The organism is Streptomyces sp. NPDC107538, from assembly GCF_055657445.1.
Genome location: NZ_JBVKAY010000017.1, coordinates 113,721 through 169,754 on the forward strand (window position 1 = coordinate 113,721; position 56,034 = coordinate 169,754).

Annotated in this window: 51 protein-coding genes and 5 tRNA genes (2 of these 56 running past the window's edge); 20 read left to right on the top strand and 36 right to left on the bottom strand. The window is 71.1% G+C overall.

Features of this window, described 5'->3' with window-relative positions:
* A protein-coding gene (recG, locus tag ACZ7MG_RS37855; RefSeq protein WP_471388520.1) for an ATP-dependent DNA helicase RecG crosses the window boundary here: on the bottom strand, positions 1-185 show its 5' end (the start). It extends 2,023 nt beyond the left edge of the window; only the first 185 of its 2,208 coding nucleotides appear in the window; it begins with the start codon at positions 183-185; its stop codon lies beyond the left edge, outside the window.
* A gap of 196 nt (positions 186-381) precedes the next feature.
* On the opposite strand from recG, the gene ACZ7MG_RS37860 reads away from it, so the two are divergent.
* Together ACZ7MG_RS37860 and ACZ7MG_RS37865 are read left to right on the top strand one after the other, a co-directional pair.
* Positions 382-2,235 carry an HSP90 family protein gene (locus tag ACZ7MG_RS37860; protein ID WP_471388517.1) on the top strand — a complete coding sequence of 618 codons (1,854 nt, stop codon included), beginning with the start codon at positions 382-384 and terminating at the stop codon, positions 2,233-2,235.
* 26 nt (positions 2,236-2,261) lie between these two features.
* Positions 2,262-5,216: a tetratricopeptide repeat protein gene (locus ACZ7MG_RS37865; protein WP_471389127.1), complete on the top strand. Its 2,955-nt coding sequence runs from the start codon at positions 2,262-2,264 to the stop codon at positions 5,214-5,216.
* Between the two features lie 183 nt (positions 5,217-5,399).
* Here the strand turns inward: ACZ7MG_RS37865 and ACZ7MG_RS37870 are convergent, their stop codons facing one another.
* Positions 5,400-7,106, bottom strand: a complete 1,707-nt coding sequence (locus ACZ7MG_RS37870; protein ID WP_471388514.1) for a DAK2 domain-containing protein — start codon at positions 7,104-7,106, stop codon at positions 5,400-5,402.
* Positions 7,107-7,430: 324 nt separating this feature from the next.
* Between ACZ7MG_RS37870 and rpmB the strand changes: the two genes are divergently transcribed.
* A complete protein-coding gene (rpmB, locus tag ACZ7MG_RS37875) occupies positions 7,431-7,616 on the top strand; it encodes a 50S ribosomal protein L28 (RefSeq protein WP_003993230.1) in 186 nt (61 codons plus the stop codon).
* A 290-nt stretch (positions 7,617-7,906) separates the two neighbouring features.
* Here rpmB and thiD read toward each other — a convergent pair whose 3' ends face one another.
* Positions 7,907-8,716, bottom strand: coding sequence for a bifunctional hydroxymethylpyrimidine kinase/phosphomethylpyrimidine kinase (thiD, locus tag ACZ7MG_RS37880; protein ID WP_471388511.1), 810 nt, complete (start codon positions 8,714-8,716; stop codon positions 7,907-7,909).
* Entirely contained in the window at positions 8,713-9,678 is a 966-nt protein-coding gene (locus ACZ7MG_RS37885) for a thiamine-phosphate kinase (RefSeq protein ID WP_471388508.1), read from the bottom strand. Before ACZ7MG_RS37885 ends, thiD begins: the two co-directional genes overlap by 4 nt.
* Before the next feature lie 227 nt (positions 9,679-9,905).
* On the opposite strand from ACZ7MG_RS37885, the gene ACZ7MG_RS37890 reads away from it, so the two are divergent.
* Together ACZ7MG_RS37890 and ACZ7MG_RS37895 are read left to right on the top strand one after the other, a co-directional pair.
* Positions 9,906-10,139, top strand: coding sequence for an Lrp/AsnC family transcriptional regulator (locus ACZ7MG_RS37890; protein WP_086761925.1), 234 nt, complete (start codon positions 9,906-9,908; stop codon positions 10,137-10,139).
* Positions 10,140-10,159: 20 nt separating this feature from the next.
* Positions 10,160-10,681 (top strand): DUF3515 family protein, encoded by a 522-nt coding sequence (locus tag ACZ7MG_RS37895; RefSeq protein WP_471388503.1) that lies wholly within the window; start codon positions 10,160-10,162, stop codon positions 10,679-10,681.
* A gap of 91 nt (positions 10,682-10,772) precedes the next feature.
* Here ACZ7MG_RS37895 and ACZ7MG_RS37900 read toward each other — a convergent pair whose 3' ends face one another.
* From ACZ7MG_RS37900 to ACZ7MG_RS37910, 3 genes are read right to left on the bottom strand one after another with little or no spacing between them, the layout of a single operon-like run.
* Positions 10,773-11,930 (bottom strand): D-alanine--D-alanine ligase family protein, encoded by a 1,158-nt coding sequence (locus ACZ7MG_RS37900; protein ID WP_471388500.1) that lies wholly within the window; start codon positions 11,928-11,930, stop codon positions 10,773-10,775.
* A 59-nt stretch (positions 11,931-11,989) separates the two neighbouring features.
* Entirely contained in the window at positions 11,990-13,000 is a 1,011-nt protein-coding gene (locus ACZ7MG_RS37905; protein WP_471388497.1) for an NAD(P)H-dependent glycerol-3-phosphate dehydrogenase, read from the bottom strand.
* The gene (locus ACZ7MG_RS37910) at positions 12,997-13,818 is read right to left on the bottom strand and encodes a lysophospholipid acyltransferase family protein (protein ID WP_471388495.1); all 822 of its coding nucleotides are present in this window, start codon (positions 13,816-13,818) and stop codon (positions 12,997-12,999) included. Before ACZ7MG_RS37910 ends, ACZ7MG_RS37905 begins: the two co-directional genes overlap by 4 nt.
* A gap of 164 nt (positions 13,819-13,982) precedes the next feature.
* Between ACZ7MG_RS37910 and cofC the strand changes: the two genes are divergently transcribed.
* Both cofC and ACZ7MG_RS37920 read left to right on the top strand, forming a co-directional pair.
* Positions 13,983-14,633: a 2-phospho-L-lactate guanylyltransferase gene (gene cofC / locus ACZ7MG_RS37915; protein ID WP_471388492.1), complete on the top strand. Its 651-nt coding sequence runs from the start codon at positions 13,983-13,985 to the stop codon at positions 14,631-14,633.
* Positions 14,634-14,642: 9 nt separating this feature from the next.
* Positions 14,643-14,846: a hypothetical protein gene (locus ACZ7MG_RS37920; protein WP_471388490.1), complete on the top strand. Its 204-nt coding sequence runs from the start codon at positions 14,643-14,645 to the stop codon at positions 14,844-14,846.
* Positions 14,847-15,047: 201 nt separating this feature from the next.
* Here ACZ7MG_RS37920 and ACZ7MG_RS37925 read toward each other — a convergent pair whose 3' ends face one another.
* The 4 genes from ACZ7MG_RS37925 to leuC all read right to left on the bottom strand — a co-directional run bounded on the left by ACZ7MG_RS37925 (position 15,048) and on the right by leuC (position 18,388).
* Positions 15,048-15,701, bottom strand: coding sequence for an HU family DNA-binding protein (locus ACZ7MG_RS37925; RefSeq protein ID WP_471388488.1), 654 nt, complete (start codon positions 15,699-15,701; stop codon positions 15,048-15,050).
* Between the two features lie 138 nt (positions 15,702-15,839).
* On the bottom strand, positions 15,840-16,070 hold the full coding sequence (locus ACZ7MG_RS37930) for an SCO5555 family protein (protein WP_471388486.1): 231 nt from the start codon (positions 16,068-16,070) through the stop codon (positions 15,840-15,842).
* Between the two features lie 287 nt (positions 16,071-16,357).
* The gene (gene leuD / locus ACZ7MG_RS37935) at positions 16,358-16,951 is read right to left on the bottom strand and encodes a 3-isopropylmalate dehydratase small subunit (RefSeq protein WP_471388483.1); all 594 of its coding nucleotides are present in this window, start codon (positions 16,949-16,951) and stop codon (positions 16,358-16,360) included.
* Between the two features lie 6 nt (positions 16,952-16,957).
* A complete protein-coding gene (leuC, locus tag ACZ7MG_RS37940) occupies positions 16,958-18,388 on the bottom strand; it encodes a 3-isopropylmalate dehydratase large subunit (protein ID WP_471388480.1) in 1,431 nt (476 codons plus the stop codon).
* Between the two features lie 213 nt (positions 18,389-18,601).
* On the opposite strand from leuC, the gene ndgR reads away from it, so the two are divergent.
* Positions 18,602-19,318: an IclR family transcriptional regulator NdgR gene (gene ndgR / locus ACZ7MG_RS37945; protein WP_003993203.1), complete on the top strand. Its 717-nt coding sequence runs from the start codon at positions 18,602-18,604 to the stop codon at positions 19,316-19,318.
* Positions 19,319-19,497: 179 nt separating this feature from the next.
* Here ndgR and ACZ7MG_RS37950 read toward each other — a convergent pair whose 3' ends face one another.
* A complete protein-coding gene (locus ACZ7MG_RS37950) occupies positions 19,498-20,007 on the bottom strand; it encodes a DUF4188 domain-containing protein (RefSeq protein WP_471388477.1) in 510 nt (169 codons plus the stop codon).
* 81 nt (positions 20,008-20,088) lie between these two features.
* Between ACZ7MG_RS37950 and ACZ7MG_RS37955 the strand changes: the two genes are divergently transcribed.
* Entirely contained in the window at positions 20,089-20,733 is a 645-nt protein-coding gene (locus ACZ7MG_RS37955) for a MerR family transcriptional regulator (RefSeq protein ID WP_471388474.1), read from the top strand.
* 67 nt (positions 20,734-20,800) lie between these two features.
* Here the strand turns inward: ACZ7MG_RS37955 and ACZ7MG_RS37960 are convergent.
* From ACZ7MG_RS37960 to ACZ7MG_RS38005, 10 genes are all read right to left on the bottom strand, one after another.
* A tRNA-Glu gene (locus tag ACZ7MG_RS37960) sits at positions 20,801-20,873 on the bottom strand.
* Positions 20,874-20,917: 44 nt separating this feature from the next.
* Positions 20,918-20,989, bottom strand: a tRNA-Gln gene (locus tag ACZ7MG_RS37965).
* 21 nt (positions 20,990-21,010) lie between these two features.
* Positions 21,011-21,083, bottom strand: a tRNA-Glu gene (locus ACZ7MG_RS37970).
* A gap of 62 nt (positions 21,084-21,145) precedes the next feature.
* Positions 21,146-21,218 (bottom strand) — tRNA-Glu (locus tag ACZ7MG_RS37975).
* A 40-nt stretch (positions 21,219-21,258) separates the two neighbouring features.
* Positions 21,259-21,330: transfer RNA gene (locus tag ACZ7MG_RS37980), tRNA-Gln, on the bottom strand.
* A 90-nt stretch (positions 21,331-21,420) separates the two neighbouring features.
* The gene (locus ACZ7MG_RS37985; protein ID WP_471388471.1) at positions 21,421-22,152 is read right to left on the bottom strand and encodes an HAD family hydrolase; all 732 of its coding nucleotides are present in this window, start codon (positions 22,150-22,152) and stop codon (positions 21,421-21,423) included.
* A gap of 132 nt (positions 22,153-22,284) precedes the next feature.
* Entirely contained in the window at positions 22,285-23,760 is a 1,476-nt protein-coding gene (gene gltX / locus ACZ7MG_RS37990; RefSeq protein ID WP_471388468.1) for a glutamate--tRNA ligase, read from the bottom strand.
* A complete protein-coding gene (locus tag ACZ7MG_RS37995) occupies positions 23,753-24,529 on the bottom strand; it encodes a fumarylacetoacetate hydrolase family protein (protein WP_471388465.1) in 777 nt (258 codons plus the stop codon). The genes gltX and ACZ7MG_RS37995 overlap by 8 nt, the downstream gene beginning before the upstream one ends.
* A 202-nt stretch (positions 24,530-24,731) precedes the next feature.
* A complete protein-coding gene (locus ACZ7MG_RS38000; protein WP_471388462.1) occupies positions 24,732-25,187 on the bottom strand; it encodes a hypothetical protein in 456 nt (151 codons plus the stop codon).
* A 222-nt stretch (positions 25,188-25,409) separates the two neighbouring features.
* Positions 25,410-25,589 (bottom strand): hypothetical protein, encoded by a 180-nt coding sequence (locus ACZ7MG_RS38005; RefSeq protein WP_152171886.1) that lies wholly within the window; start codon positions 25,587-25,589, stop codon positions 25,410-25,412.
* Positions 25,590-26,192: 603 nt separating this feature from the next.
* On the opposite strand from ACZ7MG_RS38005, the gene ACZ7MG_RS38010 reads away from it, so the two are divergent.
* From ACZ7MG_RS38010 to ACZ7MG_RS38045, 8 genes are all read left to right on the top strand, one after another.
* Positions 26,193-30,125 (top strand): nitrate- and nitrite sensing domain-containing protein, encoded by a 3,933-nt coding sequence (locus ACZ7MG_RS38010; protein ID WP_471388459.1) that lies wholly within the window; start codon positions 26,193-26,195, stop codon positions 30,123-30,125.
* 9 nt (positions 30,126-30,134) lie between these two features.
* Positions 30,135-30,548: a roadblock/LC7 domain-containing protein gene (locus ACZ7MG_RS38015; RefSeq protein WP_005479910.1), complete on the top strand. Its 414-nt coding sequence runs from the start codon at positions 30,135-30,137 to the stop codon at positions 30,546-30,548.
* Positions 30,549-30,659: 111 nt separating this feature from the next.
* Entirely contained in the window at positions 30,660-31,058 is a 399-nt protein-coding gene (locus ACZ7MG_RS38020; protein WP_086754757.1) for a DUF742 domain-containing protein, read from the top strand.
* On the top strand, positions 31,039-31,614 hold the full coding sequence (locus tag ACZ7MG_RS38025) for a GTP-binding protein (protein WP_469077547.1): 576 nt from the start codon (positions 31,039-31,041) through the stop codon (positions 31,612-31,614). Before ACZ7MG_RS38020 ends, ACZ7MG_RS38025 begins: the two co-directional genes overlap by 20 nt.
* 399 nt (positions 31,615-32,013) lie before the next feature.
* Positions 32,014-35,253: a sensor histidine kinase gene (locus tag ACZ7MG_RS38030; RefSeq protein ID WP_471388454.1), complete on the top strand. Its 3,240-nt coding sequence runs from the start codon at positions 32,014-32,016 to the stop codon at positions 35,251-35,253.
* A gap of 10 nt (positions 35,254-35,263) precedes the next feature.
* A complete protein-coding gene (locus tag ACZ7MG_RS38035; protein WP_037781109.1) occupies positions 35,264-35,677 on the top strand; it encodes a roadblock/LC7 domain-containing protein in 414 nt (137 codons plus the stop codon).
* 98 nt (positions 35,678-35,775) lie between these two features.
* Positions 35,776-36,345: a DUF742 domain-containing protein gene (locus ACZ7MG_RS38040; RefSeq protein WP_045561500.1), complete on the top strand. Its 570-nt coding sequence runs from the start codon at positions 35,776-35,778 to the stop codon at positions 36,343-36,345.
* Complete coding sequence (locus ACZ7MG_RS38045) at positions 36,326-36,907, top strand: GTP-binding protein (RefSeq protein WP_013000463.1); 582 nt, start codon at positions 36,326-36,328, stop codon at positions 36,905-36,907. The genes ACZ7MG_RS38040 and ACZ7MG_RS38045 overlap by 20 nt, the downstream gene beginning before the upstream one ends.
* Before the next feature lie 299 nt (positions 36,908-37,206).
* Here ACZ7MG_RS38045 and ACZ7MG_RS38050 read toward each other — a convergent pair whose 3' ends face one another.
* From ACZ7MG_RS38050 to ACZ7MG_RS38060, 3 genes are all read right to left on the bottom strand, one after another.
* A complete protein-coding gene (locus ACZ7MG_RS38050) occupies positions 37,207-37,398 on the bottom strand; it encodes an acyl-CoA carboxylase epsilon subunit (protein WP_471388449.1) in 192 nt (63 codons plus the stop codon).
* Between the two features lie 57 nt (positions 37,399-37,455).
* Entirely contained in the window at positions 37,456-39,039 is a 1,584-nt protein-coding gene (locus ACZ7MG_RS38055) for an acyl-CoA carboxylase subunit beta (protein WP_471388446.1), read from the bottom strand.
* Between the two features lie 165 nt (positions 39,040-39,204).
* Positions 39,205-41,544 (bottom strand): polysaccharide lyase 8 family protein, encoded by a 2,340-nt coding sequence (locus ACZ7MG_RS38060; protein ID WP_471388443.1) that lies wholly within the window; start codon positions 41,542-41,544, stop codon positions 39,205-39,207.
* Positions 41,545-41,691: 147 nt separating this feature from the next.
* Here ACZ7MG_RS38060 and ACZ7MG_RS38065 point away from each other — a divergent pair, with 147 nt between their 5' ends.
* A complete protein-coding gene (locus tag ACZ7MG_RS38065; RefSeq protein WP_471388440.1) occupies positions 41,692-42,303 on the top strand; it encodes a YceI family protein in 612 nt (203 codons plus the stop codon).
* A gap of 70 nt (positions 42,304-42,373) precedes the next feature.
* Here ACZ7MG_RS38065 and ACZ7MG_RS38070 read toward each other — a convergent pair whose 3' ends face one another.
* Positions 42,374-42,970: a YdeI/OmpD-associated family protein gene (locus tag ACZ7MG_RS38070; protein WP_471388437.1), complete on the bottom strand. Its 597-nt coding sequence runs from the start codon at positions 42,968-42,970 to the stop codon at positions 42,374-42,376.
* A 237-nt stretch (positions 42,971-43,207) separates the two neighbouring features.
* Between ACZ7MG_RS38070 and ACZ7MG_RS38075 the strand changes: the two genes are divergently transcribed.
* Positions 43,208-43,990, top strand: a complete 783-nt coding sequence (locus tag ACZ7MG_RS38075) for a serine protease (RefSeq protein WP_471388434.1) — start codon at positions 43,208-43,210, stop codon at positions 43,988-43,990.
* Positions 43,991-44,089: 99 nt separating this feature from the next.
* Here ACZ7MG_RS38075 and ACZ7MG_RS38080 read toward each other — a convergent pair whose 3' ends face one another.
* A complete protein-coding gene (locus ACZ7MG_RS38080) occupies positions 44,090-45,472 on the bottom strand; it encodes a hypothetical protein (protein WP_471388431.1) in 1,383 nt (460 codons plus the stop codon).
* A gap of 214 nt (positions 45,473-45,686) precedes the next feature.
* Here ACZ7MG_RS38080 and ACZ7MG_RS38085 point away from each other — a divergent pair, with 214 nt between their 5' ends.
* Entirely contained in the window at positions 45,687-46,175 is a 489-nt protein-coding gene (locus ACZ7MG_RS38085; protein WP_471388428.1) for a hypothetical protein, read from the top strand.
* 211 nt (positions 46,176-46,386) lie between these two features.
* Here ACZ7MG_RS38085 and cimA read toward each other — a convergent pair whose 3' ends face one another.
* From cimA to ACZ7MG_RS38130, 9 genes are all read right to left on the bottom strand, one after another.
* On the bottom strand, positions 46,387-47,991 hold the full coding sequence (gene cimA, locus ACZ7MG_RS38090; protein WP_471388425.1) for a citramalate synthase: 1,605 nt from the start codon (positions 47,989-47,991) through the stop codon (positions 46,387-46,389).
* Between the two features lie 358 nt (positions 47,992-48,349).
* Entirely contained in the window at positions 48,350-49,582 is a 1,233-nt protein-coding gene (locus tag ACZ7MG_RS38095) for a hypothetical protein (RefSeq protein WP_471388422.1), read from the bottom strand.
* Positions 49,583-49,632: 50 nt separating this feature from the next.
* Positions 49,633-49,770 (bottom strand): hypothetical protein, encoded by a 138-nt coding sequence (locus tag ACZ7MG_RS38100; protein WP_471388420.1) that lies wholly within the window; start codon positions 49,768-49,770, stop codon positions 49,633-49,635.
* Between the two features lie 141 nt (positions 49,771-49,911).
* Positions 49,912-50,550 carry a TetR/AcrR family transcriptional regulator gene (locus tag ACZ7MG_RS38105; RefSeq protein ID WP_471388417.1) on the bottom strand — a complete coding sequence of 213 codons (639 nt, stop codon included), beginning with the start codon at positions 50,548-50,550 and terminating at the stop codon, positions 49,912-49,914.
* A complete protein-coding gene (locus ACZ7MG_RS38110; protein WP_471388414.1) occupies positions 50,547-51,611 on the bottom strand; it encodes an agmatine deiminase family protein in 1,065 nt (354 codons plus the stop codon). Before ACZ7MG_RS38110 ends, ACZ7MG_RS38105 begins: the two co-directional genes overlap by 4 nt.
* A 9-nt stretch (positions 51,612-51,620) precedes the next feature.
* Positions 51,621-53,294 carry an urease subunit alpha gene (locus ACZ7MG_RS38115; RefSeq protein WP_471388411.1) on the bottom strand — a complete coding sequence of 558 codons (1,674 nt, stop codon included), beginning with the start codon at positions 53,292-53,294 and terminating at the stop codon, positions 51,621-51,623.
* Positions 53,291-54,025, bottom strand: coding sequence for an urease subunit gamma (ureA, locus tag ACZ7MG_RS38120; protein ID WP_471388408.1), 735 nt, complete (start codon positions 54,023-54,025; stop codon positions 53,291-53,293). Before ureA ends, ACZ7MG_RS38115 begins: the two co-directional genes overlap by 4 nt.
* A gap of 189 nt (positions 54,026-54,214) precedes the next feature.
* Entirely contained in the window at positions 54,215-55,300 is a 1,086-nt protein-coding gene (locus tag ACZ7MG_RS38125) for a branched-chain amino acid aminotransferase (protein WP_471388405.1), read from the bottom strand.
* 272 nt (positions 55,301-55,572) lie between these two features.
* Positions 55,573-56,034: the end of a 3-isopropylmalate dehydrogenase gene (locus ACZ7MG_RS38130; protein WP_471388402.1), read on the bottom strand. It continues 582 nt past the right edge of the window; 462 of the gene's 1,044 nt are visible here — the last part of the coding sequence; its start codon lies beyond the right edge, outside the window — the gene reads right to left on this strand; the stop codon is at positions 55,573-55,575.

Here is a 56,034-nt window from a genome sequence, read left to right on the forward strand (position 1 = left end):
GTGACGTGCTCGTCCATCGGCAGGTCGGCGAGGTGGGTGAGCTGGCCGCGCTCCTCGTATCTGCGGGGGTAGTGGTGCAGCAGGTCCCCGACGGTGTGCAGGCCGAGGTGCTCGGCCATCACCTTCGCGGTGGCGGCGCCGAGCGTGTTCTTGAGCGGTTCTTCGAGCGCGGGCACGAGATCCATTGCACACCACGGCACTGACATTGCCGTATACATACTCGAAATCCGCTGGTCAGGCGGGTCGTTCGCGCCTAGGATGACGCACTCCCGGGCCCGGCCACGTCAGGGCCCGTACCGCCTCCGTCCGCGGTCACCGTCCTGCGGGACCGCCCGACCCCGCCGCCGTCGCCAGAATCCCCTTCCCCCCGGCGCTGCGACGATGGATTCAATGACCTCACAGTCATCCCAGGCACCCCAGACTCCTCAGGCACCTCAGTCGCCTCACACCTTCCAGGTCGATCTGCGTGGCCTGGTGGATCTTCTCTCGCACCATCTCTATTCCAGTCCGAAGGTCTATCTGCGCGAGCTGCTGCAGAACGCCGTGGACGCGATCACCGCGCGCAGAGCCGAGCAGCCGGACGCGCCCGCGCGGGTGCGGCTGTTCGCCGAGGGCGGTGCGCTGCGGGTGGAGGACTCGGGCATCGGGCTCACCGAGGCCGATGTGCACAACCTGCTCGCCACGATCGGCCGCAGTTCCAAGCGGGACGACGGCTCCCTCCAGGAGGTCCGGTCGGACTTCCTCGGGCAGTTCGGCATCGGGCTGCTGGCGTGCTTCGTGGTCGCCGAGCGCATCCGGGTGGTCAGCCGCAGCGCTCGTACGCCGCACGCGCCGCCCGTGGAGTGGACGGCCACCGACGACGGCTCGTACACCGTGCGGACGCTGCCCGACGCGGCGCGTCCAGAGCCGGGCACGACCGTGCACCTGGTGGCGCGGCCCGGGGCGGCCGAATGGCTCTCCCCCGCGCGCGTGCTGACGCTGGCGCGGGACTTCGGGTCGCTGCTGCCGTACGACGTCCGGGTGGGCGACGAGCGGATCACCGATCTCCCGGCGCCCTGGGACCGGGCGTACCCCTCCCCCACCGGCCGGCGGGTGGCGCTGGCCCGGCACTGTCACGACCTGTTCGGGTTCACCCCGCTGGACTCCATAGAGCTGGACGTGCCGCTGGCCGGGATCCGGGGTGTGGCGTACGTCCTGCCGGCCGCCGCCAGCCCGGCCCAGCGGGCGAGTCACCGGGTGCATCTGAAGGGCATGCTGCTCACCGAGCGGGCCGAACAGCTGCTGCCGGACTGGGCGTTCTTCGTGCGCTGCGTCCTCGACACGGACAGTCTGCGGCCCACGGCGTCCCGGGAGTCGCTGTACGAGGACGAGACCCTGGCGGCCGTACGGGAGGCGCTGGGCGAGCGGATCCGGGGCTGGCTCACCGGGCTCGCCGCCGGTGATCCGGAGCGGCTGGCGGCCTTCCTGTCGGTGCACTACCTGGGGGTGAAGTCCCTGGCGCGGCACGACCGGGAGATGCTGCGCACGATGCTGCCGTGGCTGCCCTTCGAGACGACCGACGGGCGGCTGTCCCTGGAGGAGTTCGCGCAGCGGCACCCGGTGGTGCACTTCACGCGCACGGTGGAGGAGTACCGGCAGGTCGCCCCGATCGCGTCCGCGCAGGGCGTCGGGGTGGTCAACGGCGGCTACACGTACGACAGCGAGCTGGTCGAGGCGCTGCCGTCGGTCCGCCCGGGGACGGTGGTCGCCGAGCTGGACGCGGACACGGTGACCGCGCATCTGGACGTGCTGGACCCGGACGAGGAGCTGGCGCTCGCGGGCTTCCTGTCGGCCGCGCGCGCCAAGCTCGACCCGCTGGGCTGCGACGTGGTGCTGCGGGCCTTCCATCCGCTGTCGGTGCCCGCGCTGCACCTGGACGACCGGTCCTCGCGGCACGAGCAGGCCCGCGCGGAGGCCGAGGAGCAGGCCGACGACCTGTGGGCGGGCATCCTGGGCTCGCTGCGGGGCAGCGCCCCGCGCGCGCGGCTGGTGCTCAACCATCTCAACCCCCTGATCCGGCGGATCAGTTCCCTGTCCGACCGCGAACTGATCGGCACGGCCACGGAGTCGCTGTACGGGCAGGCCCTGCTGATGGCCCAACGGCCGCTCAGGCCCGCGGACTCGGCGCTGCTGAACCGCGCCTTCATCGGCCTGCTGGAGTGGGCCACGCACACCGAGGGGAACGGCCGCACGTGACGGACGCCATGGGTGCCATGGACGCCATGGACTTCGACGAGCTGCGCCGGGCCATGGCGGAGAACTACGAGCAGCCGGAGGGCCCCGCGCGCAACGCGTGCGCGGAGCGGCTGCTCGTGGAGGCCGAGAAGCTGAACGTGCCGCTCGCTGTGATCGAGGCGCTCGGGCACCAGCTGAAGGTCTACAACTACAGCTCCGAGAAGGACAAGATGTTCGTCCCCTTCGCGCGGCTGCTGCGCATGTGGGACGAACGCCCGGAGGACTTCGACGAGTACGAGGTCCACTCCCTGCACTGGGTGTTCAAGTGGATGTCGGCCGGCATGCTCAACCAGCCGCACGTCCCGCTCGCCTCCATCGAGAAGTGGCTCGGCGAGATGGAGCGCCGTTACCGGCTCGCCGGGCACTCGGAACGGGCCGTGCGGAGCGCCGAGTTGAGCGTGGCCGCGCACATCGGCGACCTGGCGAGGGCCGAGCGGGCGTACGGGGCGTGGCTGGCCGCCGACCGGGACACGATGGCCGACTGTCACGCGTGCGAGCTGCACGGGCAGGGCTGGTGGCGGGCCCGGCGGCGTGAGGACGAGGCGGCGCTGGAGCTGTGGGCGCCGGTCCTGGAGGGCGAGTACGCGTGCGCCCACGAGCCGCACACCGTCCTGGCGTCCTCCTTGGTGCCGCTGCTGCGTCTGGGGCGCGAGGACGAGGCGCGGGCCCACCATCTGCGGGGTTTCCGGCTGGTGCGGTCCATGGAGAGCATGCGGGGCGCGTACGCGGACCATGTGGAGTTCTGTGCCCTGACCGGCAACGAGGGGCGCGGCCTGGAGCTGCTGGCCGAGCGTCCGGCGTACTTCACGGCCTCCGGGGACCCGCGCAGCAAGCTGGACTTCCTGAGTGTGGTGGCCCTGCTCATGGACCGCCTCACGGCACGCGGGTTCGGCGGTCAGACGGTCCCCGGTCCGCCCGACCGCACCTGGACCGCCCGCGAACTGGCCTCCCACGCGCGCGAGGAGGCCCTGTCCCTGGCCGCGCTCTTCGACGAGCGCAACGGCACGGCGTACGTCGGCACGCAGGTCCGGGAGCGGATGGACCGGGCGCCGCTGCTGGAGCGGCTGCCGCTGGGGGTGCGCTCGACGGGGGCGGTCGCTCCGGTGCCGGCGCCCCGCCGGCCCGCCGCCGTCGAGCGCGTGGCGGCCTCGGAAGGCCCGTCCCCGGACGGCCTGCCCGGTCTCCTCGCCGAGGCGCGGCGGCTGTCCGAGTCGCTGCATCCGGGGTCCGTCGAGGCCTGGGCCGCGGTGGCGCGGGCCGCCGAGGCCGAAGGCGCGGAGCTGGACGCCCGGGACCGCGCGGAGATCGTCGACCATGAGGCGATCGCCCTCGGGCCCGAGGGCCACGCCCTCTTCGCCCGCGCGGCCGAGCTGTACGAGGAGGCCGGCGACCCCGGCGAGGCGCTGGCGGCACGCGCGCGCGGGGCGAACGTCCACGCCCTGGCGGGCCACCCGGACGCCGCCCTGGAGCTGGTCTCCGAGCCCTACGAGCGGGTCCTCGCCCTCTGGGCGGACGGCGGGACGGGGGTGCGGCAGACGGCGTCCGTGCTGGTGGGACGGGCCCGGATACTCGTGCAGCGGATGCACGAGGCGGAGGCCGGGGACGGCGACGAGGCCGCCGACGCGGTGGCGCCCGCCGAGGCCGCCGTGCGGGAACTGGCGGAGTTCGTGGAGCCGCGTCGCGCGGAGGACGTCCGGCTGGCCTCGCGGGCCGCGGAGGCGCGGGCGATGTTCGGGGAGCTGGCCGCGCGCGGCGGGGACGCGGAGGCCGCCGCCGAGCTGTTCGCGGAGGCCGCGGAACGCTATGTGGCGGCCGGGCTGCCGTGGTTCGCGGTGCAGTACGAGGCCCGGCTCGCCGGGGTCGCGCAGCACCTGGGGGACCTGGAGACCGCCGAGCGGGCGGCCCTGGCGGCGCTGGAGCACGGCGGGGCGGAGCTGGAGCCGGTGGGTCAGGCTCAGCTGCGTCTCCAGCTGGCCGAACTGCTCGGTGCCGGGGATCGGGTGGCGGAGGCGGCCGGACACGCCCTGGAGGCGGCGCACTGGGCCGACGAGGCGGGTGAGGGGCCGACGCTGGGCGCCTGGGCCCGGCATCTGCTCGGCGGGTTCCTGCTGCGGCTGGGGCGGTGGGCGGAGGCGGCCGAGGTACTGGAGTCGGCGCTTCCGGATCTGACCGCCGAGACGCACGGGGACGGGGCCGTCGCCCAGACCCTGTGGTGGCTCGGCGACTGCCACACCGAGCTGGGTGAGCACCGGGAGGCCGCGGAACGGTGGCTGCGGGCCGCCGACATCGCCCGGCACTGGCCCGAGCAGCAGGATCACGCGATGCTCGCGCATCTCGCCGCTGAGGCGCTCGCGCGCGCGGGGCTGCCGTCCGAGGCGGACCGCGCGTACGCGCGCGCCGTCGACCTCTGGGGTGAGCTGGGGAACGTCCACGGGTATGTGCGGGCGCTGCGGGCGCGGGCCTGGTACGCGGCGCGGGAGGGTGCCGGGTCGGCGTCCCTGGACGACGCCCGGGAGCTGATGGGTGACGCGGTGGTGGGCTGCGAGGCGGCGCTGTCCGACGTGACGGGTGAGGAGAACCGGCGGCGGATCCTCGCGGAACTCGCCGAGACCTGCCGGCAGTTCGGCGACCTGCTCGCCCGCTCCGTCGCCGAGGACGCGGAACTCGTCTCCTTCGCGCCGGTCTTCGAGGAGGCACTCGGGTTCGTCGAGCGGGCGGTGTCGGTGTACGCGTCCCTCGGGGCGGACTTCCTGGACGCGCGCACCGCCGCCGAGCTGGCCGCGGGGTGGCTGGAGCTCGACCTCCGCCGGCCGGCTGCCGCCGGGGCGCGGGCCCGGGGTGTCCTCGCCGCGTCCACCGCCCTCGACGACGAGACGGCGGTGGCCCGGCGTGCGGAGGCGGAGCGGTTGTCGGAGGCGGCGGGGGTACGGGGAGAGGGCTGAGCGGGGGTTCGTCCGAGGGGGGTGCGTGGTCGGGTGCGGGTCCGGTGGGGCTTCTCGCGCAGTTCCCCGCGCCCCTGAAAAGCAGGGGCTGCGCCCCGTGCTTTTTCGGCCCGAAAGGGCCGTAGGTCCTTAAGGGGCGCGGGGAACTGCGCGACCAGCCCCCACCGGACCCGCACCCGACACCTACTCCACGCCGATCAGCAGCAACGCCCCCTGCCGACCGCCCCGGTACACCACCGTGTCCACCGCCAAGTGCCCTTCACGCACCCGAGTCTCCACGTGATCCACGACATCGACGGGGGCCTCGTCGCCCAGGACGAGGGTGACCATCTCGCCACCCGCGGCGAGCATGCGGTCGACCACCGCCGCCGCGGTCACCGTGACGTCGGAGCCGATGACGGCGACGTCGCCGTCGATGAGGCCGAGGACGTCACCGGCCTGGCAGATCCCGGCCATCGTCCAGGACTGCCGCTCGGCGACGACGACCTCGGCGTACCGCGTGGCACCGGCGGCGGAGGTCATCGAGACGACGTCCTCGTCGAAGCGCCGGTCGGGCTCGTGGACGGCGAGCGCGGCGATGCCCTGGACGGCCGAGCGGGTGGGGATGAGGGCGACCCGGACGCCCTCGGCCCGGGCCTGCTCCGCCGCGGCGGCAGCCGTATGGCGGAGATCCGCGTCGTTGGGCAACAGCACCACCTCGCGCGCGTGCGCCCGCCGTACGGCCTCCACCAGCTCCCCGCTGGCGGGCGGCTCCCCGGGCCGGGCCAGGACCGTGGTCGCACCGGCCTCGGCGTACAGCCCGGCCAGCCCTTCCCCCGGGACGACGGCCACGACGGCCCGCTGGGCGCGCTCGCGCGGCTGCCGCCCGGCCTCACCGGTCATATGGGCGTCCTCGGCCCCGAAGTGCGTGATCCGGATCCGGTACGGCCGCCCGGCCTCGACGCCCGCCTCCACGGCGGCCCCGGCGTCGTCGACGTGCACATGGACGTTCCACAGCCCGTCCCCGCCGACCACCACGAGCGAGTCGCCCAGCTCGTCCAGCCGTCGCCGCAGACGGGCCACGGCCGCGTCCGACGCCTCCAGGAGGTAGATCACCTCGAAGGCGGGTCCGCCCGTCTCGGGCCGGTCGTCGCCGTCGCACACCTCCGCCACGGTCCCGTCCACCACCGTCCCGGCCGCGTCCACGCGCGCGGGGACGACCGGAACGGCCAGCGCCCTCGGCGCCTCCCCGGTGAACGTCTCCACCAGCGCCGCCAGCACCGCCACCAGCCCCCGTCCACCCGCGTCCACGACGCCGGCGCGGGCCAGGGCGGCCAGTTGGGCGGGGGTCGCCGCGAGGGCCGTGCCGGCGCCCTCGTAGGCCGCGCGGGCGACCGTCCCGCAGTCACCCTCGGCGCCGGTGGCCGCGTCGGCCGCCGCCGAGGCGACCGTGAGGACGGTGCCCTCGACGGGGTGGGCGACGGCGTCCCGCGCGGAGTCGGCGGCGTGCCGCAGGGCGTGCCGCAGGCCGCGGCCGTCGGTGTGGATCGCGTCACCGTCGTCGGCGAGGACCTGGGCCATGCCCCTCAGGAGCTGGGCGAGGATCGTCCCGGAGTTCCCCCGGGCGCCGATCAGCGCGCCGTGCGCCATGGCCCGCGCGGCCTCGGCGAGCGTGGGCCGGCCCGCACCCGCCGGCGGTCCTCCGGCCTCGTGGCCCGCGAACACCGCCTCGACGGCCGCCGCGGCCGACTCCATCGTCAGGTACAGGTTGGTGCCGGTGTCGCCGTCGGCCACCGGGTACACGTTGATGGCGTCGATCTCCTCGCGCGCGCGGCCCAGCGATGCCAGCGCGAGGCCGCACCAGGTGCGCACCGCGAGAGCGTCGAAGACTGTCTGCGGCACCTGCGGCACCTGCGCCTCCTTGAACTGCTGCCTGCTTCCCTGCCTGGCTGCGGGACGTGGGGCCAGGGGACGCCGCACGTCGCACGCAGCGTAGACCCGTGGTGGTGACCGCCGGTAAGAGGGCCGGGTCGGGGCCCGGACCAGCCATGGTAGTTTCGTTGTACGGACGCAGTCGTTGTATGCTGCTCCGGTTGTCCGATCCAGACCGACGATTCTCGACGATCCAGATCGGACTCTCCCCCTGGCAACGCCACTCAGACCCCAGTCACTGGGGTCGTGATCCCGGCATGCCGGGATCAACCGTAAGTGCATCTGAAGTCTTTGGAGTGACCCGTGGCTGCCAACTGCGACGTCTGCGGCAAGGGGCCGGGCTTCGGCAACAACATCTCGCACTCGCACCGCCGTACGTCCCGTCGCTGGAACCCGAACATCCAGCGCGTCCGTACCGTGGTCGGCGGGACGCCGAAGCGCGTGAACGCCTGCACCTCGTGCATCAAGGCCGGCAAGGTCTCGCGCTGACGCTCAGCCAGCGCGCGGCCACTGCCGGTTCGCCGCACAGAGCCGGTCCACCGCAGGGTGGACCGGCTTTTTGCCGTGCCCATTCACCCGCCCGTCCCCTCCGAGCCCCCGCGCCCTGCTGACCCCGCTGCTCCTCGAAGCGGACCGTACGGTGCCGCCAACCCCTGACCGACGGCGCGCAGATCCCGTACGCCGCCCTCGTGGAACGGTTGCCGGCCGCCCCGGAAGTGCGTGAGCTTCTGCTCGTGCTCGACAACTCACGCGGCTCACCGAGAAGTCGGCGACCGACATCAGGCTGCCGGAGTCCCCCGGGTGAGGGCCCAGCCGTGGTCGACGGGGCCGATGCCCCCGCCGAGCGCGAACCCGGCGGCGATCGCCCCGGTGACGTACTCCTTGGCCGCCGCCACGGCCTCCGGCACGGTCTGCCCCTTCGCCAGCTGGGACGCGATCGCCGAGGCGAGGGTGCACCCCGTGCCGTGGGTGTGCCGGTTGTCGTGCCGGGGGGCGCGCAGCCAGTGCTCCGCCGAGCCGTCGGTGAGCAGGTCGACGGCGTCGCCCGCGAGATGGCCGCCCTTGATCAGCGCCCAGCGGGGCCCGTACGCGAGCACGGCCTCGGCCGCCTCGCGCATCCCGGCCTCCGACTCGACCCGTACGCCGGTGAGTTGGGCCACCTCGTCGAGGTTCGGCGTCGCGACGGTCGCCACGGGCAGCAGCCGCTGCCGTACGGAGTCCAGCGCGGAGGCGGCGAGCAGGGGGTCGCCGTGCTTGGAGACGCCGACCGGGTCGACGACGACCGGCGCGTCGGTCGCGGCCAGCAACTCGGCGACGGCCTCGACGAGTTCGGCGGAGGCGAGCATGCCGGTCTTCACCGCCCGTACTCCGATGTCGTCGACGACACTGCGGTACTGGGCCCGTACGGCCTCCACCGGAAGCTCCCAAGCGCCCTGCACGCCGAGGGAGTTCTGCGCGGTGACGGCCGTGACGACGCTCATGCCGTGCACCCCGAGCGCCAGCATCGTCTTCAGGTCGGCCTGGATCCCGGCGCCGCCCCCGGAGTCGGAGCCGGCCACCGTCAGGACCCGCACGGGAGCCGGGCTCATGACTCGATGTCCCCGAAGTGGTCCCAGCCGCCCTTGCTGGTCCAGGGCGCCCCGTCCACGGTCACCTGGGGCAGCGCGGAGGGGTTGAGGACCTCCCCGATCACCTTCCAGCGCGCGGGCAGCTTCACGTCGTTCGGGAAGGTCGCCACGATCGCGTGGTCCTCGCCGCCGGTGAGCACCCACTGGAGCGGATCGACGCCGACGGCCTGCCCGATGTCGTGCATCTGGGTCGGGATGTCGATGGCGCCGGAACGGATGTCGATCCGGCACTTGCTGGCCTCGGCGATGTGCCCCAGATCCGCGATCAGCCCGTCGCTCACGTCGCACATCGCGGTCGCGCCGAGCGAGGCGGCGGCCGGACCCGCGTGGTACGGCGGCTCGGGACGCCGGTGGGCCTCCACGAAGGCGCGGGGCGAGCGGAAGCCCCGGGAGAGCACCGCGTGCCCGGCGGCGGACCAGCCGAGCCAGCCGGTGACGGCCACCACGTCGCCGGGCTGGGCTCCGCCCCTGGTCACGGGCTCGTGGTTGCGCAGATCACCGAGCGCGGTGATCGAGATCATGATGGTGTCACCGCGGACCACGTCCCCGCCGACCACGGCCGCGCCGGCCACCTGGCACTCGTCGCGCAGACCGTCCATCAGCTCGGTGGCCCAGGTCACCGGGAGTTCCACGGGCGCCACGAGACCGAGGAGCAGCGCGGTGGGCACGGCGCCCATGGCGGCGATGTCCGCGAGGTTCTGCGCGGCGGCCTTGCGTCCGACGTCGTACGCCGTGGACCAGTCGCGCCGGAAGTGCCGTCCCTCCAGGAGCAGGTCGGTGCTCGCCACGACCCGGCGGTCCGGCGCCGCCACCACGGCCGCGTCGTCGCCGGGGCCGACCCGGACCGCCGGGGTGGTGGTGAGCCGGGAGGTCAGCTCCCTGATGAGCCCGAACTCCCCCAGCTCTCCCACGGTGCCCTTCATCGTCGTATCGCCCCTTCTTGTGCCGCTTCCAGTGTCACAGGCGCCCGGTCGCGGGCCGTTCTCGTCCTCGGTACGGTCGAGTGGACCGTCAACTTCCGTCGTCCCCGCACCCCGGTGCGTGCGGCGCGGCCTCCAGGGGTCTCCCCCTGGCGCTCGGCGACGCGATACCGTGGCGTTCCTTTTCCCGACATGATCCACATGATCCTCGTGGCCGCCCTGGAGGTTCCGTGGTACAGGCGTACATCCTGATCCAGACGGAGGTCGGCAAGGCGTCGACCGTCGCCGAGACGATCAGCAAGCTCCCTGGGGTCGTCCAGGCCGAGGACGTGACGGGTCCGTACGACGTCATCGTGCGCGCCCAGGCCGACACCGTCGACGACCTCGGCCGGCTGGTGGTCGCGAAGGTCCAGCAGGTGGACGGGATCACCCGCACCCTGACCTGCCCGGTCGTGCATCTGTAGCCCCCGTCTACCCTTGGCCGGTGAACTCGTTCCGTCACCGGCGCCCCGCTCGTCTCGGGCTGCCCGTCCTGGCCGTGTCGTTGATCGCCGTCGCGGGCTGCTCCTCAGCAGACGACGGCGGCTCGGCGGCGGTTCCCGGCGCCGGTGCCGCCGCCGTGAAACTGTGCCGGAACCTGGACGAGGTGTTGCCGCGAAAAGTGGACGGTCTAGGCCGCCGGGACCCTCAGCCCGCCTCCGCGCTGACGGCGGGCTGGGGCGACGCGGTGATCATACTGCGCTGCGGTGTGCCCCAGCCTCCCAAGATGATCGACCCCGGGGTCGCGGAGGGGCGGGACGCGGACGCGGTGGCCGGCGCCGTCGATGGGGTGGACTGGCTGATGGAGAAGCGGGACGGGGGCGCTTACCGCTTCACTACAGCCAATCGTTCCGTGTACGTGGAGGTGTCCGTGACGGCCGAGCGGGCCGCGGAGGATACTTCGCCGATCCTCGTCGGGCTGGCGCCTGCCATCAAGAAGGCGGTTCCCGAAGGCGTGGCCTCCTAAGGGGGTGCCTCGGGAGGCTGCGGGCCGGTTTGTGGCAGGTCGCGCAGTTCCCCGCGCCCCTTTTGGGCCTTCGGCCCATCAGGGGCACGGCTCAGCGCAGGCCCGTCGACCTGTGCAGCGCCGCCTGGATCAGGCGGTCCACCAGCTCGCCGTACTCGACGCCGCTCGCCTTCCACATCGCCGGGTACATCGAGATCGGGGTGAAGCCGGGGAGCGTGTTGATCTCGTTGATCACGAACTCGCCGTCCTCGGTGAGGAAGAAGTCCGCGCGGACCAGGCCCTCGCAGGAGGCCGCCTCGAACGCGTCGACCGCGAGCCGCTGGACCTCGGCGGTCTCCTCCGGGGTGAGCGGGGCCGGGACGATGCCGGGCGTCGAGTCGATGTACTTGGCCTCGAAGTCGTAGTACGCGTGCGCCTCGGGCGGCGGGATCTCGGCGGGGACGGAGGCGCGCGGGCCGTCCTCGAACTCCAGGACACCGCACTCGATCTCCCGGCCCCGCAGCGCCGCCTCGACCAGGATCTTCGGGTCGTGGCGCTGGGCCTCGGCGATCGCCTCGTCGAGCCCGGCGAGGTCGTCGACCTTGGTGATGCCGATGGAGGAGCCCGCGCGGGCCGGCTTCACGAAGAGGGGCCAGCCGTGCGCACCGGCGAGATCGATGATCTTCTTCCGGGCGGCGGACTCGTCGAGCTGCCACTCCCGCGGCCGGATCACCACGTACGGGCCGACCTTGAGCCCGAAGGAGGTGAACACCCGCTTCATGTACTCCTTGTCCTGGCCCACGGCCGAGGCGAGGACGCCCGAGCCGACGTACGGGACCCCGGACAGCTCCAGCATGCCCTGGAGGGTGCCGTCCTCGCCGTACGGGCCGTGCAGGACGGGGAAGACGACGTCGACCTCACCGAGCGCCTTGGGCACCGATCCGGGCTCGCTGTAGACGACTTCGCGGTTGGCGGGGTCGACGGGGAGCACCACACCGCCCTCCCGCGACTCGGCGAGCTCCTCGACGCTCGGCGTACGGCGGTCGGTGATCGCCATGCGGTCCGGTTCGTCGGCGGTGAGGAACCAGCGGCCTTCCCGGGTGATGCCGATCGGCAGGACGTCGTACTTGGTCCGGTCGATCGCCCGCAGGACGGCGCCTGCAGTGACCACGGAGATCCCGTGTTCCGAGCTGCGGCCGCCGAAGACGACGGCCACGCGCGGCTTGCGGGACGGCTGCTCAGGGCTCTGGGGAAGGTTCTCGGTGCTCATATCGCGTTGAGAGTACCCGTTGGTAGTGGGCCAGTCAGTGCCCATACGGTCGCTTTCGCTCAGCGTCGCTCGGGCTTGGCGCTGCGCGACATCATCTCCTTGAGCGCGACCACCGGCGGCTTGCCGTCGTGGACGATGTCGACGACCGTCTCCGTGATGGGCATGTCGACGCCGTGCCGGCGCCCCAAGTCCAGCACGGACTCACAGGACTTGACTCCCTCAGCGGTCTGCTTGGTGACCGCGATGGTCTCCTGCAGCGTCATGCCCTTGCCGAGGTTGGTGCCGAAGGTGTGGTTCCGCGAGAGCGGCGAGGAGCAGGTAGCCACCAGGTCGCCCAGGCCCGCGAGTCCGGAGAACGTGAGCGGGTCGGCGCCCATCGCGAGGCCGAGCCTGGTCGTCTCGGCGAGACCGCGCGTGATCAGCGACCCCTTGGCGTTGTCGCCGAGACCCATGCCGTCCGCGATGCCGACGGCGAGCCCGATGACGTTCTTCACCGCGCCGCCCAGCTCACAGCCGACGACATCGGTGTTGGTGTACGGGCGGAAGTACGGGGTGTGGCAGGCGGTCTGGAGCCGCTGGGCGACGGCCTCGTCGGTACAGGCGACCACCGAGGCGGCCGGCATCCGGGAGGCGATCTCCCGCGCCAGGTTGGGCCCGGTGACGACGGCGATACGGTCCTGCCCGACCTTGGCGACGTCCTCGATCACCTCGCTCATCCGCATGGCGGAACCGAGTTCGACGCCTTTCATGAGGGAGACGAGGACGGTGCCGGGGGCCAGCAGCCCGGTCCACTCGGCGAGGTTCGCCCGCAAGGTCTGCGAGGGGACGGCGAGGACGGTGAAGTCGGCGTCGGCGGCGGCCTCGGCGGGGTCCGCGGTGGCCCGCAGATTCTCCGGGAGTTCCACGCCGGGCAGGTAGTCCGGGTTGGTCCGGGTGGAGTTGACCGCGTCCGCGAGTTCGGGACGCCGCCCCCACAGAACGGTGTCGCATCCCGCGTCGGCGAGCACCATCCCGAAGGCCGTGCCCCATGAACCGGTGCCGAACACGGCCGCCTTGACCGGCTTGCTCACTTGCCCTGCCCCTCTTCCTGACGTTCCTGACGTTCCTGCCCCCGCAACGCCCCATTGTGCGGCTCGGACCGCTGGTGCTCGACCGCACGGGCGGTCCTGCGCCGCTGCTCGATCCGCTCCCGCTTCGGGTCGTACGGCGTCTCGGGCGCCTTCTCGCCGCGGATCTCCTCCAGCTGGCGGGTGACGGCGGCCATGATGACCTCCGTCGCGTCCTTCAGCAGGTCGGGGCTCATCTCCCGGCCGTAGAAGGCCGAGAGGTCCACGGGCGGGCCCGCGAGCACACGGTGGGTCTTGCGCGGCAGGATGCTGGGCTTCTTGGCGTACGGCGGCAGTAGTTCGTTGGCGCCCCACTGGGCGACCGGGATCACCGGGCACTTGGTCTGCAGGGCGACCCGCGCGGCACCGGTCTTGCCGGTCATCGGCCAGCCGTCCGGGTCTCGGGTGAGGGTGCCCTCGGGGTAGAAGGCGACGCACTCGCCGCGCTCCACGGCGTCGATCGCGGCCCGGAAGGCGCTCAGCGCGTCGGTGCTCTCGCGATAGACGGGGATCTGTCCGGTGCCACGCATGACGGCACCGATGAATCCCTTGCCGAAGAGACCGCTCTTCGCGAGAAAACGCGGAACCCGGCCGCTGTTGTACTGATAATGGGCGTACGCAAAGGGATCGACATGCGAATTGTGGTTCACGGCGGTGATAAATCCACCCTCGGCCGGAATGTTCTCCATTCCACGCCAGTCCCGCTTGATCAGCACCACCAGGGGTGGTTTGGCGATCACCGCGGCGAGGCGGTACCAGAAGCCGATTCTCCGGCGGGGCACGCGGACACCTTCCTCTAGGACTTCCCAGGGCCTGTTCCGGGGCCCGGAGCCGCACAAGTGTCGCCCCGGGCTGCCGGTCTGTCGAGAACACCGTACGCCCCGCCCTGCGACGGACCATTGCGCCCAGGTGACAATGGCGGCGACAAGAGAGGGGCGGAACCCGAGTGCAGTGGACCCTGGTCGTACCCGTGAAGCCCTTGGCGCGGGCCAAGAGCAGGCTCTCGGACACCGCGGCCGACGCGGTGCGCCCCGGGCTGGCGCTCGCCTTCGCCCAGGACACGGTGGCCGCGGCCCTGGCCGCCACGGCGGTCCACGGTGTGGTCGTGGTCACGGACGACCCGCTCGCCGCCCGTGAACTGGCGGCCCTCGGCGCCCGCACCGTCCCCGAGGATCCCCGGAACGGCTCCCCGGACGGCCTGAACGCCGCTCTGCGGCACGGAACGGCGGTCGTACGCGATGTACGCCCGCAAAGCCCCGTAGCGGCCCTTAACGCCGATCTGCCGGCCCTGCGCCCCGAGGAATTGACCCGTGTTCTGAACGCGGCCGCCGAATTCCCCCGCTCTTTCCTCCCGGACGCCGCCGGCACCGGCACCACCATGCTCGCCGCGACACCCGGCCATGACCTCTCCCCCGTCTTCGGCCCCGACTCCCGGCTGCGCCACCGCCGCTCCGGCGCCGTGGAACTCTCCCCCGCCGCCGTCGACTCCGTACGCCAGGACGTCGACACCGGCGACGACCTCCGCGCCGCCCTGGGTCTCGGGGTCGGCCCCCGTACGGCCGCCGCGGCCGCGCGCCTGCTGATCCCCGGCCAGTAGGCTGCGGCCATGCAGGCCACCGCGTACACCTACGACCCCGCCACCCGCACCGGCCAGGTCCTCCTGGACGACGGCACCCCGCTCCCCTTCGACACCCGGGCCTTCGACGCGGGCGCCCTGCGCCTGCTCCGCCCGGGCCAGCGCGTCCGCATCGAGACGGAGGGCGAGGGCGAAGCCCTGCACATCACGCTGATCACCCTGCAGACCTTCTGAACGAACTCTTACCCAGGGCCGCGCCCCGAAAGGGGCGCGGGGAACTGCGCGACCAGCCACACCCGACCCGCACCCGCCCTCTCACAGTTCTCGAACGACGGGTAGGCACTCCGCAATCCCCGATCCCCCAAGAACACGCCGCGGGCCGGGCTCCGAATAACAGGAGCCCGGCCCGGCGCGTGTGAGTGAGTACCCGACGCCCTATGCCTGACGCGCGGCCGTCTTCTTCGCGGTCGTCTTGCGAGCCGTCGACTTCTTGGCCGGCGCCTTCTTGGCGGTGGCCTTCTTGGCCGGCGCCTTCTTCGCGGCGGTCTTCTTCGCCGTCGCCGTGGTCTTCTTGGCGGTCGTCTTCTTCGCCGCCGCCGACTTGGTCGTGGCCTTCTTCGCGGTCGTCTTCTTCGCCGTGGTCTTCTTCGCGGCGGCCGTCGTCTTCTTGGCCGCGGCGGTGGTCTTGCGGGCGGTCGTCTTCTTGGCGGTGGTCTTCTTCGCCGCCGCCTTCTTGACGGTCGCCGAAGCGCCACCGCTCAGGCTGCCCTTGGGCGCCTTCTTGACCGCGACCTCGCCACCACGGGGAAGCTTCTTCGAACCGCTCACCAGGTCCTTGAAGCCCTGGCCCGCGCGGAACCGCGGCACCGAGGTCTTCTTGACCCGAACCCGCTCACCCGTCTGCGGGTTGCGGGCGTAACGGGCCGGCCGGTCGACCTTCTCGAAGGAACCGAAGCCGGTGACCGACACCCGGTCCCCGGCGACGACCGCGCGGACGATGGCGTCCAGAACGGCGTCGACCGCGTCGGCGGCCTGCTGACGCCCGCCGACCTTGTCCGCAATCGCTTCTACGAGCTGCGCCTTGTTCACGTCTTCCCCTTCGGAGACATCGCCAGAACGAAAGTGTTCAAGCTTTTTCGCACGTTAGGCAGATATATACCGCAAATCAAACACGAAACGGGCTTATCACCCTTGTGCCGCAACGAACTCGGCGGTCATGGAGTTCCGTCAGCGTTCCCCTGTGGGCATTCGCCCCTCGTCGAGGTCCGCCGTGAAGCTCTCCAGCCGCCTTGCCGCGTCGGCGAGATCGTGCTTGGCCACGGCCGTAATGACCAGCAGCTTCCGGGTCAGCGCCATGCGTACGCCCTCCGGGACTTGCAGTGCGCGCACTCTTGTGTGCGCTTCCTTGAGTTGGCCCGCGACCGCCGTATAGAGCTCGAGTTGGCCGTCGTGTTCCATGCACAGATTGTGCCATCTGGGGCGAGTTGTCGCCTGCGCAGGGGGCAACTGCCGTCTCCCGGGGGCCTTTCGGGTGCCCCCGGCGGATGCCGCACCATGGTGCGCGTACCCCGGCAATCACCTTTGTAACTAGGGGAGTTGAAACCTTTCTGCACATGACTTCGAAGGCCGCGGAACCCGGACATGGCGGTACCCCCAACCGTGCACGATTGGGGGTACCTGGGGGTGTCGCGGTGGCTGGAATCCGACTTGCGCGGGCCCCCGAGGGGGTGGCCCGCGCCGCCGGATCAGACCTTCAGCGTCCTCGGCTTGTACGAGGGCCGCTTGGCCTCGTACGCGGCGATGTCGGCCTCGTTCTGGAGGGTGATGGAGATGTCGTCCAGCCCGTTCAGCAGCCGCCAGCGGGAGTTCTCGTCCAGCTCGAAGGAGGCGGTGATGCCCTCGGCGCGCACCTCGCGGGCCTGAAGGTCGACGGTGATCTCGGCCTGCGGGTCCCTCTCGGCGAGCTCCTGCAGCGCGTCCACGATCTTCTGCTCCAGGACGACCGTGAGCAGGCCGTTCTTGAGCGAGTTGCCGCGGAAGATGTCGGCGAAGCGGGAGGAGATGACGGCCTTGAAGCCGTAGTTCTGCAGCGCCCACACGGCGTGCTCACGTGAGGAGCCGGTGCCGAAGTCGGGGCCGGCGACCAGGACCGTGGCGCCGTGGCGCTCGGGCTGGTTGAGGACGAAGGTCTCGTCCTTGCGCCAGGCCTCGAACAGTCCGTCCTCGAAGCCGTCCCTGGTCACCTTCTTGAGCCAGTGGGCGGGGATGATCTGGTCGGTGTCGACGTTGCTGCGGCGCAGCGGGACGGCCCGGCCGGTGTGTGTGGTGAATGCTTCCATGGCTGTTCAGACTCCAGCGGGCGCGGGGGCGGTGGCGTCGGTCAGGTCGGCGGGGGACGCCAGGTGGCCCAGGACGGCCGTGGCGGCGGCGACCTGCGGCGAGACCAGGTGGGTGCGGCCGCCCTTGCCCTGCCTGCCCTCGAAGTTGCGGTTGGAGGTGGACGCGGAGCGCTCACCGGGGGCCAGCTGGTCGGGGTTCATGCCCAGACACATCGAGCAGCCCGCGTGCCGCCATTCGGCGCCGGCCTCCTTGAAGACGATGTCCAGGCCCTCGGAGACGGCCTGCAGACCGACGCGCGCGGAGCCGGGGACGACCAGCATCCGTACGCCGTCGGCGACTTTGCGGCCCTTGATCAGCTCGGCGGCGGCGCGCAGGTCCTCGATGCGGCCGTTGGTGCACGAACCTACGAAGACGGTGTCCACGTTGATGGACTTCAGCGGCTGGCCGGCCTCCAACCCCATGTACTCCAGGGCCTTTTCGGCGGCGAGGCGCTCCGAGGCGTCCTCGTACGAAGCCGGGTCGGGGACGGACGCCGAAAGCGGGGCGCCCTGGCCGGGGTTGGTGCCCCAGGTGACGAACGGCGACAGGGCGGCGCCGTCGATGATCACCTCGGCGTCGAACTCGGCGTCCTCGTCCGTCTTCAGCGTCTTCCAGTACGCGACGGCCGCGTCCCAGTCCTCGCCCTCGGGGGCGTGCGGACGGCCCTTGAGGTAGTCGAAGGTGGTCTGGTCGGGGGCGATCATGCCCGCGCGGGCGCCGGCCTCGATCGACATGTTGCAGATGGTCATCCGGGCCTCCATCGAGAGTTTCTCGATGGCCGCGCCCCGGTACTCCAGGACATAGCCCTGGCCGCCGCCGGTGCCGATCTTGGCGATGATCGCCAGGATCAGGTCCTTGGCGGTGACGCCGTCGGCCAGCTCGCCCTCGACGGTGATGGCCATGGTCTTGGGGCGGACCAGCGGCAGGGTCTGGGTGGCCAGCACATGCTCCACCTGGGAGGTGCCGATACCGAAGGCCAGACCGCCGAAGGCGCCGTGCGTGGAGGTGTGGGAGTCGCCGCAGACGACGGTCATGCCCGGCTGGGTCAGACCCAGCTGCGGGCCGACGACGTGCACGACACCCTGCTCGACGTCGCCCAGCGGGTGCAGACGCACACCGAACTCGGCGGCGTTCGCGCGCAGCGTCTCCAGCTGGACGCGGGAGACCGGGTCCGCGATGGGCTTGTCGATGTCGAGGGTGGGGGTGTTGTGGTCCTCGGTCGCGATGGTCAGGTCGAGCCGGCGCACCGTGCGCCCGCTCTTGCGGAGACCGTCGAAGGCCTGGGGGCTGGTCACCTCGTGCAGCAGGTGCAGATCGATGAAGAGGAGGTCGGGCTCGCCCTCGGCGCGCCGGACGACATGGTCGTCCCAGACCTTCTCCGCGAGTGTCCTACCCATCGCTTTCCCTCCGGCCGGCTTGTCCGAGCGCCGGCCCAACTAGAGATATCGGAGGTGGCGAGCGCACGTACCCCTCGTATGAGCGCCGGCCGCCGGGCTCGTTGGTCCGCGAGCCGTTGTTCTGCTTCGTCGTGCTTCGTTCTGCTTCCAGAGTGGCAAGGTCCACGCGAAATTGAACTTGCGTTTCACAGAGTGAGACGCGAGTATCGTTGCATGGACAACAGTAGCGGCGTCGGCGTTCTGGACAAGGCGGCCCTGGTCCTGAGCGCTCTGGAGTCCGGTCCGGCCACCCTCGCGGGTCTGGTCGGCGCCACCGGACTCGCACGACCCACGGCCCACCGCCTGGCCGTGGCTCTGGAACACCACCGCATGGTGGCACGCGACATGCAGGGCCGATTCATCCTCGGCCCACGGCTGGCCGAGCTGGCCGCGGCCGCCGGCGAGGACCGCCTCCTCGCGACGGCGGGCCCGGTGCTCACCCACCTCCGCGACATCACGGGCGAGAGCGCGCAGCTCTATCGTCGGCAGGGCGACATGCGGATCTGCGTCGCCGCCGCGGAGCGGCTGTCGGGCCTTCGGGACACGGTCCCGGTCGGCTCGACCCTCACGATGAAAGCCGGTTCCTCGGCCCAGATCCTGATGGCCTGGGAGGAGCCGGAGCGGCTGCACCGCGGTCTTCAGGGCGCCCGCTTCACGGCCACCGCGCTCTCGGGTGTACGGCGCCGGGGCTGGGCCCAGTCCATCGGCGAGCGCGAGCCGGGCGTCGCCTCGGTCTCCGCCCCGGTGCGCGGCCCGTCGAACCGGGTCGTGGCCGCCGTCTCGGTCTCCGGCCCCATCGAGCGCCTCACCCGCCACCCCGGCCGTATGCACGCCCAGGCGGTCATCGACGCCGCGGGCCGCCTCTCGGAGGCCCTACGCCGCACCGGCTGACCAGCACCCCCGTCCACCCATGCGAGAAGGCCTGCCTCAACGCCGCGGCAGGCCTTTTCGCGTGGAGGGGCGCCCCTGATCTTCACGAGGGGGCGCCCCTGATCTTTTGGGGGCGCGGGGAACTGCGCGAACAACCACGACGCACCCGCACCCGCCCGACCACAGCTCCCCCAAGGCGACTAGGCGCTCACCCCCCGCCGGTGGGCGAACCGCTCCTTCGCCGACCTCCCCCGCTTTTCCAGCGGCAGCACCCCCGTGGCCGCCGCGAGCCCGAACGCCGGCATATCAGCGTAGATCGACTCATAGGACCCCTCCGGCACCACATACGTCTCGTGCCAGAGCCCCACATGCTGCCGCCCCTTCCCCTTCCGCTCCCTGCGGTTCATCGCGGCCCACGCCACGCGGTGGAACGCGTCGGGCGCGTGCGCGTACCCGTAGAGCTTCTCCTTGGACTCCCAGTACTGGACGACGTAGTACGTCCGCGGCGAGGCCGTCAGCAGCACGGCGTTGAGCAGCCCCCGGCCCGGGTCCTTGCGCAGTTCGCGCAGCATCCGCGGCATGGCCGAGAGCACGGGCCCCCAGTGGTGCACGGCCCAGAAGTGATTGATCCGCACGCCGATCAGCAGCACCACCACATCGCCCTCGGCGGCGGCGGTGGTACGGCCTGCGACGACCCGCTTTCCGAACATGTCTCCCCCTGGTTGGTGAGCGGCACTATCCGAGCCGCCATGCTTGGATAGTGACACTTACCAAGGAGAGGCGCAAGAGATATGCGGCTGGCGGAGCTGAGTGAACGCAGCGGGGTGTCCACCGCGACGATCAAGTACTACCTGCGCGAAGGGCTGTTGGCGCCCGGCCGGCAGATCAACGCGACGACGGCGGAGTACGACGAGGAGCATCTGCGGCGGCTGCGGCTGGTGCGGGCGTTGATCCAGGTGGGCAAGGTGCCGGTGGCGAACGCCCGGGAGGTGCTGAAGCACGTCGACGACGAGTCCCTGGGCCGTACGATCCGGCTGGGCGCGGCCCTGTGGGCGCTGCCCCAGGCCCCGGACCCGGACGAGGAGGATCCCGTCACGGTCGCCGCGACGGCCGAGGTGGACCGGCTGCTGCGGATGCTGGGCTGGGACTCGGCGCGGGAGACCGGCGCCCTCTCCCCCGTGCACCGCTCATTGGTCGCGCTGGTGGCGACGCTGCTGCGGCTCGGCTATCCGTGCGACGCCGAACTCATGCGCCCGTACGCCGAGTTGATGCACCAGGCGGCCGCGCGGGACCTGGACCGCCTGGAGAGCTACGCGTCCGACACGGAGAAGGTGGAGACGGCGGTCTCGTCGGCGGTGCTCTTCGAACCGGTGCTGCGTGCCCTGCACCGGCTGGCCCAGGAGGAGGAGTCGGCGCGGCGCTACGGGTACGAGTAGGCCGACGCCGACGAGAGCCTGGGAACGGCGAAGGCCCTCCACCGAAGTGAAGGGCCTTCTCTCTACGTACCCCCGACCGGATTCGAACCGGCGCTACCGCCTTGAGAGGGCGGCGTGCTAGGCCGCTACACAACGGGGGCGTGGAGCCTGCAGGCGTTTGAAACCAAACCGCCGCAGGTCCGAGCTGGTCTACCTGGACTCGAACCAAGACTAACTGAACCAGAATCAGTCGTGCTGCCAATTACACCATAGACCAATGTGGTTTAGACCAGTTCCGTACCCCCGACCGGATTCGAACCGGCGCTACCGCCTTGAGAGGGCGGCGTGCTAGGCCGCTACACAACGGGGGCCCTAGCGATCCTGCATCGATGGTGGTGGGAGCTACCCTGTCCACCTTCGCGGGAAGGATCTGTACCCCCGACCGGATTCGAACCGGCGCTACCGCCTTGAGAGGGCGGCGTGCTAGGCCGCTACACAACGGGGGCTTCGCGGAGTTGATCTCCGCCTGCAGATGAGCTCTGCGAGCTGGCCTACCTGGACTCGAACCAAGACTAACTGAACCAGAATCAGTCGTGCTGCCAATTACACCATAGGCCACTGGAACGCAAGCCCCTGTGGGGTTCTTGTTCTAGCTTGCTCCGTCGGTTCCGGCCTTTCGGCCCGCTCTCCGGCGGCGCAGGAAGAACATTACCCGAAGGTGGACGGCGCTCCAAAACGGGTATCCGAGCCGAGGATCGCGGGGAGTTCGGCGAGGGTGGCGATCCGGTGCGGCCCCACGGGCGGGTCGACGGTCGCGTAGAGGCCGCCGCGATCGATCCACACGGACAGCAGGCCCGCGTCGGCGGCGCCCCGGCCGTCGATCTCCGGGTGGTCGCCGACGTAGGCGACCTCGTGCGGCGGCAGTTCCAGCGCCTCGCAGGCGACGTGGAAGGCCTCGGCGGCCGGCTTGTGGACGCCCAGTTGCTCGGCGCACAGGACCGTCTCGAAGCGGTCCCAGACGCCGAGGGCGCGCAGCTTGCGTTCCTGGACGGGGAGGCTGGAGTTGGAGAGCACCGCGTGCCGGTGGCTGGCGGCGAGCGCGTCCAGGACGGGCAGCACGTCGGGGAAGAGCGACCAGGCCCGCTCGTAGTGGGCGACGTAGCGATCGAACCAGGCGTCGGCCTCGGCGTCGGTGAGGGGGCTGCCGTGGAAGTCCCGTACCCGGTCGCGGCGGATGGCCTCCCAGTCGCCCTCGCCCGCCGTGAACCGCCGCCAGTGCACGCTGCCCAGTTCGCGCCAGCGCGTGAGGGCCGCCTCGACGGAGTCGTGCCCGGGCAGCAGTCCCTCGGCGGTCAGATGGCCCCGCATACCGGTCCGATCGGCCGCGGTGTAGTCGAAAAGGGTGTCGTCGACGTCCCAGAGCACGGCCTTGATGTTCATGGTCCGACGGTAGCCCGCGATCGCCCGTCCTGTCCGGAGGACGGAGCAGGGAGCGCGAAGCACGCCAGGACGGCGGAGGGGCGGCACCCGGGCCCCCGGGTGCCGCCCCTCCGTAAGACGCGCCCGCGGGCGTTACGCCGCCAGCCTCGCCAGCGCCGCGTCGATCCTCGCCAGCGTCTTCTCCTTGCCCAGGATCTCCAGGGACTCGAAGAGAGGGAGGCCGACCGTGCGGCCGGTGACGGCTACGCGGACGGGGGCCTGGGCCTTGCCGAGCTTGAGGCCGTGGGCCTCGCCGGCGGCCAGGACGGCCTCCTTGAGGGACTCGGCGGAGGTCCAGTCGGCCGCCTCCAGCTTCTCGCGGGCCGTGCGCAGAAGGGCGTCGCTGCCCTCCTTCATCGCCTTCGTCCACGACGCCTCGTCCTCGACGGGCTCCGCCAGGAACAGGAAGTCGACGTTGTCCGTGATCTCCGAGAGGACCTTGAGGCGGGTCTGCGCGTGCGGGGCTACGGCCTCCCACTTGGCCGCGTCGAAGTCCTCGGGCGCCCAGGGGGCGAACGGGGCCTTCAGCCACGGGGCGCAGCGCTCGGTGAAGTCCTTCACATCCAGCAGCCGGATGTGGTCGGCGTTGATCGCCTCGGCCTTCTTCAGGTCGAAGCGGGCCGGGTTGGGGTTCACGTCGGCGATGTCGAAGGCGGCGACCATCTCCTCGATCGTGAAGATGTCCTGGTCGGCGGAGAGCGACCAGCCCAGCAGGGAGAGGTAGTTGAGCAGGCCCTCGGGGAGGAAGCCGCGCTCCCGGTAGAGGTTGAGGCTCGACTCCGGGTCGCGCTTGGAGAGCTTCTTGTTGCCCTCGCCCATCACGTACGGCAGGTGCCCGAAGGAGGGGATCTCCTTGGCGATGCCCAGGTCGATCAGCGCCTTGTAGAGGGCGATCTGGCGGGGCGTGGAGGAGAGCAGGTCCTCGCCACGCAGGACGTGGGTGATCTCCATGAGGGCGTCGTCGACGGGGTTGACGAGTGTGTAGAGCGGGGCGCCGTTGGCGCGGACGATGCCGTAGTCCGGGACGTTCTCCGGGGTGAAGGTCAGCTCGCCGCGGACCAGGTCCGTGAAGGTGATCGTCTCGTCGGGCATCCGGAAGCGGACGATCGGCTCGCGGCCCTCGGCCTCGTACCGGGCCTTCTGTTCCGGCGTGACCTCGCGGCACTTGCCGTCGTAGCCGGAGGGCTTGCCGGCGGCGCGGGCGGCGTCGCGGCGCTCCTCCAGCTCGGAGGCGGAGCAGTAGCAGTAGTAGGCGTGGCCGGCTTCCTTGAGCTTCTCGGCCACCTCCTTGTAGGTCTCCATGCGCTGCGACTGGCGGTACGGCGCGTGCGGGCCGCCGATCTCGGGGCCCTCGTCCCAGGTGAAGCCCAGCCAGCGCAGGGAGTCCAGGAGCTGCCCGTAGGACTCCTCGGAGTCGCGGGCCGCGTCGGTGTCCTCGATGCGGAAGACGAACGTGCCGCCGGTGTGGCGGGCGAACGCCCAGTTGAACAGGGCCGTACGGACCAGGCCCACATGGGGGTTGCCGGTCGGGGACGGACAGAAACGTACGCGGACGGAGCCGTTAGCCACGCTTGATCACCTTGTTGGTGAGAGTGCCGATGCCTTCGATGGTGACGGCGACCTCGTCGCCGACGTTGAGGGGGCCGACCCCTGCCGGGGTGCCCGTGAGGATCACGTCGCCGGGGAGCAGCGTCATGGCCTCGGTGATGTTGACGATCAGATCCTCGATGGAGTGGATCATCTCGCTCGTGCGGCCGAGCTGGCGCTGTCCGCCGTTGACGGTGAGCTGGATGGTCAGGTCGCCCGGGTCGAGGTCGGTCTCCACCCAGGGGCCCAGCGGGCAGGCGGTGTCGAAGCCCTTGGCCCGGGCCCACTGCTTCTCGCGCTTCTGGACGTCACGGGCGGTGACGTCGTTGGCGCAGGTGTAGCCGAAGATCACGTCCTTGACGCGTTCGCGCGGGACCTCGCGGCACAGCCGGCCGATGACGACGGCCAGCTCGGCCTCGTGGTGCACCTCCTGCGAGAAGGCCGGGTACTGGATCTCGTCGCCGGGGCCGATCACCGAGGTGGCCGGCTTGAAGAAGGCGAAGGGGGCGTCGGGGACCTCGTTGCCCAGTTCACGGGCGTGTTCGGCGTAGTTGCGGCCGAAGGCGACGACCTTGTTGGGGAGCACCGGCGGCAGCAGCCTGACCTTGTTGACCGGGACCTTCGTACCGGAGAGCTCGAAGTCCGCGAACGGGATGCCCTTGATGATGTCGAGGACGAGCTCGTCCGGCTTGTCGCCCTCGACCGCGCCGAAGGCTACGTTCCCGTCGATGGAGAACCTGGCGATGCGCACGGGTTGCTTGCGCCCCTTAACTGAGCTGGCTGGAGTCTGACGGTCCAGGCTAACGCGGGGCGGGGTGCCCGCCTCGCGTATTAAGGCCGCACACCCTCGGCGACAGACGTGTGAGGGGGCCACTCGGAGCGCCCCCGTATGGTGCGGCCTGTCCCACCGGACGCGGCACAGCGCCCTCGTGTGGGACAGGCACGCCGATCACTCAGGCCTTGCCCTCCTGGCTGCCCCCGAAGTCGCAGTCGTGACCGGCGCTGAGGTAGCCGTTGCCGCTGTTGGAGTAGTCGCTCTCCACACTGCCGCAAGCCAGCACCCACACAGTCGCCCCTTCGGGGATGTTCCACGGGTGCATGGTGTCCGTGATGTTGCATCCAGAGGTGTTGCGTATTGTTCTGAAATGCCACCCCTCACCCGACTTGTACCAAGTCAGCTGGGCCCAGACGGTGTCGCCGTCGCACTTTGAGTCATGGATGAGGAAATTGTCGCCGTTGGCTACGAAATACGCGTTTCCATCGCCGTTGCTCGCATACGAAAGGGGCGAGTTCGTGCCCGCACTGGCGGACGTGGCGGTGCCGATGACCAGGCACGCCGCCGCTGCGACCACGGCCGACAGGCGAAATCGAGACGCTACTTTCATCCCTAAGTATCCAATCTGGAGCATGCTGGGAGTTTTGCGCACGAATGGCACGGATTACCTTATTGCGCAGAATGCATCTGCGCAGGCTTTCACATGCCGTACCGCGCGACCAAGGGATATGCATACGCGAAGGGGCGCCCGGCATGCACCGAGCGCCCCCTCGCGGAGTCCTCACCGGAATCCGCTGATTCTTCACAGGAACCGGCTTGAGCAGTCGGCCGATTCCGCGCGTACTTGAGCGTGCAACTACTCCGCCGTCTGGACCGGAACCGTCATCAGGACCGTCCGACGGGGGTTGGCGGTCACGGAGGGGAGGTCGACGGAGTGCTCCAGTTCCGGCGTGCGCAGGTCCTCGGCGTCGGCGAGGTGGGCCAGCGTCGTGCGCCGGGGGTTGGCTATCGTGCGGAACATCGTCGTCGTCTTCACTGTTGTCCTGGACCTCGTCGTGTACGGGCGCCGGGAGGGCCGCAAAGGCCGTCCCACTGGCGCGGGTTGTCGGATTCGCCATCCCTGTAAAGCGTCAGGCTAAACATCCGATTCCCGGGTCAAGTCGTGAAGAAGACATGATCGGCGTGTGAGTTTCCTCACTCAGTCATGGGCAAAACGGGCATTCCCGGCTATCAATGCGGCCCCACAAAACGGACATTGGCCACCTGAAGCCCCCATTCCGCTCCTGATCATGGCGACTGGGACACCCAGCTCACACCACGGGATCGCACCACTATGTCCGTAATAAACAGAAACACCTTCCACGCCTGGTGACGTGGTCCTCACATGCTGTCACAGTGAACAGACCGTTACCCATTGGCCTTGTTGGAGATCCGGCACTGTGCTGGAATTCCACGGACCGCCGCAGGATCGTGCCGGCGCGCAGGGGCGCAGAACAACAGCGCCTGGCGGCGGTGGAGGGGGAGCCAGCGCCGGTCACTCACGACCACCGATGGGGACGTATTCAGGGCGTCCCCGAAGACGCCGACACCGTCCCGCCGTTCACGCGGTGGGGCGCCTGGTCCAGAGGTTGCGACGCTAGTGCAGGGACGTTTCAAGAGGGATGGCAGCGCTTCGGCGGAGCCGGAGCCACACAACGGAGCCGGCAACGGTTCCTCCCCCCAGCACGCCCAGAACCCGGGTCCGGCGGAGATCGGCGACGGCGGGGAGCGCTCCGGGCGCCCCGGCGCGTCAGTTGCTCCCGTGCCGCCCGGGAAGCCCCAGGGCGGCCCCAACGGCGGCGGCGGTAGCGGCGGCTCCCGAATAGCCCTGCGCAACTGGCGCATCTCGACCCGTCTGGTGTCGCTGCTCGCGCTCCCGGTGGTGGCGGCGACCTCGCTCGGTGCCCTGCGCATCGGCGACAACGTGGACGACATCCAGCAGCTCGACAACATGCGGCTGCTCACCGACATGACCAAGCAGGCGACCGAGCTGGCCACCGCGCTCCAGAACGAGCGGGACGAGTCCGCCGGCCCCCTCGCGCACGGCGTGGACGCGAGCGACTACACGATCAAGGGCGCCCGCGAGAAGACCGACCTGGCCCGCATCCAGTTCACCGACGCGACCCAGGCCGCGGAGACCGCGAACACCACCGCGAAGATGCCCGGTGTCCGCGACAGCCTCGTCCGGGTCGTACGCGAGCTCTACAACCTGAGCAGCATCCGCAAGAACGCCTATGTGGACCCCACGAACTCCACTCAGACGGTCGAGGCCTACCACCGCCTGATCGACCAGCTGCTGGAGCTGTCCACGGACATGGCCGAGGCCACCAGCAACCCGGACATGATCAAGCGGACCCGTGCCCTGGCGGCGTTCTCCTCCGCCAAGGAGTACGCCTCCGTACAGCGCGCGGTGATCGCGGCGGCGCTGCCCGACTCCGACGACAAGGCCGGCGAGCTCTCCGAGAACGACCGGCTGTACGCCAACGCGGCGCTGGCGAACGAGGAGTCCGACCGCAGCACGTTCTCCGACATCTACGGCACCGGCGCCGAGGACGTGACCAAGCCGATCGACGACGCGAGTCCCACCGTCGAGGCTTCCGACGTCTACGCGGACCGGGTGCTTGCCAGCGCGGGCGGTCTGGGCGGGCAGGACAAGCGCTCGTACAAGGACTGGGTCGACGACTCCGGGGCCAAGATCGAGCGGATGAAGAAGATCGAGGGCTCGCTCCTCGAGGAGATGGAGCAGACCGCTCGTAATCTCCGCGCCGACGCCGAGCAAGAGGCGATCATCTCCGGTGCGCTCATCCTGCTCGTCCTCGGTGTCTCCCTGGTCGGCGCGTTCGTCGTGGCCCGGTCCATGATCCGCTCGCTGCGCCGGCTCCAGGACACGGCGACCAAGGTCGCCCAGGACCGGCTGCCCGAGCTGGTCAAGCAGCTGTCGGAGTCGGACCCGCAGGACGTCGACACCTCCGTCGAGTCGGTCGGTGTGCACTCCCGGGACGAGATCGGCCAGGTGGCCGCGGCCTTCGACGACGTGCACCGCGAGGCCGTCCGCCTCGCCGCCGAGCAGGCCCTGCTGCGGGGCAACGTCAACGCGATGTTCACCAACCTCTCGCGCCGCTCCCAGGGCCTCATCCAGCGTCAGCTGTCGCTCATCTCCGAACTGGAGTCCCGCGAGGCCGACCCGGACCAGCTGTCCTCCCTCTTCAAGCTCGACCACCTCGCCACCCGCATGCGCCGTAACGGTGAGAACCTCCTCGTCCTCGCCGGTGAGGAGCCCGGCCGCCGCTGGACCCGTCCGGTCCCGCTGGTCGACGTGCTCCGCGCCGCCGCGTCCGAGGTGGAGCAGTACGAGCGCATCGAGCTGGCCTCCGTGCCGACCACCGAAGTGGCCGGCCGTGTGGTCAACGACCTCGTGCACCTGCTCGCCGAGCTGCTGGAGAACGCCACCTCGTTCTCCTCGCCGCAGACCAAGGTCAAGGTCACCGGTCACGCGCTGCCCGACGGCCGCGTCCTGATCGAGATCCACGACACCGGTATCGGCCTCTCCCCCGAGGACCTCGCCGCGATCAACGAGCGGCTCGCCTCGCCGCCCACCGTGGACGTGTCGGTCTCCCGCCGCATGGGTCTGTTCGTGGTCGGCCGTCTGTCGCAGCGGCACGGCATCCGTATCCAGCTGCGCCCGTCCGACTCGGGCGGTACGACCGCGCTGGTCATGCTTCCCGTCGACGTGGCGCAGGGCAACAAGAAGCCCACCCCGGGCAAGCCCGGCCAGGGCGCTCCCTCCACCGGTGGCCCCGCCGCCGCGCAGGCCGCGGCCGGTGCCGCCGCCGCGCGTCGCCAGGCCGGCAACCAGTCCGGTCCGTCGCTCGGCGGCCCGTCCTCCGGTGGCGGTCTGCTCGGTGCCCCTCCGCAGCGTGGACAGGTCGGCGCGGGCCAGGGCCCGCGGGCCGCACTGCCCGGCAACCCCGGTGGTCCGGGCGGTTTCGGCAACCCCGGTGGTCCGCGTGGGCCGCAGGGTGGTCCGCCGGTGCCTCCGCAGGGCGGCCGGCCGCCGGCCGGTGCCGGCGGGTTCGGCGGCGGTCAGGCGCCGGGGGCCCCGCAGGGGCTGCAGGCCGCCGGGACCGGTGCGCCGAACGGCTTCGAGAGCTTCGACGACTCCGGACGCCAGGGCGGCTTCCCGGCCGGCGGCTCGGGTCTGCGCCCGGCCGGTGGCCCGGGTGACGCGGGTGCGGGCCGGCCCGGCGGGACCGACAACGGTCCGGGCGCCGTGCCGCCGAAGCAGGGCAAGGAACGTTCCGGCAGGCGCCGTCCGCAGCTGCCCGGCCGCGGTGGCGCACGCGCCGAACTGCCCGGTGGCAGCTCCTCCTCGCGGACGCCCAGCTGGAGCGACGACAACGCGCAGCCGCCCGTGCCGCGTGCCTCGCTGGACGCCCCGCGCGGCCACGAGGAGCAGCCGGACGTCACCGCGCCGATGCCGCGCGTCGACCCCGGCCAGGCTCCGGGTTCGCCCACCGACTTCCCGCGTTCCCCGGGTGCCGACTTCGACAGCCGGCGTCCCGGCGCGGGCACGCCCGCACCGCAGAACGGCACCGGGTCCTACGTCCGCTCCGACGTGTTCGGCGGGGCCGGTGCTCCGCCGGCGCCCACCGGTCCGTCCCGGGGCGCCCCGCAGGATCCGTCGTCCACCGGCCAGTTCCCCACGCAGGGCTACGACGGTTCCGGCACGGGCCAGTTCCCGGCGCCGGGCCGGCAGAACCCGCAGGACACCGGCCAGTTCGGGGTCCCGGGCCGGCAGAACCCGCAGGACACGGGACAGTTCGGTGCGCCCGGCCGGCAGAACGGCCAGGGCACCGGGCAGTTCAACGTGCCGGGTCGCCAGAACGGCCAGGACACCGGTCAGTTCGAGCGGCCGCAGGTGAACGAGGAGAGCTTCGGCGCCCCGCGCCCGCCGGTGCCGCCGCAGCGCCCCCCGGTGCCCCCGCAGCGCCCCGCGCGCCCGCAGGAGCCGGAGGCACTGCCCCCGGCGACGGGTCCGATCGACGGCCGTACGCCGCTGTACGACACGTTGGAGACCAACTGGTTCCACGGTCAGGGCGGGCAGAACGGCCAGCAGCAGAGCCACCAGCAGGGCGGCCACCAGCAGACCAACGGTTCCGCTCCGCAGGCGCCCACCGCGCCGGCTCCCCAGACTCCGGCCGCCCCCCAGCGTCCGGCGACACCCGCCGCGCCCGCTTCCCCCACCTGGCGCAGCACGCCCAACGACGACCTGGTCCGCCAGGCCGAACGAGCCCGTCAGCCTTCGGCGGGCGGGGTCACCACCTCCGGCCTGCCGCGCCGGGTCCCGCGCGCCAACCTCGTGCCGGGCACGGCTCAGCAGCAACAGCACCAAACCGGTCCGCAGGTCTCGCGTTCGCCTGACGACGTTCGCGGCCGGCTGACCAATCTCCGTCGGGGCATCGCGCAGGGTCGACAGGCCGGTACCGGCCAGACCGGCAGCTTCCCGAGCCCCACTCACCAGCAGGAGCGTTAGTTGAGCCAGATGAGCCAGGCGGCACAGAACCTCAACTGGTTGATCACCAACTTCGTGGACAACACCCCCGGGGTGTCCCACACCGTCGTCGTGTCCGCCGACGGTCTTCTTCTGGCGATGTCGGAAGGCTTCCCACGCGACCGCGCCGATCAGCTCGCGGCCGTCGCCTCCGGGCTCACCTCACTCACGGCCGGGGCCTCCCGGATCTTCGAGGGCGGGGACGTGGCCCAGACCGTGGTCGAGATGGAGCGCGGTTTCCTCTTCCTGATGTCCGTCTCCGACGGATCGTCTCTGGCCGTCCTCGCCCACCCCGAGTGCGACATCGGCCTGGTCGGTTACGAGATGGCACTGCTCGTCGACCGCGCGGGTGCCGTGCTCACGCCCGACCTGCGCGCCGAACTCCAAGGCAGTCTGCTCCACTGACGCCTGCGGATCCACAGAACTCACCACATCACCGTCCGGCCGTCACAGTCCCCCCACCGGCCCCCGTCAGACGGCACGACTGACCGACTTGCTGTCCCGCTCGGAGGATCAATGACCCCGCCCACCGCTCCTCACGATCCGTACGCAGAGCCGTACGGAGACGAGGGCGACCAGCCTCTGGTTCGGCCGTACGCCATGACCGGTGGCCGGACGCGGCCGCGATACCAGCTCGCCCTCGAGGCGCTGATCAGCACGACGGCAGACCCCGCGCACCTGATGGGGCTGCTCCCCGAGCACCAGCGGATCTGCCACCTGTGCCGCGAGGTGAAGTCGGTGGCCGAGGTGTCGGCCCTGCTGTCCATGCCGCTCGGTGTGGCACGGATCCTTGTCGCGGACCTCGCCGAGGCCGGACTCGTCGCGATCCACCAGCCCGGTGGCGACGAGAACGCCGGTGGCGCCCCGGACGTGACTCTGCTGGAAAGGGTGCTCAGTGGACTTCGGAAGCTCTGAATCGGGGCGGGCCACCACCTCGGCGAAGATCGTGGTGGCGGGTGGCTTCGGCGTGGGCAAGACCACGTTCGTCGGGGCCGTCTCGGAGATCAACCCGCTGCGTACCGAGGCCGTGATGACGTCCGCGTCCGCGGGCATCGACGACCTCACCCACACCGGGGACAAGACGACCACCACGGTCGCCATGGACTTCGGCCGCATCACCCTCGACCAGGACCTGATCCTGTACCTCTTCGGCACGCCGGGGCAGGATCGTTTCTGGTTCATGTGGGACGACCTGGTCCGCGGTGCGATCGGTGCCGTGGTGCTGGTGGACACCCGTCGTCTCGCCGACTGCTTCCCGGCCGTCGACTACTTCGAGAACAGCGGACTCCCCTTCGTCATCGCGCTCAACGGCTTCGACGGGCACCAGCCCTACTCGCCCGACGAGGTGCGCGAGGCACTGCAGATCGGGCCCGACACCCCGATCATCACGACGGACGCCCGCCACCGCGCGGACGCCAAGTCGGCCCTGATCACCCTGGTCGAGCACGCGCTCATGGCACGACTCCGCTAGGGCTTCAGGGACCGAAGTACCGCACCTGGGCCCAAAACAGGACCCAAGTCCACAACCTCATACGGCAGTTGTCGTAGTTACACCGGAGCCGGCTGTGTCCTTTGACACGGTCGGCCCCGGTGTTCATAACGTTTCGACAGAGAAATATGGTGGTACGACCACGCGTCGCGGTCGATCGGTGCCGCTGCGCTCACCATGGCCCCGCTTTTTGCCGGGGCTCGTTCTTTATGACCGTTTTATCTGGGACTTACATCACGCGGAATCGTTGCCTCCCAGTGTTTGGAAGTCCTCAGCGTGACGTGCTGGAATGCCTGAACTGCCCATTAGTCAAAGACGTACTAGGGCGTGGAGTCACCCGCGGCACGACGTAGGTGCCGGCGCCGAGAGGTTGTTGGTCGAGTGAGGCGAAGCAAGAAAGGTCCCGAGCCGTCGGCGCGGGGCAACTTCACCCCGCCGCCGCGCGGAGCGGCACCCGCACAAGTGACCGGTCCGGAGCCGACGGCAGCTCCCGCAGCCAGCGGCAGTCGTCTCTCCCCCCGCAACTGGCGTGTACCCACTCGCCTGAACGCGATCCTCCTCATACCCGTGCTGGTCGGCCTGGTCATGGGCGGCTTCCAGGTGAAGGGTTCGATCGACACCTGGCAGGAGGCCCGGGACGCCGAGAAGGTGGCCAAGATCGTGGCCGCCGCCGGTGTCTACGCCGAGGCGCTGCTCAACGAGCGTGACCTCACCGCCCAGCCGCTGCTGGAGGGCAACCGCGACAGCGAGGTCGTCAAGGACGCCCGCGCCTTCACCGACGAGAAGGCGGACGCCTTCCACGCGGAGGTCGTCGGGATGCCCGCCGGGCAGGGCCTGGAGCGCCGTCTGCGTCTGGTGGAAGAGGCCGAGCCTGCGCTGGAGAAGCTCCGGCAGACCGCCTACACCCGGGCCGCGGACCCGGTACAGACCGAAGAGGGCTACGTCACCGTCGAGCACCTCCTGGCGGAGTTCTCCAACGAGCTCGGCCTGGGTACCGGCAACATCACCGCGTACGGCCGTACGGTCTACGCGGTCACGCTCGCCAAGGGCGCCGCCTCGCTGCAGCGCGCCATCGGCACCCACCTGCTGATCCGGCGCAGCGAGGACCAGCAGGTCTTCCGTCAGCAGGTCACCGCGTTCACCTCGTACGCCTACCTGGAGAACATCGCCGTTCAGGAGTACATCTCCGGTGGCACCGAGGCCGACGCCGCGCGGCTCGAGTCCGTCATGGCGCAGAAGACCGAAGAGGGCAAGAAGCAGGCGGCCGAGGCCGCCGCGAAGGACCCCGACTACGTCGCGCCGCCGGACACCATGCTGAAGATGATCCAGGCGATCGGCAGCGGTGCCTCCCCCGAGGACCTCGCCAAGCAGGGAGTCACCTACCAGAACTGGATGGCGGCCTCCACGCTGAAGTTCGAGGGCTACAGCGAGGTCGAGACCGAGCTGATCAACCGTGCGGTGGACGAGGCCGGCCAGATCGCCTCCGACGCCCAGCGCGACGCCTACGTCAACGGCGCCATCGTCATCGTCGCCCTGCTCGCCGCGTTCATCCTCGCCGGGATCATGGCCCGCCAGATGAGCCGCTCGATGCGCCAGCTGCGCAACGCCGCCTTCGGCATCGCCGAGCAGCGCCTGCCGATGCTGGTCGACCAGCTCTCGCGCACCGACCCCGGCCGGGTCGACACCCGGGTCGCACCGATCCCGATCACCTCCACGGACGAGATCGGCGAGGTCGCCCGCGCCTTCGACCAGGTCCACCGCGAGGCCGTCCGGCTCGCCGCCGAGCAGGCCCTGCTGCGGGGCAACATCAACGCGATCTTCACCAACCTGTCGCGCCGCAACCAGTCGCTGATCGAGGGCCAGCTGACCCTCATCACCGACCTGGAGAACAACGAGGCCGACCCGGACCAGCTGGAGAACCTCTTCAAGCTGGACCACCTGGCCACCCGTATGCGCCGCAACGGCGAGAACCTCCTGGTCCTCGCCGGCGAGGAGCCCGGCCGCCGCTGGGACCAGCCGGTCCCGCTGATCGACGTGCTGCGCGCCGCCTCCTCCGAGGTGGAGCAGTACGAGCGCATCGAGCTCTCCGGCGTCCCGGAGGCCGAGATCCACGGCCGCGCCGTGACCGACCTCGTGCACCTGCTCGCCGAGCTGCTGGAGAACGCCACCACGTTCTCCTCCCCGCAGACCAAGGTCCGCGTCACCGCGACCCGTCTCCCCGACGGCCGCGTGATGATCGAGATCCACGACAAGGGCATCGGCCTCACCGCCGAGGACTTCGCGGACATCAACCACAAGCTGGCCAACCCGCCGACCGTGGACGCCGCGATCTCGCAGCGCATGGGTCTGTTCGTGGTCGGCCGGCTGTCCGACCGGCACGGCATCCGGGTCCAGCTCCGCCCCTCGGGCGAGCAGGCCGGTACGACCTCGCTGGTCATGCTCCCGGATGTCATCACCCATGGTGGCGGTGGCGAGCAGCAGCAGCCGGCGGCCGACCAGTTCACGGTCTCGCAGATCATCCCGGAGCAGCAGCACGCCTTCCAGCAGCCGGGCCTGGCCCCGATGCGGACCGCCGCCGAACTGGGCTTCGACGACAGCCGCTACGAGGTCCCGGACGACATCCGGGACCTGGACCCCGTCGGCCGCTCCCTGATACGCGACGAGCGCCGCGCGGCCCTGGAGGCCCAGACCCACCAGAACCCGCAGCTGCCCCCGGGCGGCGAGGCGCCGCGCTACGGCGACGACTTCCGGTCGCCCGAGCCGTCCTACGACAACGGCGCGACCGCGTACGTGGACCCGCAGCGGTCGTACGACCAGCAGACGGCGTACGAGGGGCAGCAGCAGCCGTCGTACGACGAGGCGTACTTCGGCCAGGGCAACGGCGTGCCGAACGGCAACGGGCCGCTGCCGGGCGGGAACGACACGTTCGGCGCTACCGGCGGTTACCCCGAGCCCGCCTATGCGGAGCCCGTCCAGGAGGACCACGCGGCGGCCGCCGCGACGGCCCCGGAGACGTACACGGGCTTCGAAGAGCAGTCCTATCAGGACGACTGGCCGCAGCAGCAGGACTACCAGAGCTCGTACCGCTCCGAGTACGCTCCGGAACCGGAATCTGCGCAGGCCGCTGACGTGAAGGAGCCGGACCGCGTAGGCTTCGACCGTCCGGGACCCACCCCTTCCGCCGGCCACGCGCTGACCGACGCCGGCCTGCCCCGCCGCGGTTCCACCGCGAGTGCGGGCGGCACGAGCGCGGGCGCCGTGAACGGACGGCAGGAAGTGGCCCAGGACCAGCCGACGGCCGGGGGACCGAACGGCGACTGGCGCTCGGCCAACGACGAGCGCTGGCAGCAGGCCTCCCAGCTGAAGAAGCCCAAGGCGGGCGGGGTCACCTCCTCCGGCCTGCCGAGGCGGGTGCCCAAGGCCAACCTGGTCGAGGGAGCCGCCACGACGACCCCGCAGGGAGGTCCACAGATCTCCCGCGCTCCCGAGGACGTCCGGGGCAGGCTGAGCAACCTGCGCCGGGGTGTCCAGCGTGGGCGCAACGCAGGCAGTGAAACGAACGGCCAGGCCACTAGAAATCAGCACAGTGGTCCTGACAGCACCTACAACCAGGAGCGTTAGTGTGAGCCCGATGAGCCAGGCGGCACAGAACCTGAACTGGTTGATCACCAATTTCGTGGACAACACCCCCGGGGTGTCGCACACGGTGGTGGTCTCCGCCGACGGACTCCTTCTGGCGATGTCCGAAGGGTTTCCCCGCGACCGTGCCGACCAGCTGGCGGCCGTCGCGTCGGGTCTGACCTCTCTGACCGCGGGTGCCTCCCGCATCTTCGAAGGTGGCAGCGTCAATCAGACGGTTGTGGAGATGGAGCGGGGATTCCTGTTCATCATGTCCGTATCCGACGGTTCGTCGCTCGCCGTTCTCGCACATCCGGAAGCCGACATCGGCCTCATCGGGTACGAGATGGCACTTCTGGTGGACCGTGCCGGTTCGGTCCTGACGCCCGATCTTCGTGCGGAGCTCCAGGGCAGCCTGCTCAACTAACAGTCAGACGGTGCGTTTTGACGTCCCGGGGCCGTAAGGTTTCGGGACGCGGCTTCCAATGAGCCATGGATGCCAGCACAGTCGGAGGAGGAGAGAACGTGGCAACACCCCCAGGCGGTTCATCGTCGGGCAACTGGTCCTACCCTGGCCAGGGGCCGGGCCAGGGTGACCAGAACCGGTACAACTTCCCCTCCGCACCGAGCCGCCAGCAGCCGTACGCACCGCAGGGCCCCGGGCCCTCGCCGTACGACCAGCCGCCGGCGCCGCGCATCCAGCCCGTGCAGCCGCAACGCCGCACCCCTGAGCCGTCGCCCGCGGGGGCGGCGACCAACCCCCTGGTGCGCCCGTACGCCATGACGGGCGGCCGCACCAGGCCGCGTTACCAGCTCGCCATCGAGGCGCTGGTGCACACCACCGCGCAGCCGCATCAGATGCAGGGCCAGTTGCCCGAGCATCAGCGGATCTGCAACCTCTGCCGAGAGATCAAGTCGGTCGCCGAGATCTCGGCGCTCCTGACCATCCCCCTCGGCGTGGCCAGGATCCTCGTCGCCGACTTGGCGGAGGCGGGCCTGGTCGCCATTCATCAGCCCGGCGGCGACGAGAGCGCCGGCGGCCAGCCAGACGTGACACTGCTCGAAAGGGTGCTCAGTGGACTTCGCAAGCTCTAGCGGCGGTCCTTCCCGCTCCACCACCTCAGCGAAGATCGTGGTGGCGGGTGGCTTCGGCGTGGGCAAGACCACGTTCGTCGGGGCCGTCTCGGAGATCAACCCGCTGCGTACCGAGGCCGTGATGACGTCCGCGTCCGCGGGCATCGACGACCTCACCCACACCGGGGACAAGACGACCACCACGGTCGCCATGGACTTCGGCCGCATCACCCTCGACCAGGACCTGATCCTGTACCTGTTCGGCACCCCCGGTCAGGACCGCTTCTGGTTCATGTGGGACGACCTCGTGCGGGGCGCGATCGGCGCGATCGTGCTGGTGGACACCCGTCGTCTCGCCGACTGCTTCCCGGCCGTCGACTACTTCGAGAACAGCGGACTCCCCTTCGTCATCGCCCTGAACGGCTTCGACGGCCAGCAGCCGTACAACCCGGACGAGGTCCGGGAAGCCCTGCAGATCGGTCCGGACACTCCGATCATCACGACGGACGCGCGGCATCGGTCCGATGCGAAGTCGGCGCTGATCACGTTGGTCGAGCACGCGCTGATGGCCCGCCTGCGCTAGGCCCGCGGCGCTCGGCCGAGTACGAAAGGGGACCCCCTCCTGGTTCTGGGAGGGGGTCCCCTTCGTCGTGGGTCGGCTGCGGCCCGGTGGGGCTTCTCGCGCAGTTCCCCGCGCCCCTGAAAAGCAGGGGGCTATGCCCCATGCCTTTCAGACCCGGCCCCTGGTCGCCTTTCAGGGCTGCGGGGGCCTGGGTCTTTTAGGGGCGCGGGGAACTGCGCGACCAGCCCCCACCGGCCCGCAGCCGACGCACGACGAAGGGGCCCCCTCCATTCGGAGAGGGCCCCTTCAAAGAACAAGGCTCAGCGCCAGCTGTGCGGCGCCCTAAAGCCAGGCTCGCGCTCCAGGCGCCGCCACCCCGCGCGGAGGCGGCCGCGGTGGACCGGGTCGGCCTCGGGCTGGGCGGCGGCGCGGGCGAGCAGCAGCGCGGTGATCGCGGCCACTTCCTCGGGCTCGGCGTGGCCCTTCTCGACGCGAATATCAGGCAGCTTCATGGGTGTCAGTCTCCGTGAGAGAGGTTTCCGCAGAGGGACCGCGAAGGAACCGTCGGGTTACTGCGGCGGGTTGCCGTGCTTGCGGGACGGCAGGTCCGCGTGCTTGGTGTGGAGCATCGCCAGCGAGCGGATGAGGACCGCGCGGGTGTCCGCGGGGTCGATCACGTCGTCCACGAGACCGCGCTCGGCTGCGTAGTACGGGTGCATCAGCTCGGCCTTGTACTCCTTGACCATCCGGACCCGCATCGCCTCGGGGTCCTCGGCCTCGGCGATCTGCCGCCGGAAGATGACGTTGGCGGCACCCTCGGCGCCCATGACGGCGATCTCGTTGGTCGGCCACGCGTACGTGAGGTCCGCACCGATGGACTGGCTGTCCATGACGATGTAGGCACCTCCGTACGCCTTGCGCAGGATCAGGGAGATCCGGGGAACGGTCGCGTTGCAGTAGGCGTAGAGCAGCTTCGCGCCGTGGCGGATGATTCCGCCGTGCTCCTGGTCCACTCCCGGGAGGAAGCCGGGGACATCCAGCAGCGTGATGATCGGGATGTTAAAAGCATCACACATCTGGACAAAGCGTGCAGCTTTTTCGGAGGCCTCGATGTCCAGGACGCCCGCGAGGGACTGCGGCTGGTTGGCGACGATGCCGACCACCTGGCCGTCGAGCCGGCCGAGGGCGCAGATGATGTTGCGGGCCCAGCGCTCGTGGACCTCCAGGTAGTCGCCGTCGTCGACGATCTCCTCGATGACCTTGGTCATGTCGTACGGCCGGTTGCCGTCGGCCGGGACCAGGTCGAGCAGGACGTCGCCGCGGCGGTCCACCGGGTCGGAGGCCTCGGCGCGCGGCGGGTTCTCGCGGTTGTTCTGCGGCAGCATCGACAGGAGGTAGCGCACCTCGGCGATGCAGGTCTCCTCGTCGTCGTACGCGAAGTGCGCGACGCCGGAGGTCTCGGCGTGCACGTCCGCGCCGCCGAGGCCGTTCTGGGTGATCTCCTCGCCGGTGACCGCCTTGACGACGTCCGGGCCGGTGATGAACATCTGCGAGGTCTCGCGGACCATGAAGACGAAGTCCGTGAGGGCGGGTGAGTAGGCCGCGCCGCCGGCGCAGGGGCCCAGCATGACCGAGATCTGGGGGATGACGCCGGACGCCCGGGTGTTGCGCTGGAAGATGCCGCCGTAGCCGGCCAGCGCCGAGACGCCCTCCTGGATACGGGCGCCCGCGCCGTCGTTCAGCGAGACCAGCGGGGCCCCGGCCGCGATGGCCATGTCCATGATCTTGTGGATCTTCGTGGCGTGGGCCTCGCCCAGCGCGCCGCCGAAGATGCGGAAGTCATGGGCGTAGACGAAGACCGTGCGGCCCTCCACCGTGCCCCAGCCGGTGACGACACCGTCGGTGTACGGCTTCTTGGCCTCCAGACCGAATCCGGTGGCCCGGTGCCGGCGCAGCTGCTCGACCTCGTTGAATGAGCCCGGGTCCAGCAGCAGCTCGATGCGCTCCCGGGAGGTCAGCTTGCCCTTGGCATGCTGCGCCTCGGTCGCCTTCTCGCTGGGGCCGGCCAACGCCTGGGCACGAATCTCGTGCAGTTCGGCCACTCGCCCGCGCGCGTCCGTCGGCTCACCCGGTGCCTCATCCAAAACGGTCATGTAGTGACCATACGAAGCCGAGCGAGGAAAGCGGTCCGTCGACTCCGTACAGTCTCCGGCGTGTTTTCCTGGTACCCCTGAACAGAACCTCGTCGGCATGCAGCCGAACCGACTGCTCAGGGGGTGTGGGGCTTGTAGGGGTCACACAAAGGCGGGTCGGGCCACTCAGGGGAGAGTCAGGTCACAGGTGTGGGTGGCGCAGGCCGTGCCGGGGGTGACGCGGAGGCGCAGCCGGCCGGGGGCCGACTCCCGCACCTCCACCGGGTCGTCCGCCCGCACCACCGTACGGAACGGGCCGCTCCAGATGATCTCCACCGGCTCGCCGGTGCGCGGTGGTTCGCTCACGCAGAGGGTAGCGGTCCTCCCCCGGCGGCGGACCAGCACGCTCGCCCCGGCGGACGCGGTGAGCGGGCCGACCGTGCCGGACCGCCAGAAGTTGGCGGCGAGCAGCCCGAGCGAGGGGATGTGGACGGCCTGGCAGGCGCTGTCGTTGGCGAGGATCGACAACCAGCGCCGGTCGGCGGCACGGGCCTCGACGGCGTGGCGGGAGGCGCCGGGCATGAGCAGATAGGCGTAGCCGGCGTTCACCGGATCGGTGCCGTGGTCCAGCCAGAGGGTCTGCCGGCGCCGGGTCCGGCGCTCGCTCGTACCGCCGGTGTTGATGTCGGACCAGGCGCCGGTGCGGTCCTCGCGGAGGGTGCGCAGGGCGCCGTTCGACGGGTCCGCGGACAGGACCCAGCCCCCGTGGCCCTCCAGGTGCGCCCAGTGCCGGCCGCGTACGAGCGGCTGGGGAGCGGCACCGCCGCTCTCCCCCAGGTTCCGGTTGTCGACCACCGTCTCCACCGGCACGCCGTCCGCGCAGCTGATGCCCGCCCCCAGGCAGATGACGGCGTCCTCGACGCAGAACCACGACTTGTGGGCGACGAGCGTGGAGCCGAGCCCCTTCAGGTGCTGGCCGATCGCCGCGTACTCGCCGTCCGTGGTGCCGCCGACCCAGCGGACGTCGGGTTTCGGCGCACCCCATTCGCCGCCTTCCCGGTCGGCGAGCCGTCGGGTGGAGACGGTGGTGCCCGGGAGCCGGTACCAGTCGACGGTGGGCCAGAACCAGTTCGTGTACTGGTCGCCGTGGCCTTCGGTCCACCAGAGGGTCAGGCCCGCGCCCGTGTGCCAGCCGCGCGGGTTCTCGCCGTTGCCGCATTCGTAGTGGGCGATGCGGTCGGAGGCCATGGCGATGGTGGCCGTGAAGGCCGGGCGGCGGTGGACGGCCCGGTCCATGGCGGGGAAGAGCCGGTGCCCGACGGGCTCGGGCGCGGCGGCGACCGGGGAGGCGGCGACGGCGTGCAGCCGGGCGAGATCGGCGACGCCGAACTGCCGTGCCGTGAGGACCGGGGTCACCGTGTCGCGTTCGATCCAGCCCTTGATCCGTCCGTGCCACCGCTCGCGCTCGGCGGCGGTGGCGCCGAGCGCGAGCAGGGCGATCGCGGCGATGATCCCCTGGCCGTGGAAGTGGTCGCTCCGCAGGATGTGCCGGTCGTCGCCCTTGAGGTAACCCCGACTGATGGCACGGCCGTTGACGCTGTCCATCACCAGCCCGTCGTGGATGAGCGGGGCGTACGCCCTCTCCACACTGTCCAGGACGATCTGCCGGTCGGGGTCGGTCACCGCCCAGCTCGACCCGGCCAGCAGCGCGAAGAGCCGGCCCAGCCCGTCGAGCAGGACCTGCCCGTACGTCCCCGAGTAGGCGACCCAGGTGTGCTGCACGAACGAGCCGTCGGCGTACAGGCCGTCCCCTCGGGTGACGTACGGGAAGACGGGTGAGAGGGCGTCCCGGGCGAGGGCGATCTTCTCGGGGGCGCGGCCGACGATGCCGCGCAGGGCCACGGACCGGCAGAGGTCGACGCGGTTGGCGCCGGTGGAGGTGCCGGTGTAGTCGCGGAGCATCGCGTCGGGGATGAAGTGGTCGACCGCCGCGCAGGCGTCGGCGCGCCGGGCGGGCGTGAGGTCGTCGTGGAGGGCGGTGACGATGTCCAGCAGGAGGCGGGGGCTGCCGATCTGCCACTCCCACCAGTTGCCGTAGCGGGTGGTCGAGGGGTTGTACACGGTCGCGGTGAGGTGGTCGAGGCCGCGCACGATGTCGGCGAGGAGGGCGGGGTCGCCGGTCGAGCCGGTGCCCGACTGTGCGTAGGCCTGGGCCATCGTCCACAGGCGGCTGTAGCTCTGGGTGATGCCGGCGGGCGGGTCGAAGGGGTGGCCCGGCCAGAGGGAGTCGGCGGTGGGGGCCATGGCCGCGCGGAAGGCGTGGGCGAGGTCGCCGGTCTCGCGGAGCCGGCTCGCGTAGGGCTCGGCGGCGGGGTCGTAGCCGGTGCCGAGCGTGAGGGCCGACCAGCGGCGGCGGAGGGTGTCGTACTCGTCGTCGGCCGCGTGCGCGGTGGGGGTGACGGTGGTCGCGGCGGCCAGGGCCGAGGCGAGGAGCAGGACGGTACGGCGCGTGGGGGTCATGCCCATGCCGTGTATCACCTGGGCGTCGCCGGATCAACAATGCGTGACACAATGATCACCGAATCGACACGGTTGAAACTTGAACGGAATAGGTCTACGGTAGGCCGTGTTCAGTTCGTTGAACGTTGAACGACATCACTCAAGGAGTACGTCATGGGCATCTTCGGCCGCACCACCACGACCACCGGGACCGACTCCGCCGCCGTCTCCGCGGTGAACCCGGAGTTGGCCGCGCTGACCGGTGACTACACGATCGACGCGTCGCACACCACGATCGGCTTCACCGCCCGCCACGCCATGGTCACCAACGTCAAGGGCGGTTTCCTCGACTTCTCCGGCAGCCTGCACCTGGACGGCTCGGACCCGTCCCGGTCCACCGCCTCCATCGACGTCACGATGGACAGCATCGACACCGGCAACGCCGACCGTGACGGTCACCTGAAGAGCGCGGACTTCTTCAAGACGGAGGAGTTCCCGACGATGACCTTCCGCTCGACCGCGGCGGAGGCCCTGGGCGGCGACGACTACCGCATCACCGGCGACCTCTCCATCCTCGGCACGACCAGGCCGCTCACCATCGACCTGGAGTTCAACGGCGCCGCCAAGGACCCGTTCGGCAACGAGCGCGTCGGCTTCGAGGGCAAGGCGGAGATCCTGCGCTCCGAGTGGGGCCTCACCTGGAACGCGGCGCTGGAGACCGGCGGCGTCCTGGTCTCGGACAAGATCAAGCTGACCTTCGACATCTCGGCGATCCGCAACGCGTGAACCGCCCGGCGGCGACACCGAGCCGTTCCGCCGCCTCCCCTTGAGCACACCCGCCCTCCGACTCCCCGTATCAGGAGGGCGGGTGCTCGGCGTGTCCGGAGGTCTGCTCCAGCCTCGCCACCGCCGCCGCCACCTGGGCCGCCAGGCTCCGTGGGGTGCGGGCCCGCAGCACCCCGAGCATGGCGAGGTACCGCTCCGTCCTGCCGAGCCCGTCGAAGGCCGCCTTCGCACGGGGGTTGCGCTCCAGTGCGGCTTCGAGCGCCTCGGGGACGGCGGCCTCTTTCTGCGACTCGTATGCCGCCGCCCACCGCCCGTCCGCCTTCGCGGCGGCCACCTCCGCGAGGCCACCGGGCCGCATGCGTCCGGCGGCTCTCAACTCCGCCACGCGGCGGACGTTCACCCTCGACCAGTCGCCGCCCGGCCGGCGCGGAGAGATCCGCTGGAAGAAGTACGCCTCGTCGAGGCGCCGTCGGGTGCCCGTGATCCAGCCGTGGCAGAGGGCGACGTCGTTGACCTCACCGGCGGTGACGGAACGCAGCCCGCTCCCCTTCTTGGCGACCTTGACCCAGAGACCCCCGGAGGGCGGCGCGGGGTGCGCTCCCAGCCAGGCGTCGAGATGGTCGGCGTCGGGGAACGCGTGCGGTGCGGAGCCTTCGGGGGTGGTCATGCTCCGCACGGTAGCGAGGCAGTAGGCCGGATCCTGTCCTAGTGAGGCTGGCTGGTTCACGCCTCTTGTGTGGAGGCTTTCGGCGTTCTCATAATCTCGCAACAGAAATTGACCTGGGCATGCCATCAAGGGTGATTTCCTGTCGCCTCATTGGCATGCCTGCGTCATGTCTGCGCTTCGGTTCTTCGAGTCATCGCACGAGTCATCGCATGTCAACCCCCCACGGAAGGCATCACGTTGAAGCGACTCATCACCGCTCTGAAGAGATGTGCGGTTGTCGGTGCCGCCGCGCTCGCGATCGCCAGTCTGCAGCCCGTATCGGCGGCCGAGGCCGCGCCGGCGCCGGTGGTCGGCGGAACGCGGGCCGCGCAGGGCGAGTTCCCGTTCATGGTCCGGTTGTCGATGGGCTGTGGCGGCGCGCTGTACACACAGCAGATCGTGCTGACGGCCGCGCACTGTGTCGGCGCGACCGGCAACAACACCAGCATCACGGCCACGGCCGGTGTCGTGGACCTCCAGTCCACCAGCGGCCGGGTCCAGGTCCGCTCGACCAAGGTGTACCGGGCCCCGGGCTACAACGGCACCGGCAAGGACTGGGCGCTCATCAAGCTCGCCTCACCCATCAACCTCCCGACGCTGAAGATCGCCACGACCACCGCGTACAACACCGGCACCTTCACGGTCGCCGGCTGGGGCGCGGCCGTCCAGGGCGGCGCCCAGCAGCGGTACATGCTCAAGGCCACCGTGCCGTTCGTGAGCGACGCGACCTGCCGTTCCTACAGCGGCTACAGCGGGCTCGTCGCGGGTGAGGAGATCTGCGCCGGGTTCGCGGCGGGCGGCGTCGACACCTGCCAGGGCGACTCCGGCGGTCCGATGTTCCGCCGGGACAACGCCAACGCATGGGTCCAGGTCGGCATCGTCAGCTGGGGCATAGGGTGCGCTCAGCCCAACGCCCCCGGTGTCTACACCGAGGTGTCCACCTTCGCGTCCCAGATCGCGGCGGGAGCGGCCACGCTCTGAGCGAGGTCCCGCACCCGCTCTCGTACGACGTCCACGGGCCCGGCGGCTCCCAGCGCCGGGCCCGTGCCCGTTTCCGTTCCGAGCCGGGGCCCGGTGTGTTCAGAAGCCGCCGCCGAAGTCCCCGCCGCCACCGAAATCGCCGCCCCCGCCGAAGTCTCCGCCGCCGAAACCGCCGGTGAAGTCGTCGGTGTTGAAGTCGCCGCCCGAGACGTCGCCGCCGCCGTAGCCGGAGGCCGCGCCGAAGTCGCCGTAGCCGGAGCCGTACATGGCGGCGTAGGACGGGGTGGCCATCATGCTGCCGAGCAGGGTGCCGACGAGGAGGCCGGGGAGGAGGCCGCCGCCGTAGTAGCCGCCCGCCCAGGGGCCGTAGGCCGGGCCCGCGTCCCAGTAGGGGCGGCGGCCGCCGGAGGCCGTCTCCACCTCGCGGATCATGGGGTCCTGCCCGCCGGCGAGCCGAGCCCGGTCGGCGGCGCAGACCGGGACCTCGCGCTCGGTGCCGGTGCCCGGGGTCCACGGGGCGTCCGCGACGGACGGGCCGTGGCGGGGGTCGAAGAAGCAGGGGGCCCGGCGTTCGGGGAGGGGGAGGCCCTGTCTGCGGGCCGCGAGCTGGGTGAGGGAGAAACGGCCGTCCTCCAGGGTCTGGGTGACCGCGCGGACCTCCTCGGGGCGGGTGGCCGCCGCCATGAGGGACTTGGCCTTCTCGTAGGCGTCCAGGGCCCGTTCGTAGTCGGCGCGCATCGCGTCGTCGGCGCCCGACTCGGCGGGGTGGAAGTCCAGCCGGTCCAGTTCCTCGCCGAAGGCCGTGATGTCCTCGTCCACCACCACCGCGAGCCTGGCCAGCGCCTCGCGGCGCTCCTCCTCCTTCTTGCGCCGGTTGCGGCGGACCAGCGCGTACGCGCCCACGCCGCCTGCGGCCACGACCGCGCCCGCCACGGCCAGGGCGCCCGCGTCCACACCCGTGTCGCCGCCGTCGCTCCAACCGGCCGGGGCCGTGCCGCCGGGGTTGCTGCGCAGGGCGTCGTCCACGAAGTCGTTGAGCTGGGCCTTCGGATCGCCGGCGCCCTGGACCGAGGTGACCAGGTTCCGCACGGCCTGCTGGCTCAGCACGCCGCTGTCGGCGCGGGCGTCGAAGCGGTCGCCGAGGCGGACGGCGTAGAGGCCGGTGATACCGGTCTCCGTGCGGAGGTTCTGGAAGAGGTTCGCGGTCGGCTGGTCGGCCGGGAGGACGGCCACGAAGATCGGCTCGTCGGCGTCCTCGATCTTGTCGGCGAGGGCCTCGGCGTCCGCGGCGGAGAGCTGGTCGGAGGCGGCCGGATCGACGTAGACGGGGCTCTCGCGCAGGGCCGCGGCCACCGTCGACAGATCGGTGGCCGCGTGCGCGCCCGGCGCACCGGCCGTCAGCACCGCCAGGATCGCGAGTGCCGTCGCGGCGAGCGGCAGCATGAGCAGGCGGAGCAGACGTCGGACCGGTGCGCCCTTCATACCTTCGAAGCTACCTCTATCGGCGCGAAAACGGACGATCCGATCAGTGACAGGGAGGCGAAGTGGAGCGTCACGCCGTTCAAAACGCCTCCCCACGCCTCCTTCGGCGCCTCCGTGTAGCGGCCCGCGAACAGGGGGTGGCCGGCCTCGTCAAGACGGCTGTACAACCGTTCGGGAGGGGTGCGGGTCACGTAGGGCGACGGGGGTGAGCGGAATGCTGCGGAGAGTTCTCGCGGTGGTGGCCGGGGTCGTGCTGCTGAGCGGCTGCTCGGCGGAGGAGTTGCCGCTGGCGGCCGTGACGGTGGATGCGGAGGGGGCGCCTCGGGTGCTGATGCGGCCGTGCGACGGCGACGCGTACGAGGCGCCTACGTTGTCCGGCTGGGCCGGTGCGTACGAGGACGAGCCGAGTGACGACGAGGCGGACACGACGGTGTGGACGGCGGACGGGGAGTGGTCGGGGGACCAGGAGTTCCCGCTCTTCTCGCCGCCGGGGGCGTGGAAGGCCGAGGTGAGGGGGGAGCGGCGGCTCAAGTCCGGTCACACGTACCGGTTCATCTTCTACGGGCAGACGGACGACTATGCGAACGGGGCGGTCTCGTTCACCACGCGGGATCTGGGGCGGTTGGAGAGTGGGCAGGTGTGGGCGGATGACCGGGTGATGGGTGTGGGGGAGTTCGAGGAGCTGGCGGAGGGGGCGTGTTGAGGGCCGCCGCGGCTTGACGGCTTCGCCGGGGGGGTCGTCGTCGGGTGCGGGTCCGGTGGGGCTTCTCGCGCAGTTCCCCGCGCCCCTAAAAGACACAGGCCCCTACGGGCCTGGAAAGCACGGGGCGCAGCCCCTGCTTTTCAGGGGCGCGGGGAACTGCGCGACCAGCCCCCACGCACCCGCACCCGGCAACGCACCCCGGCGCGCGCCCCTACTCCGCCGGCTCGACCCCCGCCCGCAGCAACCCGTACGTGTACGCGTCCTCCAGCGCCTGCCACGACGCGGCGATGACGTTGTCGGCGACGCCCACCGTGGACCACTCCCCCGTGCCGTCCGTCGTGGAGATGAGGACGCGGGTCGTGGAGTTGGTGCCGTGCTTGCCCTCCAGGATGCGGACCTTGTAGTCGACGAGCTCCAGCTTGGCGAGCTGGGGGTAGATCTTCTCCAGGGCGACCCGGAGGGCGCGGTCGAGCGCGTTGACCGGCCCGTTTCCCTCCGCCGTGGCGACGATGCGCTCACTCTTGGCCCACAGCTTGACGGTGGCCTCGTTGGCGTGGCTGCCGTCGGGGCGGTCCTCGACGATCGCCCGCCAGGACTCCGTGCGGAAGTACCGCTGCGGCTTGCCCGCGACCTCGTCGCGCAGCAGGATCTCGAAGCTGGCGTCGGCGGCCTCGTAGGTGTAGCCGCGCAGCTCGCGCTCCTTGACCCGCTCGACGACCCGGCCGACCAGCTCGCGGTCGTCACCGAGGTCGACGCCCAGCTCCTTGCCCTTGAGCTCGATGGAGGCGCGGCCGGCCATGTCGGAGACCAGCATCCGCATGGTGTTGCCGACCTGCTCGGGGTCGATGTGCTGGTACAGGTCCGGGTCGACCTTGATCGCGGAGGCGTGCAGGCCGGCCTTGTGCGCGAAGGCGGAGACACCGACGTACGGCTGGTGCGTGGAGGGCGTGAGGTTGACGACCTCGGCGATGGCGTGCGAGATCCGGGTCATCTCGCGCAGCGCGCCCTCGGGGAGGACCTTCTTGCCGTACTTCAGCTCCAGCGCGGCGACGACCGGGAAGAGGTTGGAGTTGCCGACCCGCTCGCCGTAGCCGTTGGCGGTGCACTGGACGTGGGTGGCGCCCGCGTCGACGGCGGCCAGGGTGTTGGCGACCGCGCAGCCGGTGTCGTCCTGGGCGTGGATGCCGAGGCGGGCCCCGGTGTCGGCGAGGACGGTGGCGACGACGGCCTGGACCTGGGCGGGGAGCATGCCGCCGTTGGTGTCGCAGAGGATGACCACGTCGGCGCCGGCCTCCGCGGCGGCGCGGACGACGGCCTTGGCGTACTCGGGGTTGGCGCGGTAGCCGTCGAAGAAGTGCTCGCAATCGACGAAGACCCGGCGGTCCTGGGAGCGGAGGTAGGAGACGGTGTCGCGGACCATCTCCAGGTTCTCGTCGAGGGTGGTGCGCAGGGCCAGTTCCACATGGCGGTCGTGAGACTTGGCGACGAGGGTGATGACCGGGGCGCCGGAGTCCAGCAGGGCCTTGACCTGCGGGTCCTCGCTCGCCTTGCCGTTCGCGCGGCGGGTGGCGCCGAACGCGACCAGCTGGGCGTGCTTGAAGTCGATCTCCTTCAGCGCGCGGGCGAAGAACTCGGTGTCCCGCGGGTTCGCGCCGGGCCAGCCGCCCTCGATGAAGCCGACGCCGAAGTCGTCCAGGTGCCGTGCGATGGCCAGCTTGTCCGCGACGGTGAGGTTGATGCCCTCACGCTGGGCGCCGTCGCGCAGGGTGGTGTCGAAGACGTGGAACGAGTCGTCGAGTTCGCTGGTGTCCGTCATGGTGTCAAGGCTCCTGCTGTTGGATCCCGCTGGATCTCGGTCTGTACCGGAATGACCGGCTCCACCGCCCCCAATGGTCCCTCACGCTGCGCTCCCGGCTGAAGATGGGCCAGAAAAGCGAAAAACCCCTCGCGGGTGCGAGAGGTCTGCGCGCGGGTCGAGACGACGGTGTCCGCCCGTACCTGGTCGTACGTGGCGGTCACTGCGGACCGGCGCGCCTGCTGCCAATAATCGTGGCGAACGAGAGCACGGGGGCAGTCTGGCACAGACCGTCCCCGTGCTCACCGTCCGTCTCAGGATGCGAACAGCGCGCTGATCACCTCATGAACACCCGTCGCCTCGTGAACACCCGTCGCCGTCATCGTGTGTGGCGTACGAAGACGTCCCGGGCGTCGTTGGTGTCGCCGGCCGGGATCAGCGACGGGTCCTGGGACTCGAAGGCGATCCGGGTGGCACCGTCCGCGATCATGCCGGGCTCGACGTACGCCGTGGCCGTGCCGCCGGTGGTGTCCGGGGTGAGCAGGACGGTGGTGCCCTTCTTCAGGTCCCGCAGGTAGACGGGGTACTCCGAGCCGTCCTGGCTGCCCGCCTCCACCACCCGCGAGGTGAAGGTGACGAAGCGGCCGTCGGCGCTGACCGCCGGGGTGCGGGTGTGGGCGGTGTGCGGGCCGCCGTGGGTGGCGTGCAGACGCCGGTTCTCGCCGGTGGCGACGGTGTGGACGAACACGTTCCAGCTGCCGTCGTCGTCGTTCGGGACGAGACGGGTGTCCCGGGACTCGAAGACGACCGTGCGGCCGTCGCCGCTGATCGAGGGTTCCAGGGACTCCCGCTCGGTCGGGGAGCCGTCGTAGGAGCGGTCGATCTGGGTCCGCTTGCCCGTGGCGCGGTCGAGTAGCCAGATGTCGCCCCAGTCGTCGCCGCGCGGGCCATTGGCGTACGTGTACTGGTAGACGACCCGCTTGCCGTCGTCGCTGACGGTCGGGGCGAAGGCGTTGCGGGTCTCCCAGGTCGGCTTCGAGTGGCTGATCCGCTCGGTGACGCCCTTGGCGCGGTCGCGCAGGAAGACGACGTAGCCCTCCTCCTCGCTGGACGCGACGTAGACGGCGTACCGGGCGTCGGCGCTGAGGGAGATCTCGCCGGAGGGGGTGAAGCCCTTCGGCAGGCCGGTGTCGAGGCGTTCGGAGCGGCCGGTGCGCCGGTCGTGCAGCTTGAAGGTGCTGCCGACGGCGACATGGCGGCCGTCGGCGCTGATCGACGGGGCGAGGCCGGCCGCCACGCGCTCCAGTCTCCCGGTGCGCAGATCGCGGACGAAGACACCGCCGGGCTTGCCCGGGACCTTCGAAACACCCCCTAGGTCCGTGGCGGTCGAGGAGAAGGCCGTGTACCGGCCGTCGCGGCTGAGCACCGCGTGCCCGGAGTCGCCGGCGCCCGCCTTCCCGCCGGGTGTGACGCTGATCGGTTCGGTGCGGGGAGCGGTGGGTGCGGCAGCGGGTGGAGCGGTGGGTGCGGCGCTCGCCGCCGGGGGCCCGGTCAGGGCCACCACGGTGGCGACGAGCGCTGCGGCGAGCGTGGTGCGTGTGCCGGCGTACAAGATCTGTTCCCCCTGTGTGCCCGGTGAACTCCGGTGTGTGGGTGGCCGGTTCAGCGGCCTCGCCGGATGAACACGTCCGCGACCCCGTTGGTGTCGTCCGCGACCAGGTCGTCAGCCGTGGAGGTGAACACCACGGCGCGGCCGTGACGGGCGACCGCGCCCGGGAGCGCGGTACCGGCCGTGGTCACGGGCCGGTGCGCGCCGGTGCGCAGATCGACGAGGGTCAGTGCGCCGTCCTGGCTCAGCAGGGCGTGCCCGGGTCCGGTGACGTGGCCGGTGTCATGGTGAAAGGGACCCGGCGGCCGTCGCGCGAGCCCCGTCCGGCGCGTTCAGCCCAGGGGCCCCAGGGACTCGTCGAGGAACTCCCGTACGTGGGACAGGATCTGGCCACGGTCCGTCCCGCGCAGCCCGATGGCCACATGGATGGAGAAGCCGTCGAGCAGGGCCCGCAGCCGGGCGGCGACCCGGTCCGGGTCGATCTCGCGGAACTCGCCCTTCGACACCCCCTCCGCGAGCAGGGCCACCAGGTCGCGGTGCCAGGCGCCCTCGATGGCGGCCTGCCGGTCGCGGGCGTCGTCGTCGGCGTTCTGCGAGCGGTTCCAGACCTCCAGCCAGAGCGTCCAGTGCGGGTCGCGGTGGCCGTCGGGGACGTACAGGTCGACGTACGCCTCCAGCCGTTCGCGGGCGGTGCCCGTGCGGGTGAGCAGCCGGGCGCGGTCCGCGCCGAGCCGGTCCTCGCTCCACTCCAGGGTCCGCAGCAGCAGCTCGTCCTTGGAGTGGAAGTAGTAGAGGAGGTGGCCGCTGCTCATGCCGACCTCGCGGCCGAGCGCCGCCATGGTGAGCTTCTCCAGACCCCGCTCGGCGATCATGCCCATGGCGGCGGCGAGGACGTCCTCGCGGGGCGGGGCGGTGTTGCGGCGCCGGGCCGTGGTGGGCGGAGGCGGGGGCAGGGGCGGTGGCGTGGTCATCGGTACGTTTCTACCGGACGCGGGGCGCCCGTCCTCGGCTGCTGCTGGGTGACGCAGTGGATGCCGCCCCCGCCCGCGAAGAGCGTGCGGGCGTCGACGAGCGTGACCGTCCGCTCCGGGAAGAGGCGGCGGAAGATCCCGGCGGCGATCTCGTCACGCGGGTCGTCGAAGCCGCACAGGACGACTCCGCCGTTGCAGAGGTAGTGGTTGATGTAGGAGTAGTCGGCCCAGCGGCCGTCCGCCTCCAGCACGGTCGGCGCGGGGACCTCGACGACCTCCAGGCGCCGCCCGCGCGCGTCGGTCGCGGCCCGGAGCAGGCCGGTGATCTCCCGGGTGATCCGGTGGTCGGGGTGGGCCGGGTCCGGCTGGGAGTGGGCCACGACCACCCCGGGGCGGGCGAAGGCCGCCACGATGTCGACATGGCCGAGCGTGCCGTAGCCGTACGGGGGATAGTCGCCGGTGAGGCCGCACGGCAGCCAGATCGCCTTGCGGGTGCCGAGCTGTGCGTGGATCTCCGCCTCGACCCGCTCACGGCTCCAGCCGGGGTTGCGCTCCGGCCCGAGCTGCACGGTCTCGGTGAGCAGCACGGTCCCCTCGCCGTCGACATGGATCGCCCCGCCCTCGTTGACCAGCGTCGAGGGGTACGTCCGGGCGCCCGCCAGCTCCGCGACCCGCCCGGCGATCTTCGCGTCGTGCTCCCAGCGGGCCCAGGGCTGGGCGCCCCAGCCGTTGAACGTCCAGTCGACGGCGGCCAGTTCACCGCCGTTCGTGAGGAAGGTCGGCCCGATGTCCCGCATCCAGGCGTCGTCCAGTTCCCGTTCCACGGTGTCGACGCCCTCGCCCAGCAGCGTGCGCGCCTCCTTCGACTGCCCCGGCCCGCACACCACCGTCACCGGTTCGAAGCGGCGGACGGCACGGGCGACCGACGCCCAGGCGAGCCGGGCGGCCGCGAGGTCGTCCGGATCCTCGAAGGTCGGGTTCGGCCCCGGCCACGCCATCCAGGTGCGCTCGTGCGGGGCCCACTCGGCGGGCATGCGGAAGCCGTCGGCGGCAGCGGACATAGTGGGTCCTCAGAGGAAGTAGAGGCGGTTGAGGGAGACGGACTCGGCCGGTCCGGAGCGCAGCGGCTCGCCGTCGAGGGTGACCAGACCGGTGCGCCGGTCGACGTCGACCGATCCGGTACGGGAGTTCAGGCGCAGGTTCGCCGGGCCGATCCCCCGGGTGCCGTGCACGGCGACCCTGCGGCGCCGGGTCGGCATCGAGTCGTGGCCCTGGTCGAGGGCGGCCCGTGCGACGAAGGCCACGGAGAGGTCGGCGGGCGTGGCCCCGTACGCCCCGAACTGCGGGCCCAGGACCAGGGGTTCACAGGTGTCCGTCGCCGCGTTGGGGTCGCCGACCACGCCGTACGCCGGGAAGCCGGACTTCAGCACGAGCTGGGGTTTGGCGCCGAAGTACTCGGGCCGCCACAGCACGAGGTCGGCCAGCTTGCCGACCTCGATGGAGCCTATCTCGTGCGAAAGCCCGTGGGCGACGGCCGGGTTGATGGTCAGCTTGGCGATGTACCGCAGGACCCGCTCGTTGTCGTGGTCCTCGTCCGGGGCGCCCAACTCGGCCTTCATCTTCCCGGCCATCGCGAAGGTCCGGCGGACGGTCTCCCCCGCGCGGCCCATGCCCTGCGCGTCCGACGAGGTGATGCCGATCGCGCCAAGGTCGTGCAGCACGTCCTCGGCGCCCATCGTCCCGGCGCGGATGCGGTCGCGGGCCAGCGCCGCGTCACCGGGCAGGTCGGCCTTGAGGCCGTGGACGGAGACGATCATCCCGTGGTGCTCGGCGACGGCGTCCCGGCCGAAGGGGAGGGTCGGGTTGGTGGAGGAACCGATGACGTTCGGGACCCCGGCCATCTTCAGGACGTTCGGTACGTGCCCGCCGCCGCAGCCCTCGATGTGGAAGGCGTGGATCGTCCGGCCCTCCAGCACCCGCAGGGTGTCCTCGACCGACAGACACTCGTTCAGCCCGTCGCTGTGCAGGGCCACCTGGACGTCGTGCTCCTCGGCGACCCGCAGCGCGGTGTCCAGCGCCCGGGTGTGGGCGCCCATGTCCTCGTGCACCTTGAAACCGCAGGCGCCTCCCTCGGCGAGGGCCTCGACCAGGGGCGCCGGGTGGGACGACGAACCCCGGCCCAGGAAGCCGATGTTGACCGGCCAGGCGTCGAAGGCGTTGAACGTGTGCCGCAGCGCCCAGGGCGAGTTGACCCCGACGCCCCACACCGGCCCGAACTCCTGCCCGATGATCGTGGTCACCCCGGAGGCGAGGGACGCCTCCATGATCCGTGGCGACAGCAGATGGACATGGGTGTCGACGGCCCCGGCGGTGGCGATCAGCCCCTCGCCGGAGACGATGGAGGTGCCCGTGCCGACGACGACCTCCACGCCGTCGAGGGTGTCGGGGTTCCCGGCCCGTCCGATCGCGCTGATCCGGCCCTCGCGGATGCCGATGGACACCTTCCGGACGCCCTGCACCGCGTCGATCACCACGACATTGCTGATCACGACGTCACAGGTCTCCCGGACGGCCGCCGCCTTGAGGTGCAGCCCGTCCCGCGCGGTCTTCCCGAAGCCGGCCAGAAACTCGTCGCCGTACCGCTGGGAGTCGGACTCGACCCGGATCACGAGCCCCGAGTCCCCGAGCCGGAGCCGGTCGCCGGCGCGAGGCCCGTGGGTGGCGGCGTAGGCGTACGGGTTCATCGCTCCGCCACCTGACCCCCGCGGGGCTCCGCCGCTCCCAGGTATCCGCAGGCGGCGGCCCTGCGCAGGGCCTCCTCCTGCGCACCCGGCGCGTCCAGCGGCCCGTCGACGAGTCCCGCGAACCCGATCGCGACCCGGTCACCGCCGAGGGGCACGAGCCCGACCTCGACGCTCTCCCCCGGCCCGAACCGCACCGACGATCCGGCGTGGACGGCGAGCCGCATCCCGTACGCCGTCGCCCGTACGAAGTCGAGCCGGGGGTTGGCCTCGAAGAAGTGGAAGTGGGAGGTGACCGACACCGGCACGGTGGCGGTGTTGGTGACCGTGAGCCGTACGACCGCCTCGGGCTCGCGGTGCGCTGGCCCCGGCAGCAGCGCGCCGGGCGCCCCGGAGCCAGGCCCTCCGCCAAGCCCTCCGCCGCCGACGGGACCGCCGAGGGGGTCGGTGACCACCGCCAGCCGTGACCCGTCGTCGAAGACGGCCTCGACCTGCACCTCGGTGACGATGGCCGCGACACCGGGCAGGACGTCCTCGGGGCCGAGCACACCGCGCGCCCGCTCGATCGCCTCGGCGAGCCGCACCCCGTCCCGGGCCGCCTCGCACACGGTGTCCGCGATCAGGGCGGTGGCCTCGGGCACGTTCAGCCTCAGGCCCCGCGCCCGCCGGGCCCGCGCCAGCTCGGCGGCGCCGAAGAGGAGCAGCCGGTCGCGTTCGGTGGGGGTGAGTCGCATCCGGCGACACCTCCTCGCTCCCTCGGTTTAGAACGCCACTCTAAACAGACGGGACCCGAGCAGGGAAGGCGCGGAGCAGAGAAGGAGACCAACAATTGAGCAACGCTCTAAAAAACGTGGGCCCGAACACGGCAGGGCCGCCGCGGACGAGGTGTCCGTGGCGGCCCTGGGGGAGATCCGCGGCCGGGGTCAGCCCAGCTCGTGCATCCAGCCGTGCTTGTCCTCGACCGTGCCGCGCTGGATGTTCAGCAGCGCCTCACGGAGCTTGAGGGTGACCGGGCCGGGCTCGCCGGCGGACTGCTGCCAGGCGGCGCCGGTGCGCTTGACCGTGCCGACGGGGGTGATGACGGCGGCCGTACCGCAGGCGAACACCTCGGTGAGGGCGCCGCTCTCGGAGTCGGCCTGCCACTGGTCGATGGAGATCCGGCCCTCCTCGGCGGTGTACCCGAGGTCGGCGGCGACGGTCAGCAGGGAGTCACGGGTGACGCCCTCCAGGATGGAGCCGGTGAGCGAGGGGGTGACGATGCGGTCGCCGTACACGAAGTACAGGTTCATGCCGCCCAGTTCCTCGACCCACGTGCGCTCGACCGCGTCGAGGTAGCAGACCTGGGCGCAGCCCTCGGCCGCCGCCTCGGCCTGGGCGAGCAGGGAGGCCGCGTAGTTGCCGCCGGTCTTGGCGTCGCCCATGCCGCCGGGGACGGCGCGGACGTGGTCCTCGGAGACCCAGATGGAGACGGGCTTCACACCGCCGGGGAAGTAGGCGCCGGCCGGGGAGGCGATGACCAGGAACAGGTACTCGTTGGCCGGCTTGACGCCCAGGCCGACCTCGGTGGCGATCATGAACGGGCGGAGGTAAAGGGACTCCTCGCCGCCGTGGGCCGGGACCCAGGCCTGGTCCTGCCGCACCAGCACGTCACAGGCCTCGATGAACGTCTCGACCGGCAGCTCCGGCATGCCGAGCCGGCGGGCGGAGGCCTGGAAGCGCGCCGCGTTCTTCTCCGGACGGAAGGTGGCGACGGACCCGTCGGGCTGCCGGTAGGCCTTCAGCCCCTCGAAGATCTCCTGCGCGTAGTGCAGGACCATGGTGGCCGGGTCGAGGGAGAGCGGCGCGTACGGAACGAGCTGGCCGTCGTGCCAGCCCCGGCCCTCGGTCCACTTGATGACGACCATGTGGTCGGTGAAGTGGCGGCCGAAGCCGGGGTTCGCCAGGACCGCGTCGCGCTCGGCGGCGGAGAGGGGACTCGCGGAGGGCTTGAGCTCGATCGTGGGCGTCATGAGTGGTTGTCCTTCACCGGTTGTGTGTGACGGGCCGCGTGCACATCCGTACTGCCAGTGGCGAGTGCTAGGACGTCCGAGCATTGCCTCATTCGGCGGCTCCGCGTTCGATTATCGCAAGCGGAGTCGGCGGACGAAAACGGCGTGAAGACGGCGTGCATGCGACCCAGGGATGATGGTGACACCCGGCGGGACCATGGGGAAGCCATACGGAAGCCGCCGGGTGCTGGTGCGACCCGGCGGCTTCGAAAGAATTCGAGTGGCGCGGCGGGTCAGCCGGCTACTCGTACGACGAGGGCGTCGCCGATCTCGTCCGTCGAACGGGCGGGCTTGCCGACGCGCTCCGCGAGGTCGGCGGAGACGGCCTCCTCGATCCGCGCGGCCTCGGCCTCGTAGCCGAGGTGGCGCAGGAGCAGGGCGACGGACAGGACCGTGGCGGAGGGGTCGGCCTTGCCCTGGCCGGCGATGTCCGGGGCCGAGCCGTGCACGGGCTCGAACATGGACGGGAACTCGCCGGAGGGGTTGATGTTGCCGGAGGCCGCGACGCCGATGCCGCCGGAGACGGCCGCGGCGAGGTCGGTGATGATGTCGCCGAAGAGGTTGTCGGTGACGATCACGTCGAACCGGGCCGGGTCGGTGACCAGGTAGATGGTGGCCGCGTCGACGTGGATGTAGTCGGTGGTGACCTCGGGGAACTCCTCGGCCACCTTGTTGAAGATGTTCGTCCACAGGTG

What these genes read in the sequence shown, in the direction of transcription:
- ACZ7MG_RS37860 (WP_471388517.1), top strand. Translation starts at nt 382, where the DNA reads ATGGATTCAATGACCTCACAGTCATCCCAGGCACCCCAGACTCCTCAG.
- ACZ7MG_RS37865 (WP_471389127.1), top strand. Translation starts at nt 2,262, where the DNA reads ATGGACTTCGACGAGCTGCGCCGGGCCATGGCGGAGAACTACGAGCAG.
- thiD (WP_471388511.1), bottom strand. Translation starts at nt 8,716, where the DNA reads ATGAGCCCGGCTCCCGTGCGGGTCCTGACGGTGGCCGGCTCCGACTCC.
- ACZ7MG_RS37885 (WP_471388508.1), bottom strand. Translation starts at nt 9,678, where the DNA reads ATGAAGGGCACCGTGGGAGAGCTGGGGGAGTTCGGGCTCATCAGGGAG.
- ACZ7MG_RS37900 (WP_471388500.1), bottom strand. Translation starts at nt 11,930, where the DNA reads ATGAGCACCGAGAACCTTCCCCAGAGCCCTGAGCAGCCGTCCCGCAAG.
- ACZ7MG_RS37920 (WP_471388490.1), top strand. Translation starts at nt 14,643, where the DNA reads ATGCAGGCCACCGCGTACACCTACGACCCCGCCACCCGCACCGGCCAG.
- ACZ7MG_RS37930 (WP_471388486.1), bottom strand. Translation starts at nt 16,070, where the DNA reads ATGGAACACGACGGCCAACTCGAGCTCTATACGGCGGTCGCGGGCCAA.
- leuD (WP_471388483.1), bottom strand. Translation starts at nt 16,951, where the DNA reads ATGGAAGCATTCACCACACACACCGGCCGGGCCGTCCCGCTGCGCCGC.
- leuC (WP_471388480.1), bottom strand. Translation starts at nt 18,388, where the DNA reads ATGGGTAGGACACTCGCGGAGAAGGTCTGGGACGACCATGTCGTCCGG.
- ndgR (WP_003993203.1), top strand. Translation starts at nt 18,602, where the DNA reads ATGGACAACAGTAGCGGCGTCGGCGTTCTGGACAAGGCGGCCCTGGTC.
- ACZ7MG_RS37950 (WP_471388477.1), bottom strand. Translation starts at nt 20,007, where the DNA reads ATGTTCGGAAAGCGGGTCGTCGCAGGCCGTACCACCGCCGCCGCCGAG.
- ACZ7MG_RS37955 (WP_471388474.1), top strand. Translation starts at nt 20,089, where the DNA reads ATGCGGCTGGCGGAGCTGAGTGAACGCAGCGGGGTGTCCACCGCGACG.
- ACZ7MG_RS37985 (WP_471388471.1), bottom strand. Translation starts at nt 22,152, where the DNA reads ATGAACATCAAGGCCGTGCTCTGGGACGTCGACGACACCCTTTTCGAC.
- ACZ7MG_RS38000 (WP_471388462.1), bottom strand. Translation starts at nt 25,187, where the DNA reads ATGCTCCAGATTGGATACTTAGGGATGAAAGTAGCGTCTCGATTTCGC.
- ACZ7MG_RS38015 (WP_005479910.1), top strand. Translation starts at nt 30,135, where the DNA reads ATGAGCCAGGCGGCACAGAACCTCAACTGGTTGATCACCAACTTCGTG.
- ACZ7MG_RS38020 (WP_086754757.1), top strand. Translation starts at nt 30,660, where the DNA reads ATGACCCCGCCCACCGCTCCTCACGATCCGTACGCAGAGCCGTACGGA.
- ACZ7MG_RS38035 (WP_037781109.1), top strand. Translation starts at nt 35,264, where the DNA reads ATGAGCCAGGCGGCACAGAACCTGAACTGGTTGATCACCAATTTCGTG.
- ACZ7MG_RS38050 (WP_471388449.1), bottom strand. Translation starts at nt 37,398, where the DNA reads ATGAAGCTGCCTGATATTCGCGTCGAGAAGGGCCACGCCGAGCCCGAG.
- ACZ7MG_RS38055 (WP_471388446.1), bottom strand. Translation starts at nt 39,039, where the DNA reads ATGACCGTTTTGGATGAGGCACCGGGTGAGCCGACGGACGCGCGCGGG.
- ACZ7MG_RS38060 (WP_471388443.1), bottom strand. Translation starts at nt 41,544, where the DNA reads ATGGGCATGACCCCCACGCGCCGTACCGTCCTGCTCCTCGCCTCGGCC.
- ACZ7MG_RS38065 (WP_471388440.1), top strand. Translation starts at nt 41,692, where the DNA reads ATGGGCATCTTCGGCCGCACCACCACGACCACCGGGACCGACTCCGCC.
- ACZ7MG_RS38070 (WP_471388437.1), bottom strand. Translation starts at nt 42,970, where the DNA reads ATGACCACCCCCGAAGGCTCCGCACCGCACGCGTTCCCCGACGCCGAC.
- ACZ7MG_RS38080 (WP_471388431.1), bottom strand. Translation starts at nt 45,472, where the DNA reads ATGAAGGGCGCACCGGTCCGACGTCTGCTCCGCCTGCTCATGCTGCCG.
- ACZ7MG_RS38085 (WP_471388428.1), top strand. Translation starts at nt 45,687, where the DNA reads ATGCTGCGGAGAGTTCTCGCGGTGGTGGCCGGGGTCGTGCTGCTGAGC.
- cimA (WP_471388425.1), bottom strand. Translation starts at nt 47,991, where the DNA reads ATGACGGACACCAGCGAACTCGACGACTCGTTCCACGTCTTCGACACC.
- ACZ7MG_RS38105 (WP_471388417.1), bottom strand. Translation starts at nt 50,550, where the DNA reads ATGACCACGCCACCGCCCCTGCCCCCGCCTCCGCCCACCACGGCCCGG.
- ACZ7MG_RS38110 (WP_471388414.1), bottom strand. Translation starts at nt 51,611, where the DNA reads ATGTCCGCTGCCGCCGACGGCTTCCGCATGCCCGCCGAGTGGGCCCCG.
- ACZ7MG_RS38115 (WP_471388411.1), bottom strand. Translation starts at nt 53,294, where the DNA reads ATGAACCCGTACGCCTACGCCGCCACCCACGGGCCTCGCGCCGGCGAC.
- ureA (WP_471388408.1), bottom strand. Translation starts at nt 54,025, where the DNA reads ATGCGACTCACCCCCACCGAACGCGACCGGCTGCTCCTCTTCGGCGCC.
- ACZ7MG_RS38125 (WP_471388405.1), bottom strand. Translation starts at nt 55,300, where the DNA reads ATGACGCCCACGATCGAGCTCAAGCCCTCCGCGAGTCCCCTCTCCGCC.